Source organism: Algihabitans albus, assembly GCF_003572205.1.
In the GTDB taxonomy this organism is placed as follows: domain Bacteria; phylum Pseudomonadota; class Alphaproteobacteria; order Kiloniellales; family DSM-21159; genus Algihabitans; species Algihabitans albus.
Genome location: NZ_QXNY01000002.1, coordinates 169,115 through 224,909, shown reverse-complemented (window position 1 = coordinate 224,909; position 55,795 = coordinate 169,115). Strand labels below are relative to the sequence as shown.

General features: G+C 64.2%; 56 protein-coding genes and 1 tRNA gene (1 of these 57 only partly in view). 29 read left to right on the top strand and 28 right to left on the bottom strand.

Annotated features, from left to right (window positions below; genetic code table 11):
• Positions 1-37: 37 nt before the first annotated feature.
• Together DBZ32_RS02590 and DBZ32_RS02585 are read right to left on the bottom strand one after the other, a co-directional pair.
• Positions 38-928: a serine hydrolase domain-containing protein gene (locus tag DBZ32_RS02590; RefSeq protein ID WP_119165558.1), complete on the bottom strand. Its 891-nt coding sequence runs from the start codon at positions 926-928 to the stop codon at positions 38-40.
• A gap of 129 nt (positions 929-1,057) precedes the next feature.
• Positions 1,058-1,738, bottom strand: a complete 681-nt coding sequence (locus DBZ32_RS02585) for an FMN-dependent NADH-azoreductase (protein ID WP_119166316.1) — start codon at positions 1,736-1,738, stop codon at positions 1,058-1,060.
• A 369-nt stretch (positions 1,739-2,107) separates the two neighbouring features.
• On the opposite strand from DBZ32_RS02585, the gene DBZ32_RS02580 reads away from it, so the two are divergent.
• Positions 2,108-3,064, top strand: coding sequence for a LysR substrate-binding domain-containing protein (locus tag DBZ32_RS02580; RefSeq protein WP_119165557.1), 957 nt, complete (start codon positions 2,108-2,110; stop codon positions 3,062-3,064).
• 368 nt (positions 3,065-3,432) lie between these two features.
• Here the strand turns inward: DBZ32_RS02580 and DBZ32_RS02575 are convergent, their stop codons facing one another.
• Complete coding sequence (locus DBZ32_RS02575; protein ID WP_119165556.1) at positions 3,433-4,182, bottom strand: alpha/beta fold hydrolase; 750 nt, start codon at positions 4,180-4,182, stop codon at positions 3,433-3,435.
• 117 nt (positions 4,183-4,299) lie between these two features.
• Positions 4,300-4,887, bottom strand: a complete 588-nt coding sequence (locus tag DBZ32_RS02570) for a TetR/AcrR family transcriptional regulator (protein ID WP_162906525.1) — start codon at positions 4,885-4,887, stop codon at positions 4,300-4,302.
• A 77-nt stretch (positions 4,888-4,964) separates the two neighbouring features.
• On the opposite strand from DBZ32_RS02570, the gene DBZ32_RS02565 reads away from it, so the two are divergent.
• The 9 genes from DBZ32_RS02565 (at position 4,965) to DBZ32_RS02525 (ending at position 15,295) form a co-directional block, all read left to right on the top strand.
• The gene (locus DBZ32_RS02565; RefSeq protein ID WP_119165554.1) at positions 4,965-6,365 is read left to right on the top strand and encodes a flavin monoamine oxidase family protein; all 1,401 of its coding nucleotides are present in this window, start codon (positions 4,965-4,967) and stop codon (positions 6,363-6,365) included.
• A gap of 301 nt (positions 6,366-6,666) precedes the next feature.
• Positions 6,667-8,820, top strand: a complete 2,154-nt coding sequence (katG, locus tag DBZ32_RS02560) for a catalase/peroxidase HPI (RefSeq protein ID WP_119165553.1) — start codon at positions 6,667-6,669, stop codon at positions 8,818-8,820.
• Positions 8,821-8,988: 168 nt separating this feature from the next.
• A complete protein-coding gene (locus DBZ32_RS21985) occupies positions 8,989-9,189 on the top strand; it encodes a hypothetical protein (RefSeq protein WP_162906524.1) in 201 nt (66 codons plus the stop codon).
• A 155-nt stretch (positions 9,190-9,344) separates the two neighbouring features.
• Positions 9,345-10,544 (top strand): aminotransferase class V-fold PLP-dependent enzyme, encoded by a 1,200-nt coding sequence (locus tag DBZ32_RS02550; protein WP_162906523.1) that lies wholly within the window; start codon positions 9,345-9,347, stop codon positions 10,542-10,544.
• Positions 10,541-11,230, top strand: coding sequence for a GntR family transcriptional regulator (locus DBZ32_RS02545; protein WP_119165551.1), 690 nt, complete (start codon positions 10,541-10,543; stop codon positions 11,228-11,230). The genes DBZ32_RS02550 and DBZ32_RS02545 overlap by 4 nt, the downstream gene beginning before the upstream one ends.
• A 32-nt stretch (positions 11,231-11,262) precedes the next feature.
• Positions 11,263-12,297: an amino acid ABC transporter substrate-binding protein gene (locus DBZ32_RS02540; RefSeq protein ID WP_119165550.1), complete on the top strand. Its 1,035-nt coding sequence runs from the start codon at positions 11,263-11,265 to the stop codon at positions 12,295-12,297.
• A gap of 33 nt (positions 12,298-12,330) precedes the next feature.
• Entirely contained in the window at positions 12,331-13,455 is a 1,125-nt protein-coding gene (locus tag DBZ32_RS02535) for an amino acid ABC transporter permease (protein ID WP_119165549.1), read from the top strand.
• Entirely contained in the window at positions 13,452-14,567 is a 1,116-nt protein-coding gene (locus DBZ32_RS02530; RefSeq protein ID WP_119165548.1) for an amino acid ABC transporter permease, read from the top strand. Before DBZ32_RS02535 ends, DBZ32_RS02530 begins: the two co-directional genes overlap by 4 nt.
• Positions 14,564-15,295: an amino acid ABC transporter ATP-binding protein gene (locus tag DBZ32_RS02525; RefSeq protein ID WP_119165547.1), complete on the top strand. Its 732-nt coding sequence runs from the start codon at positions 14,564-14,566 to the stop codon at positions 15,293-15,295. The genes DBZ32_RS02530 and DBZ32_RS02525 overlap by 4 nt, the downstream gene beginning before the upstream one ends.
• 50 nt (positions 15,296-15,345) lie before the next feature.
• Here DBZ32_RS02525 and gdhA read toward each other — a convergent pair whose 3' ends face one another.
• The 3 genes from gdhA to DBZ32_RS02510 form a co-directional block, all read right to left on the bottom strand.
• The gene (gene gdhA, locus DBZ32_RS02520) at positions 15,346-16,689 is read right to left on the bottom strand and encodes an NADP-specific glutamate dehydrogenase (protein WP_119165546.1); all 1,344 of its coding nucleotides are present in this window, start codon (positions 16,687-16,689) and stop codon (positions 15,346-15,348) included.
• Between the two features lie 363 nt (positions 16,690-17,052).
• Positions 17,053-17,400: an antibiotic biosynthesis monooxygenase family protein gene (locus tag DBZ32_RS02515; protein ID WP_119165545.1), complete on the bottom strand. Its 348-nt coding sequence runs from the start codon at positions 17,398-17,400 to the stop codon at positions 17,053-17,055.
• A complete protein-coding gene (locus DBZ32_RS02510; RefSeq protein WP_119165544.1) occupies positions 17,397-17,726 on the bottom strand; it encodes an NIPSNAP family protein in 330 nt (109 codons plus the stop codon). Before DBZ32_RS02510 ends, DBZ32_RS02515 begins: the two co-directional genes overlap by 4 nt.
• Before the next feature lie 593 nt (positions 17,727-18,319).
• Here DBZ32_RS02510 and DBZ32_RS02500 point away from each other — a divergent pair.
• On the top strand, positions 18,320-19,177 hold the full coding sequence (locus DBZ32_RS02500) for a LysR family transcriptional regulator (RefSeq protein WP_119165543.1): 858 nt from the start codon (positions 18,320-18,322) through the stop codon (positions 19,175-19,177).
• A 192-nt stretch (positions 19,178-19,369) separates the two neighbouring features.
• On the opposite strand, the gene DBZ32_RS02495 is transcribed toward DBZ32_RS02500, so the two are convergent.
• The 3 genes from DBZ32_RS02495 to DBZ32_RS02485 all read right to left on the bottom strand — a co-directional run bounded on the left by DBZ32_RS02495 (position 19,370) and on the right by DBZ32_RS02485 (position 22,485).
• The gene (locus DBZ32_RS02495; protein WP_119165542.1) at positions 19,370-19,996 is read right to left on the bottom strand and encodes a GNAT family N-acetyltransferase; all 627 of its coding nucleotides are present in this window, start codon (positions 19,994-19,996) and stop codon (positions 19,370-19,372) included.
• A 100-nt stretch (positions 19,997-20,096) separates the two neighbouring features.
• Positions 20,097-21,233, bottom strand: coding sequence for a YeeE/YedE family protein (locus DBZ32_RS02490; RefSeq protein WP_119165541.1), 1,137 nt, complete (start codon positions 21,231-21,233; stop codon positions 20,097-20,099).
• A 337-nt stretch (positions 21,234-21,570) separates the two neighbouring features.
• Positions 21,571-22,485: an RNA polymerase factor sigma-32 gene (locus tag DBZ32_RS02485; protein WP_119165540.1), complete on the bottom strand. Its 915-nt coding sequence runs from the start codon at positions 22,483-22,485 to the stop codon at positions 21,571-21,573.
• A 624-nt stretch (positions 22,486-23,109) separates the two neighbouring features.
• Between DBZ32_RS02485 and ppsA the strand changes: the two genes are divergently transcribed.
• Positions 23,110-25,536: a phosphoenolpyruvate synthase gene (ppsA, locus tag DBZ32_RS02480; protein ID WP_119165539.1), complete on the top strand. Its 2,427-nt coding sequence runs from the start codon at positions 23,110-23,112 to the stop codon at positions 25,534-25,536.
• 69 nt (positions 25,537-25,605) lie between these two features.
• On the opposite strand, the gene DBZ32_RS02475 is transcribed toward ppsA, so the two are convergent.
• The 3 genes from DBZ32_RS02475 to DBZ32_RS02465 form a co-directional block, all read right to left on the bottom strand.
• Positions 25,606-26,172 (bottom strand): hemerythrin domain-containing protein, encoded by a 567-nt coding sequence (locus tag DBZ32_RS02475; protein ID WP_119165538.1) that lies wholly within the window; start codon positions 26,170-26,172, stop codon positions 25,606-25,608.
• 144 nt (positions 26,173-26,316) lie between these two features.
• Positions 26,317-26,769, bottom strand: a complete 453-nt coding sequence (locus DBZ32_RS02470) for a hypothetical protein (protein WP_119165537.1) — start codon at positions 26,767-26,769, stop codon at positions 26,317-26,319.
• 95 nt (positions 26,770-26,864) lie between these two features.
• On the bottom strand, positions 26,865-28,700 hold the full coding sequence (locus DBZ32_RS02465) for a potassium/proton antiporter (protein WP_208539078.1): 1,836 nt from the start codon (positions 28,698-28,700) through the stop codon (positions 26,865-26,867).
• 338 nt (positions 28,701-29,038) lie between these two features.
• On the opposite strand from DBZ32_RS02465, the gene DBZ32_RS02460 reads away from it, so the two are divergent.
• The 4 genes from DBZ32_RS02460 to DBZ32_RS02445 all read left to right on the top strand — a co-directional run bounded on the left by DBZ32_RS02460 (position 29,039) and on the right by DBZ32_RS02445 (position 32,228).
• Entirely contained in the window at positions 29,039-29,383 is a 345-nt protein-coding gene (locus DBZ32_RS02460) for a hypothetical protein (protein ID WP_119165536.1), read from the top strand.
• Positions 29,384-29,597: 214 nt separating this feature from the next.
• Entirely contained in the window at positions 29,598-30,110 is a 513-nt protein-coding gene (locus tag DBZ32_RS02455) for a flavin reductase family protein (RefSeq protein ID WP_119165535.1), read from the top strand.
• A gap of 7 nt (positions 30,111-30,117) precedes the next feature.
• Positions 30,118-31,152 (top strand): bifunctional riboflavin kinase/FAD synthetase, encoded by a 1,035-nt coding sequence (locus DBZ32_RS02450; RefSeq protein WP_119165534.1) that lies wholly within the window; start codon positions 30,118-30,120, stop codon positions 31,150-31,152.
• Positions 31,153-31,304: 152 nt separating this feature from the next.
• Complete coding sequence (locus DBZ32_RS02445; RefSeq protein ID WP_119165533.1) at positions 31,305-32,228, top strand: histone H1-like repetitive region-containing protein; 924 nt, start codon at positions 31,305-31,307, stop codon at positions 32,226-32,228.
• A 106-nt stretch (positions 32,229-32,334) separates the two neighbouring features.
• Here the strand turns inward: DBZ32_RS02445 and DBZ32_RS02440 are convergent, their stop codons facing one another.
• The 5 genes from DBZ32_RS02440 to DBZ32_RS02420 all read right to left on the bottom strand — a co-directional run bounded on the left by DBZ32_RS02440 (position 32,335) and on the right by DBZ32_RS02420 (position 37,427).
• On the bottom strand, positions 32,335-32,685 hold the full coding sequence (locus DBZ32_RS02440; protein ID WP_162906522.1) for a DUF6285 domain-containing protein: 351 nt from the start codon (positions 32,683-32,685) through the stop codon (positions 32,335-32,337).
• Complete coding sequence (locus DBZ32_RS02435) at positions 32,682-33,716, bottom strand: phosphotransferase family protein (RefSeq protein ID WP_235829977.1); 1,035 nt, start codon at positions 33,714-33,716, stop codon at positions 32,682-32,684. The genes DBZ32_RS02440 and DBZ32_RS02435 overlap by 4 nt, the downstream gene beginning before the upstream one ends.
• 4 nt (positions 33,717-33,720) lie before the next feature.
• Positions 33,721-34,938 carry an acyl-CoA dehydrogenase family protein gene (locus tag DBZ32_RS02430; RefSeq protein WP_119165531.1) on the bottom strand — a complete coding sequence of 406 codons (1,218 nt, stop codon included), beginning with the start codon at positions 34,936-34,938 and terminating at the stop codon, positions 33,721-33,723.
• Between the two features lie 70 nt (positions 34,939-35,008).
• Positions 35,009-35,770, bottom strand: coding sequence for an SDR family NAD(P)-dependent oxidoreductase (locus tag DBZ32_RS02425; protein ID WP_119165530.1), 762 nt, complete (start codon positions 35,768-35,770; stop codon positions 35,009-35,011).
• A gap of 4 nt (positions 35,771-35,774) precedes the next feature.
• On the bottom strand, positions 35,775-37,427 hold the full coding sequence (locus DBZ32_RS02420) for an acyl-CoA synthetase (RefSeq protein ID WP_119165529.1): 1,653 nt from the start codon (positions 37,425-37,427) through the stop codon (positions 35,775-35,777).
• A gap of 124 nt (positions 37,428-37,551) precedes the next feature.
• On the opposite strand from DBZ32_RS02420, the gene DBZ32_RS02415 reads away from it, so the two are divergent.
• Positions 37,552-38,196 (top strand): DsbA family oxidoreductase, encoded by a 645-nt coding sequence (locus DBZ32_RS02415; RefSeq protein ID WP_119165528.1) that lies wholly within the window; start codon positions 37,552-37,554, stop codon positions 38,194-38,196.
• A gap of 40 nt (positions 38,197-38,236) precedes the next feature.
• Here DBZ32_RS02415 and DBZ32_RS02410 read toward each other — a convergent pair whose 3' ends face one another.
• Entirely contained in the window at positions 38,237-38,689 is a 453-nt protein-coding gene (locus DBZ32_RS02410) for a PaaI family thioesterase (RefSeq protein ID WP_235829975.1), read from the bottom strand.
• Between the two features lie 113 nt (positions 38,690-38,802).
• Here DBZ32_RS02410 and DBZ32_RS02405 point away from each other — a divergent pair, with 113 nt between their 5' ends.
• Positions 38,803-39,621, top strand: coding sequence for an enoyl-CoA hydratase (locus DBZ32_RS02405; protein ID WP_235829973.1), 819 nt, complete (start codon positions 38,803-38,805; stop codon positions 39,619-39,621).
• Between the two features lie 89 nt (positions 39,622-39,710).
• Entirely contained in the window at positions 39,711-40,754 is a 1,044-nt protein-coding gene (locus DBZ32_RS02400; RefSeq protein WP_119165527.1) for a tetratricopeptide repeat protein, read from the top strand.
• Here the strand turns inward: DBZ32_RS02400 and DBZ32_RS02395 are convergent.
• The gene (locus DBZ32_RS02395) at positions 40,751-41,752 is read right to left on the bottom strand and encodes a magnesium transporter (RefSeq protein ID WP_162906521.1); all 1,002 of its coding nucleotides are present in this window, start codon (positions 41,750-41,752) and stop codon (positions 40,751-40,753) included. The two genes, DBZ32_RS02400 and DBZ32_RS02395, sit on opposite strands and share 4 nt — an antisense overlap.
• Positions 41,753-41,967: 215 nt before the next feature.
• Between DBZ32_RS02395 and DBZ32_RS02390 the strand changes: the two genes are divergently transcribed.
• From DBZ32_RS02390 to DBZ32_RS02355, 8 genes are all read left to right on the top strand, one after another.
• Positions 41,968-42,465: a CoA-binding protein gene (locus DBZ32_RS02390; RefSeq protein ID WP_119166311.1), complete on the top strand. Its 498-nt coding sequence runs from the start codon at positions 41,968-41,970 to the stop codon at positions 42,463-42,465.
• A gap of 28 nt (positions 42,466-42,493) precedes the next feature.
• The gene (locus DBZ32_RS02385) at positions 42,494-43,795 is read left to right on the top strand and encodes an O-acetylhomoserine aminocarboxypropyltransferase (protein ID WP_119165525.1); all 1,302 of its coding nucleotides are present in this window, start codon (positions 42,494-42,496) and stop codon (positions 43,793-43,795) included.
• 497 nt (positions 43,796-44,292) lie between these two features.
• Positions 44,293-44,784: an ATP-dependent zinc protease family protein gene (locus DBZ32_RS02380; protein WP_268877930.1), complete on the top strand. Its 492-nt coding sequence runs from the start codon at positions 44,293-44,295 to the stop codon at positions 44,782-44,784.
• Between the two features lie 13 nt (positions 44,785-44,797).
• A complete protein-coding gene (gene rimK / locus DBZ32_RS02375) occupies positions 44,798-45,703 on the top strand; it encodes a 30S ribosomal protein S6--L-glutamate ligase (protein ID WP_119165523.1) in 906 nt (301 codons plus the stop codon).
• Between the two features lie 82 nt (positions 45,704-45,785).
• Positions 45,786-46,625 (top strand): mechanosensitive ion channel family protein, encoded by an 840-nt coding sequence (locus tag DBZ32_RS02370; protein ID WP_119165522.1) that lies wholly within the window; start codon positions 45,786-45,788, stop codon positions 46,623-46,625.
• Complete coding sequence (locus DBZ32_RS02365) at positions 46,618-47,466, top strand: magnesium transporter MgtE N-terminal domain-containing protein (protein ID WP_119165521.1); 849 nt, start codon at positions 46,618-46,620, stop codon at positions 47,464-47,466. Before DBZ32_RS02370 ends, DBZ32_RS02365 begins: the two co-directional genes overlap by 8 nt.
• A gap of 1 nt (position 47,467) precedes the next feature.
• Entirely contained in the window at positions 47,468-48,775 is a 1,308-nt protein-coding gene (gene mgtE / locus DBZ32_RS02360) for a magnesium transporter (RefSeq protein WP_119165520.1), read from the top strand.
• A 72-nt stretch (positions 48,776-48,847) separates the two neighbouring features.
• Positions 48,848-49,933 carry a succinylglutamate desuccinylase/aspartoacylase family protein gene (locus tag DBZ32_RS02355; protein WP_119165519.1) on the top strand — a complete coding sequence of 362 codons (1,086 nt, stop codon included), beginning with the start codon at positions 48,848-48,850 and terminating at the stop codon, positions 49,931-49,933.
• 77 nt (positions 49,934-50,010) lie between these two features.
• Here DBZ32_RS02355 and DBZ32_RS02350 read toward each other — a convergent pair whose 3' ends face one another.
• Complete coding sequence (locus tag DBZ32_RS02350) at positions 50,011-51,129, bottom strand: dimethylsulfoniopropionate demethylase (RefSeq protein ID WP_119165518.1); 1,119 nt, start codon at positions 51,127-51,129, stop codon at positions 50,011-50,013.
• Between the two features lie 235 nt (positions 51,130-51,364).
• Between DBZ32_RS02350 and DBZ32_RS02345 the strand changes: the two genes are divergently transcribed.
• The gene (locus DBZ32_RS02345; RefSeq protein WP_119165517.1) at positions 51,365-51,850 is read left to right on the top strand and encodes a YaiI/YqxD family protein; all 486 of its coding nucleotides are present in this window, start codon (positions 51,365-51,367) and stop codon (positions 51,848-51,850) included.
• Between the two features lie 38 nt (positions 51,851-51,888).
• Here the strand turns inward: DBZ32_RS02345 and DBZ32_RS02340 are convergent, their stop codons facing one another.
• The 3 genes from DBZ32_RS02340 to cutA all read right to left on the bottom strand — a co-directional run bounded on the left by DBZ32_RS02340 (position 51,889) and on the right by cutA (position 53,962).
• The gene (locus DBZ32_RS02340; RefSeq protein WP_119165516.1) at positions 51,889-52,272 is read right to left on the bottom strand and encodes a VOC family protein; all 384 of its coding nucleotides are present in this window, start codon (positions 52,270-52,272) and stop codon (positions 51,889-51,891) included.
• A gap of 24 nt (positions 52,273-52,296) precedes the next feature.
• Positions 52,297-53,502: an MFS transporter gene (locus DBZ32_RS02335; protein ID WP_119165515.1), complete on the bottom strand. Its 1,206-nt coding sequence runs from the start codon at positions 53,500-53,502 to the stop codon at positions 52,297-52,299.
• Between the two features lie 88 nt (positions 53,503-53,590).
• A complete protein-coding gene (gene cutA / locus DBZ32_RS02330) occupies positions 53,591-53,962 on the bottom strand; it encodes a divalent-cation tolerance protein CutA (RefSeq protein WP_119165514.1) in 372 nt (123 codons plus the stop codon).
• Positions 53,963-54,075: 113 nt separating this feature from the next.
• Here cutA and DBZ32_RS02325 point away from each other — a divergent pair, with 113 nt between their 5' ends.
• Positions 54,076-54,339, top strand: coding sequence for a hypothetical protein (locus DBZ32_RS02325; RefSeq protein WP_407923483.1), 264 nt, complete (start codon positions 54,076-54,078; stop codon positions 54,337-54,339).
• A 33-nt stretch (positions 54,340-54,372) separates the two neighbouring features.
• Here the strand turns inward: DBZ32_RS02325 and DBZ32_RS02320 are convergent.
• From DBZ32_RS02320 to DBZ32_RS02305, 4 genes are all read right to left on the bottom strand, one after another.
• Positions 54,373-54,449 (bottom strand) — tRNA-Pro (locus DBZ32_RS02320).
• Positions 54,450-54,775: 326 nt separating this feature from the next.
• Positions 54,776-55,237 (bottom strand): MerR family transcriptional regulator, encoded by a 462-nt coding sequence (locus DBZ32_RS02315; RefSeq protein ID WP_119165512.1) that lies wholly within the window; start codon positions 55,235-55,237, stop codon positions 54,776-54,778.
• 36 nt (positions 55,238-55,273) lie between these two features.
• Positions 55,274-55,576, bottom strand: a complete 303-nt coding sequence (locus DBZ32_RS02310) for an integration host factor subunit alpha (protein ID WP_119165511.1) — start codon at positions 55,574-55,576, stop codon at positions 55,274-55,276.
• Between the two features lie 97 nt (positions 55,577-55,673).
• A protein-coding gene (locus DBZ32_RS02305) for a beta-ketoacyl-ACP synthase III (RefSeq protein ID WP_119165510.1) crosses the window boundary here: on the bottom strand, positions 55,674-55,795 show its end. 853 nt of this gene lie beyond the right edge of the window; the window shows 122 of its 975 coding nt (coding positions 854-975); the start codon falls outside the window, past its right edge — the gene reads right to left on this strand; the stop codon is at positions 55,674-55,676.

Below are 55,795 nucleotides of genomic sequence, written 5' to 3'. Positions count from 1 at the left end.
CGCGCTCCGCGGCTTCGTCCTCCGTCATGCGAAACGATCATTCGCCGTGCGCCCGAGTAGCCGCCTCGAGTTCTACGGCACCTCCGTCGCTTCCGTCGATAAAGCTGGCAACCGTGACGGGATCGGCGAGGTCGGGAAAATGATAAACGGCATTCACACTAAAGGGGCCGCCGCCGGTATGACCGATGGCTTTGCCGACTCCCTCCATCTCACCCGTCATCATCCCCAAGCCATACCCGCAGTCCGTCCAGGGGCGCCCGGGAATGGCACCGCCAAGGGCCCGTCTCGAGAGCATCTGGCCGAGGGTGTCAGGCCGCAGCAAGGCACCGTCGAAGAGCGCCTGCAACAGGCGGGCTGCGTCCGCGGCCGTCCCAATCAGGCAACCGTGATAGACCCAATTGGGATCGTAGTCCGCTGCCGCCTCCCAGTACAGCCGCGCGAAGTCCGGCCGTCCGGTCGCCAGCTCGACGCTATCCAGCCCCAAGGGCTGACAAATCAAATCGGAAATCACAGTGCCGAGTGGCTTTGACGTTACCTCTTCGACCAGTTCGCGGACAAGCATGTAGCCGACATTCGAATAGGACCAGCCATCCCCCGGCGCGAACAGCAGGCCCTTGGCGAGCACAATATCGAGCAGTTTTTTACGCGACCAAGGTGGCTGTCGGTCGGCGACGGCGCGATGATAATCTTCAAGCTGCCCATAGTCCGGGAGGCCGGACGTGTGGGCGAGAAGCTGTCGAAGGCTATAGGCTTGCCCGTCGAGCGGCGCGTCCAGGTCGAGCGCTCCGGCCTCGACCAGCTTCAGCGTCGCTATGGCGATCGCCGTCTTGGTGAAGCTCCAATAGGGAAAGCAGGCGTCCGAGACCCCGGCGTACCCGTCGCGGCCAGACGATGTGACCCAGTGAGAGTGTACTTCGAACTCGGGCATTCCATGAGGATCAGTCTCGGCGCTTGCCCTGTCAAATCCAGCAGACCTCCGAATCGGCCACGCGGACCCGCCTGCCGGAGGGTTGGCGCGACAAGGAGCGAAAAGATCACCTGGATGACTCCAGGTTCATCACGCCGCCTCGTCCCGGATCGCAGCGGCAAGCCGTTCGGCGAGCGTAAGTGTTGCCGTTTCCGCCGCTGTCACGGAGCGGCGATAGCGCTCGTCCTTGAACTCCTGATACTCAATGGAGACGGTATGGATATCGTCGCGCGCGACACCGAAGTAGTGCGCGCAGGCGGCAAGCGCCGGGTCGAGCGCGTTTAGATGCGCCCGTGGACCGCCAGCCTCGAAACCGAACTCCCCACGTGCCGAGAGCACGACAAGACTCTTGCCCGACAGGATGGGTTCGATCGGGAGGTCACCTCGGTCCAAGTCGAACGAAAAGGTCCGGCCGATGCGCGCGACCTGATCGATCCAGCCCTTCAAGGCCGTCGGTAAACCGTAGTTGTACATCGGCACGCCCATCACGATGACGTTCGACGCAATGACCTCGTCCACCAGTGCATCGGAGAGCGCGAGTCCCTCGATCATCTCCGGCGTCCGTTCGTTCGGCTGCGTGAAGGCACCGGCGATCCAATCGTGATCGATCGCCGGGATCGGCGAGCGGCCCACGTCCCGGCGGATGACCTTGTCCTGTGAGCGAAAGCGCGTCCACTGCTCAACGAACGACCGGGTCAGCCGCCGTGTATGAGAGCGCTCGTGGAGTTGCGCGCTGGCGTCGATGTGAAGAAGGGTTCGGGACGTCGTCATCGCTTTGGCCTCCAACTTCAAAAGTAATTCGATGCCTTTGAGATACCGAGGTCGAGGTCCAGGAACAAAGGTAACTTCCTCACCAGGAAGATGATCTGAATTCATCTAGCGCCTGAAAGCGATCGCAAACGAAAGGTTCGATCCGGCCACCCGGCAGCGTCCCCCCAACAGCCCAGCTTTCCGGCAATCGTCCTTGCACTCCAAGCGGTTCGACCATTCGAGGCGCTTTCGTTGTCGCGATGCCGATCCGCCTGCCGCACCAACTCGGGCAGGTCGTCCCAAGCCTGGCCATGAGGACCGGCATCCATCCCAACGACAAAAGCGATGAACGCGCTTGTACGATGAGTTCAGTTCATCTAGCTAAGAACCATGCGCAAGCTTCCGCCCCTGAACGCACTGCGCGCCTTCGAAGCTGCCTCCCGCCACATGAGCTTCGCCAGGGCGGCGGAAGAACTGGCCGTTACACCGACGGCCATCAGCCATCAGATCCGGCTCCTGGAAGAGATCACCGGGCAGGCCTTGTTCCGCCGTCGGCCTCGCCCGATCACACTGACGGATGCCGGTGAGCGTTTGTTTCCGGTCCTACGCGACGGCCTGGACCGCTTCGCGGCCACGTTGGCAGGGCTGCGCGCCGACGCAGATCACAGTCCGCTAGTCGTCTCTACGACGACAGCCTTCGCAAGCCGCTGGCTGGTGCCGCGCCTGGCGCGGCTGAAAAGCGACTTGGACCTGACCTTGGAGATCGACGCCTCGGAAACACCTGCCAACCTCAGGTCCGGGACAGCGGACTTCGCGATCCGCTACAGGCGCACGGCCATCGCGGATCTCGAGTGCCATGAGATGGCGCGCGACCGCTTTGTTCCCGTCATGAGCCCGGCCCTTCTGGACGCTGGACCGCCGGTGGCGGGCCCGGTCGACCTCGCGACCTACCCACTCATCCACTTCCGTTGGAAAAGGCCGGATCTCGATCCCCCGACGTGGGAGCGCTTCGTGACGGAAGCCCGTAGATTCGATCCGGCGGCGGCGGAGATCGACGTCACGACAGGCCTGCGCTTCAGCGAGGAGCCGCACGCCATCGAAGCCGCCCTGGCCGGTCAGGGCGTTGCTCTGGTCAGTGACGTTCTGGTGCAACGCGAATTGGCCCAGGGTTCGCTCGTTCGACCGCTCGACTTTTCAATCGATGGACTGGTCTTCTACGTAGCCTACCTGGCCGATGCACCGCGTCGCGGCGCCATCGAGAGCTTCCTGCTCTGGGCAAGGGACGAGGTGGCCGAGGCCGCCGACCGAACCAGCCTGCAGGACACGGCCACCGCTGCGTGCCAGTAACCCTTCGCACGAGCTGCAGTGAGCATTTTCCGTGACGTCGTCATGCCAAGTCTCCGATGTCGTTGGGCCGGGTTCAGGCCGTTACAAGATGAGACTTAGGCGATTGCAGTGGGTCCGAAAAACTCGAAGAATTCAATGGGTAGATGAGTTCTCTTCAGCATCGGGATCGCCAGCGATTTGCGGCGCGTCGATCGGAGACGAGAGGATCCGACGTGAGTATCACGAACGGCCAACGGCTGGTCACATACCCCGAGGTCGTCGTGTTGTGACAGGTATCTGCTTCGCCCTTGTCCACACATCGCGCCAAACTGCGAGAGCTTCCGATATCGATAGAGCGATCGTCTAATGCTCTCGACCTAAGAGCCCTTTCAGCCGCCTGCTCCTAAGAAAGACTCGACGGCCCTGCTGACAAAGGCAGGAGCGTCGCGATTCGCGATGTGGCCCGCGCCAGGGATCGTGACGAAGCGACAACCGTCTATCCGGTCTGCCATCTGACGCGCGCGTTCGTGAGTCGCGGGGTTCTTCTCGGCGACCATGATCAAAGTCGGCATCGACAGCTGCTTCAGGTAGGGTCGCCCATCGTAGGCCAGCGCCGCCTTCAGCACGGCGACGATATTCTTCCGCGTCATGCGGCGAAGGGCGCTTCTCAGATAGCGCTCCGCAGACTCGGTTTCGGCACCCATCCAGCGCGCCGGAAGTGACGCGAGCATGCGCGGGCTCACAAGCCCGAGCAGCGACAGCATCCGCCCCGCCACGCAGTTCGCAAGGCGACTGTCCGCGACCTTAGGGACGGACTCGATCATCACCAGATGCGTCACCTCGTTCGGCCAGTGGCCGGCCAGATCAAGCGCCACCATGCCACCGAGCGACAGGCCGACAAGGGCGTAGCGTTCGACTCCCAGTTCGCTCAGCCTTGCCCGAACATATCCTGCCATGGCCGGAACATCCTCAACGACAGGCACGTTTCCATGCCCCGGCAGATTTGGGACAATAACCTGATAGGTGAGGGAGAGGTCCGCGAGCTGCGGCGCCCATAGCCGATTGTCCACGCCGGCTCCGTGCAGAAGAACCAGGATGGAGCCCCGGCCCTGCACGATCATGTCCGCCCTATCCGTCATCGATCGACACCCGTTTGTAGAGTTCGAGACCCTTGCCTGCGGGGGCAGAGTAAGGAGCAAGCGCGTTGGGGTCCCTCGGACGCGCAGAGCCGAGCCGCAAAGTAGGCTCAGCTTGATTTACGCCCTCCCACCAAGCTCGAGGTGAACTTGAGCTCGAATCGAGTCTCGCGCCCTTTCCGGAGTGACCACCGAGCCCATTACCAGCATGGCGCTGGCAAGCCCGTCCATCACCGCGGCCAGACGCCAGGCGGCGGCTTCGGCATCGACAGGCTTCGGCCTCTCCTCCTTGTCTACCCTACGGAAGAGACCGGCGATCAGCCGGTGCCAATCGAGCATGGCTGCGTTCATCACCTCAGCCAGCAAAGGATCGCGATGCGCCTCGTCCAGGGCGTTCAGCCAGAGCCGCCAATGCCGCATGTCCTCATCTTCGATCATCCAGTCGGCGACACGGTCGAGCGCCTCGCGCGCCGGCAAGGCGGACAGGAGCACGTTCAGATCCTCGATCTCCCGGCGGACGGTCAACCGCACCGCCTCGGCCCGCAGGTCGGCCCAAGACGGGAAGTAGTGATGCAAGAGTCCCGACCCGACCCCGATGGCCTGCGTGACATCCCGCGTCGCCGCCAGAGCCACGCCCCTGTGAAGCATGGCTTCGGTCGCGGCTTCAAGGATCTGTCGGCGGCGGTCCGCGCCCGACATGCGTGCCATCCGATCGCCCTCCTTGATCTCCATTCCTAACTTGAGCATATGCTCAATTGAACGCTTGCTCAATTCAAGGAGAGGACATGAAATCCGGAGGACCTGTCAACGTCATCGTCGTCGGAGGCGGGGCGGCGGGACTTGCAGCCGCCAAGGCGGCCGAGGAAGCAGGCCTAAGCTGTCAGCTCCTGGAAGCGCAGGACCGCCTCGGCGGCCGCGTCCGGACGGTCCCGCTGGAGAGCGGCGGCCTGTTCGACGAAGGTGCGCAGATGGTAAATGGCGATATGCGGGGACTGCTCGCACTCGCCCAAAGGGCAGGCCTGCATCTGGCACCGGTTCCGCAGACCGGGATCGATCTTTGCATCGTCGGCGAAGAGGGCTTGCGCGGCGAAGACCTGATATCCGCAGAGGAGATCTACGACCTTCTGCAAGATCAGGTGGTGCGCTGGGACAGCGTCGGGGAAGTGCTGCGCGCACTGCGCCTGAAACTGCAATGGATGACGACGCCGTGGGACAGCTTCGGCGAAGCCGGACGGGCGCTGCGGCTATTGGTGGAGAAACGAACGGCGCCGCGCGACAGCCTCGCCTCGGCGCTGGGGGCCCTGCTCCTCTGCAAGGAGGATCATGCCTTTGCCTACTCGCTCTTCTCAGAGGTTTTCGGAGGCGCGCCGGAAGACATCAACGCGCAGGCGGTGAGAGACATCCTGTCGCGCTACGGATCGCAGCGCGAGGATCTGGAGTTCCAGATCTCCGGCGGGATGACCAAGATCGTCGACGGACTTGCCGCCGACCTGCGTCACAGGCCCCGGCTCAACACGCCGGTGCGGCGCATCCGAGCCGCCCATGACCGGGTGGAGGTGACCAGCGACGCAGGCACCTGGGACGCCGACCAGGTTGTCGTCGCCGTGCCGCCCCCGGTGGCGCGAAAAATCGCCTTCGACATCGACGGCAACGACCGGTTGGACGGACTCCTGTCGTCCTTCACCGCCGGAGACATGATCAAGACGGCTCTTCTCTTCGATACGGCCTTCTGGCGCCTCAAGGGGCTCAGCGGCTATGTGACCTTCGCCGATCCGGCGGGCCTCGTGATCACCGACGCCAGCCTCGACGAGGGCCTCCCACCCCGGCTCGTCGCGTTTCAGGGCGGGCCCCTCGCCCGCGACTGGGCAGCGTTGCGGAAGGAAGAGCGGCAGGTAAATCTTCTGCACCACCTGCGCCGGGCCTTCGGCGAGGAGATGCCCGACCCGCGTGAATTGGCGGAAGCCGTCTGGGTCGATCACCCTTGGTCGGGCGGCGGATACAACGCGACCGTCAGGATCGGGGGAGATCCCGACGCGGTTGCCCGGCTCGCGGCCTGGGGTGGACGGGTTCGCTTCGCCGGAGCGGAGCTTGACGATCTCTTCTGGGGTTACGTCGAAGGCGCCATCCACAGCGGCCGTGGTGCGATTGCGCGGATGATTCGCGAAACTCCTTCGACAGCGGCTTGAGCAACGCAGGACTCCCCCTTCCAAGGGATGTCATCGCGCGGAGAAGAAGCTTACCGTTCGCTCGCAAACCGCTTGGTGCCGGGGCCGAGGCCGACTTCGCCAGTCCGCCCGGGCCGGCGATCCTTCATGCCCCTCTGGCAGAGCCGCGCGAGAGTATGCTGGAGCTGGGTTCCGGCGCCCGGCGCAACGGCCTCCGATTTATCCGGTCGCCATCCGCAAGATTTCCTTGTTAGAACGATTCTAAATCCCTATATGTTTAGAACAATTCTAAAACCAGCGTTCATCAAGATTGGAGATACCTATGGATGGCGGCGGCAAATGCCCGGTGATGCACGGCGGGAATACAGCCTTAAGCAGCAATGTCATGGAGTGGTGGCCGAATGCCCTGAACCTCGACATTTTGCATCAGCACGATACCAAGACCAATCCGCTGGATCAGGACTTCGACTATCGTGAAGAGCTGAAGAAACTCGATTTCGAGGCGCTCAAAAAAGACGTTCACGCGCTGATGACGGACAGTCAGGACTGGTGGCCCGCCGACTGGGGTCACTATGCCGGTCTGATGGTCCGCATGGCCTGGCACGCAGCCGGATCGTATCGGATCGCCGACGGCCGTGGCGGCGGCGGCACCGGCAACCAGCGATTCGCGCCCCTGAACAGCTGGCCGGACAATGTGAGTCTCGACAAGGCGCGCCGTCTCCTGTGGCCGATCAAGAAGAAGTACGGCAACAAGATCAGCTGGGCGGACCTGATCATTCTGGCAGGCACGATCGCCTATGATTCAGTGGGCCTGAAAACCTTCGGCTTCGGCTTCGGCCGCGAAGACATCTGGCATCCTGAAAAGGACATCTACTGGGGGTCCGAAAAGGAATGGCTCGGCCGTGGTCGTTATGAAAGCGACGAAAATCCGCAGTCGCTTGAGAACCCGCTGGCTGCCGTGCAGATGGGCCTCATCTACGTGAATCCCGAAGGCGTCGGTGGCAAGCCCGATCCGCTCAAGACCGCGCTGGAAGTTCGCGAGACCTTCGCCCGCATGGCCATGAATGACGAGGAAACTGTCGCGCTGACGGCTGGTGGCCACACCATTGGCAAGACCCACGGCAATGGCGACGCCAGCCTGCTCGGTGCCGATCCCGAGGGGGCCAACGTCGAAAACCAGGGTTTCGGCTGGAGCAACCCGACGGGCACGGGCAACGGCCGCGACACCGTCACGAGCGGCATCGAGGGCGCATGGACGACCCACCCGACCAAATGGGACAACGGCTACTTCGAAATGCTTCTCAACCATGAATGGGAGCTCAAGAAGAGCCCGGCCGGGGCCTGGCAGTGGGAACCCGTCGACATCAAGGAAGACGACAAGCCTGTCGATGTCGAAGACCCCTCGATCCGCCACAACCCGATCATGACCGATGCCGACATGGCCATGGTCAAGGATCCGATCTACCGGGAAATCTCCGAACGGTTCTACAAGGACCCCAACTACTTCTCGGACGTCTTTGCGCGAGCCTGGTTCAAGCTCACGCACCGCGATATGGGCCCGAAAGCCCGCTACATCGGTCCCGACGTTCCCCAGGAAGATCTGATCTGGCAAGACCCCGTGCCGGCCGGCCGCAGCGACTACGATGTGAAGGCCGTCAAGGCGAAGATCGCGGCGAGCGGTCTTTCGGTCGGCGACATGGTCGCGACGGCTTGGGACAGTGCCCGCACTTTCCGCGGCTCGGATATGCGCGGCGGCGCCAACGGAGCGCGCCTCCGCCTCGCACCCCAGAAGGACTGGGAAGGCAACGAGCCCAAGCGTCTCGCCAAGGTTCTGGCCGCGCTGCAACCCATCGCGGATGAGACCGGCGCCAGTGTTGCGGACGTCATCGTTCTGGCCGGCAATGTCGGCATCGAGCAGGCGGCCAAGGCTGCGGGCTTCGACGTCACGGTGCCCTTCGCACCGGGGCGCGGGGATGCCACCGACGAGACAACCGACGCGGACTCCTTCGAGCCGCTGGAACCCGTCGCCGACGGTTACCGCAACTGGCTCAAGCAGGACTATGTCGTCAGCCCCGAGGAACTGATGCTCGATCGCACGCAGCTCATGGGGCTGACCGCTCCCGAGATGACCGTGCTTGTCGGCGGCATGCGTGTTCTCGGTACCAACCACGGCGGTTCCAAGCATGGCGTATTCACCGATCGCGAGGGTGCCCTGACGAACGACTTCTTCGTGAACCTGACGGACATGACCTATGCGTGGATGCCAAGCGGCAACAACCTGTACGAAATCCGCGATCGTAAAACGGACAAGGTCAAATGGACGGCCACCCGCATGGATCTCGTCTTCGGATCCAACTCCATCCTTCGGTCCTATGCAGAAGTCTATGCCCAGGACGATAGCAAGGAGAAGTTCGTGCAGGACTTCGTTGCGGCCTGGGACAAGGTGATGAACCTCGACCGCTTCGATCTCGCCTGATCGCGACGAAATCTCTGGGAAAAGGCTCTCGAAGGAGATTTCAGGGCCTTTTCCAAGGGCCAAGACTGGTTTTTCTCGCAGAAGCTTTGGGCGGACCGCTTCGGTCCGCCCTTTGCCTTGCACGCCGGACGCGCCACCGGTGCAAGCGTCCGGACGAAGCCTGGCTCCGTGAAGATCCGTAGAGAAGGCCGCTCGTCCAACGACGTCGATTTCAACGACGTCGATTTCAACGATGCCGGTTTCATCGATGATCGCGGAACCGTCTTCTCCGGCCTTGGAAGAGCGCCGGACGCGGCAGCCCGAAGAATACGCCGGACGGTGGGACAGTCCATGTGGCTGGGGGCTCTGGACAAGTTGCGGCAGGCCTGAGGCCGTCCCGCAGAGCGGTGGGTCTGCGGATCGTGGCATCCAGGTCCTCCGCCTTCTCCAACCGCCGCAGTTCGACAGCATAGATTTGTTGACACACATCTGCCATGGCAGTTACATGCCAAATCAATGCAAACGGCAGATCGGAGGTGCCGCAGGTGTCACCCATCGCTTTCGGCTCGCTCGAAAGGCTCCGCGCCGGCTTTCCCGCGCTGGAGCGCGGCGCTTACCTTTCGATCTGCGACAAGGCGATCCTGCACAACCAGGTCCGCGCCGCCGTCGAGACCTTTCTCGACCGGCTGGCCAGCGGCACCTGCTCCCGCGTCGAGCATGAGGTGCTGGTCAACGCCTCGCGCGCGCGCTTCGCCGCTCTCGTCTCCGCGACGCCCGGCGAGGTGGCCATCAGCCGTAACGTCTCCGACGGCATCAATGCGGTGATCTGGGCGCTCGACTGGCAGGAGGGCGACAACGCCGTCATCTCCCTGGATCTCGAACACCCCAACAACGTCTATCCCTGGCTTCGCCTGCGGAAGCGCGGGGTGGAGCTGCGCAACATCCCTTCCGTCGACGGCCGTCTCGACTACGAGGCCATGACCGGCGCCCTGGACGGCCGGACCCGCATGCTGTCCTGCGCCTCGGTCAGCTTCGCACCGGGCTACCGCGCCGACCTCGAGCGGCTGGGCCGCGCGGCCCGGGCACGCGACGTGCTGTTTCTCGTCGACGGGGTGCAGAGCGCAGGTATCCTGCGGCACGACTTCGACGCCGAGCGGGTCGACGCCTTCGCGACCTCCACCAGCAAGGGCCTCCTTGGCCTCTACGGCTACGGCTTCCTCTACCTCGCCGAGCGCTGGATCGACCGGCTGGAACCCGCCTATCTGTCGCGCCCCGCCATCGCGCTCGACAACGACGACGCCTCCGCGACCGGGTCCTACGACTACCAGCTCCAGCCCGATGCCCGCCGCTTCGAGGTCGGCAGCTACAACGTCGCGGGCGCCTATGCCGCCGACGCCGCCCTTGCCCTGCTCGATCTGGCCGGGGCCGAGCGCGTCGAGACTCATGCACTCGCCGTCGCCGCGACGCTGCGCGAGGAACTCGCCGCCGCCGGTCTCGCCGAGGTCAGCACCGCCACTGGCCCGACCGAAGCGTCCCACCTCGTCACCGCCGGCCCGCTCGACGCCGGCGGTCACGGCTTCTCCGAGACTCCCTGGGTCGAGGCCCTCTCCGCCCAGCTCACGGAGGCCCAGGTGGTCCACACCGTGCGCCGTGGCCAGCTCCGCTTCGCCACGCATTTCTACAACAGCGACGCCGACACTCGGCTGGTGCTCGACGTTCTGCGGAGCTGGAGGGGCGCCGCGTGACCGAACTCACCCGCGAGGAGGCCAAACGCCGCATCGTCGAGATGATGATCCAGGGCGGTCTCGACCCGGATACGCCGATCTCCGAGCGCTCGCTGTCCGAACGCACGGGCCTCGGCCGAACCCCGATCCGTGAGGCACTCCACGACCTGGCCCGGGACGGACTGATCGCCATCGAGCCGAAACGCGGCAGCTTCGTGCGCCGTCTCGGTCTCGACGACGTGCGGGAAATCTTCGAAGTCCGCTTCGCGCTCGAGGCGCTGGCCGCCTCCCTCGCTGCCCTGCGCGGCGCCTCGCCGCGCCTACGCGCGATCCACGAGGAGCTGACCGCGCTGCAGAGCCGCGCACTCACGGCGAGCGAGACCAAGCAGTCCAAGGCGCTCGGCCACGAGCTTCACAATGAGATCGTCAAGTCCTCGCGCAACCGCCTGCTACAGCGACAGTACTCACAAGTCCGCCTGATGATCGAGGTTTCGCTCTCGCTCACCGAGCAGCAGGAGACCTCGCGCATTCAAGACACGATCGACGAGCACCTCGCCATTTCCGGCGCCGTGCTCGCCGCCGACCCGGCCAAGGCCCAGGCCGTGATGCAACGCCACCTGAGCGCGGGCCACGACATCCGCATGCGTATCCTCACCGACTTCCCGGCCCTCACCATCGCCATCACCAATAACGAAAGTCCGGAATAACAGCCGGGCTCACGGCAACAAGGAGACTTCACATGAAACGGATCATCACCACCCTATCGGCCGCCGCGATCTCCGGCGCCGCGCTTGCCCTCGCCGCTCCCGCCGCTCTGGCCGACACCACCCAAACCATCCTCGACCGGGGCAAGGTCATCTGCGGCGTCAACGGCAGTCGCGCCGGTTTCTCCTCAATCGACAGCCAAGGCCGCTGGATCGGCCTCGACGTCGATACCTGTCGCGCCATCGCCGCCGCCGCGCTGGGCGACGCCGAGGCCACCGAGTTCGTCAAAACCACGTCGCAGACCCGCTTCACCGCCCTGCAGACGGGCGAGATCGACGTGCTCACCCGCAACACCACCATGACCTACAGCCGCGATGCCGAGCTCGGCGTCGACTTCGCGGCGATCACCTTCTACGACGGTCAAGGCTTCATGGTACCCACCAGCCTGGGCATCTCCACCGTGGAGGAACTCGACGGCGCCTCCATCTGCGTGCTGCCCGGCACCACCGCCGAACAGGTGGTGGAAAGCGTCTTTTCCGAGCGCGGGATGAGCTATACGCCCATCGTCTTCCAGGATGCCAAGGAGCTGGCCTCCGCCTTCTTCGGCGGCCGCTGCGACGCCCATATCCAGTCCACCTCGGGACTTGCCTCCACCCGCTCGACACTGGCGCCCAACCCGGCCGACTACCAGATCCTCGAGGAGGTGTTCGACAAGGATCCAATGGGTCCCGTGGTCCGTCAGGACGATGCCCGCTGGAAGGATACCGTCACCTGGGTCGTCAACGCCATGATCACGGCGGAGGAACTCGGCATCACCTCCGGAAACGCCGAGGAGATGCGGGCGACCGGCTCCGACAGCATCAAGACCCTGCTCGGCGCAAACGACAGCGATATCGGCGCGCCGCTCGGACTGTCCAACGACTGGGTTTTCAATATCGTCAGCCAGGTCGGCAATTACGGGGAAGTCTTCGACCGCAATCTCGGCGCGGGTTCGCCCTTGGGCCTGGCGCGCGGCCAGAATGCCGGATGGACCGACGGCGGCCTGATCTACGCCGCACCGCTCAAGTAGTCCCGCAGGCCACGCGACCGAGAGGGGCGGCCCGTGGGCAAGGTCTTCAACAACAAGGACGTCAGGTCCTGGATCTTCCAGAGCCTGCTGGTGGGCGGCCTCGCGCTTCTGGCCGTCACCGCCTTCCGCAATGCGCGGCAGGCTCTGGAGGAGCGCGGCATCTCCACCGGCTTCGGCTTCCTGGACGAGCCCTCGGGCTTCGCCCTCTCGGAATCGATCATCCCCTTCGATCCTGGCGCTTCGGTCGCCCAGGCTTTTCTCGCGGGGCTGGCCAACACCGTCTACGTTTCCTTGTCGGCCATCATCCTGGCCACGGTGTTGGGCGTGCTGATCGGGCTCGCGCGGATGTCGCGCAACCGTCTGCTTTCGGTCTTCGCGGGACTCTACGTCGAGCTCTTCCGCAATACGCCTCAGCTGATCCAGATCATCTTCTGGTACACCTTCATCATCATGCTGCCCAATATCCGCAACGCTTTCGACTTTGGCGGCGGCTTCTATCTCTCAAATCGCGGCCTCGCCCTTGCCTGGCTCGCCGATCCGACGGCCGGCGCTCTGGCGGCGACCGCCCTCGGCGTGGGTTTCGTCACCGCGCTGATCCTGCTCTGCCTGCCCGGCCGTCGCCGCTGGCGGGGCAAGGCCATCGCACTCTGCATCGCCCTACCGCTTCTCCTGCTCGCGGTTTCGGTTGCGCTTTTCGGGATCTCCCGTCCCGAGCTGACCGGGTTCAATTTCACCGGCGGCGTGGTTGTTTCACCCGAATTCCTCGCCCTCTTCCTCGGTCTCGGCTGCTACATCGCTTCCTTCATCGCGGAGATCGTCCGCGCCGGCCTCACCAGCGTCGACAAGGGTCAGATCGAAGCCGCCGACACACTCGGCCTGCCTACGGGCAAAGTGCTTTTGTCGGTCAAGATACCTCAGGCGCTGCGCGTCATCGTGCCGGTGGCGGCGGCGCAATACATCTCGCTCGTCAAGAACTCGTCGCTCGGCGTCGCCATCGGCTACCCCGAACTCTTCAACGTCTCCAATTCGCTGGCGACGCTCACCGGTCAAGCGATCGAATGCGTGGCCATCATGGGCGTCCTTTATCTGCTCACAGCGATCGGCATGAGCGCTCTCGCGAACGGCTTCAACAAGATGACCATGATCACCGAACGATGAGCCACGCCGGCCATATCGTCAGCCCGATCGTCGCCCCCCGGGAAGCGCCCCGGCGCGACAGCGGTTGGCTTGTCCGCCTGCGCGCCATCTATTTCCCTACGCCCCTGCAGAGCCTCGTGACGCTCCTCCTCGGCACGGCCCTGCTCCTCCTGCTCCCTCGCTTCCTCGACTGGGCGCTCGTCGGCGCCGTCTGGTCTCCGGCCGATCCGGCCGCCTGCGCAACGCCGGACGCAGGTGCCTGCTGGGCGGTGGTCGCGGAAAAGCATCGCGTCATGTTCTTCGGCGCCTTTCCCTATGAACAGCACTGGCGCGCCGCCATGGCGAGCCTTCTGATCATCCTGGCCTTCTGCGTTTCCGCGATGCCACGCTTCTGGTCCATCCACCTGGCCTGGCTCTGGACCGGCACGCTTGCCGTCGCTCTCTGGCTGATGCTGGGGGGGTGGGGTCTCACCCAGCTCTCAACCAGCGACTGGGGCGGTCTGCCGCTGACCCTGATTCTTTCGGCCGGCACGGTCAGCCTGGGTCTGCCGCTGGCCCTGCTGCTCGCCCTCGGCCGCAACAGCGAGATGAAAGCCTTCCGTCTCGTCTGTATCGGCACCATCGAGCTGTTTCGCGGCCTGCCGCTGCTCGCCGTCCTCTTCATGGCCTCGCTCATCCTGCCGCTCTTTCTCGGCGAAGGCGTCACCGTCGACAAGTTCGTGCGCGCCCTCGTCGGCATGGTTCTCTTTTTCGGTGCCTACGCGGCGGAGATCGTGCGGGGCGGCCTGCAGGCGTTGTCCAAGGGCCAGTATGAGGGCGCCCGCTCGCTCGGTCTCTCCTACTGGCCGATGATGATCAAGGTCATTCTGCCCCAGGCCCTGCGCATCGTGGTGCCGGCACTGGTCAACGACATCATTCGAGCCTTCAAGAACACCAGCTTCGTCGCCGTCATCGGACTCTTCGACTTCCTCGGCGCCACCAAGGCCTCGCTCGAAGACCCGCTCTGGATCCGCTATGCGCTCGAGGCCTATCTTTTCATCGTCCTGGTCTACTTCGCCTTCTGCTGGGCCATGTCCCGCTATGCCCTTTGGATCGAGCGACGGATCGACACCGACAGACGGACTCCGCCATGACCGCGATCTCCCTGCGCGCCGTCAACAAATGGTACGGCACGGCGCTGCACGCCCTGCGCGACGTGGAACTGACGGTCGAGGAAGGCGAGACTCTGATCATCTGCGGTCCGTCCGGCTCGGGAAAGTCTACCCTGATCCGGACCATCAACAGCCTCGAGTCCATCGACGAAGGCGAACTCACCGTCGCCGGCATCCGGCTCGCGGGTGCCGACTCGGTGGCGGCGGTGCGCCGCCGTGTCGGCATGGTCTTCCAGTCCTTCAACCTCTTCACCCACCTCACCGTACTCGACAATCTCACCCTGGCGCCGGAACACCTGCTCGGTCTGTCCCAGAGGGAGGCGGAGGCACGCGCCATGGCGCTCCTCGAGCGGGTCGGCCTCGCCGACCAGGCGCGGAAGTTTCCCGGTCAGCTCTCGGGCGGTCAGCAACAGCGGGTGGCCATCACTCGCACCCTGATGATGGAGCCCGAAATCCTGCTGTTCGATGAGCCCACCTCGGCGCTCGATCCCGAGATGATTCACGAAGTGCTTCAGCTCATGGAGGCGCTCTCGCGCGAGGGACGCACCATGGTCTGCGTCACCCATGAGATGGGCTTCGCCCGCAACGTCGCCGATCGCGTGGTGTTCATGGCCTCCGGCTGCATCGTCGAGCAGGGCCCGCCGGACCGCTTCTTCGACGCGCCCCGCTCCCAAGAGGCCCGGAGCTTCCTAGCCCAAGTCCTGCACTAGCAAGTCCAGTACTAAGGCGAACAGGACCCCGGAGGCGAAGCCCCCCGCCCTCAAACCACCCCGAACGCCAGAAGCGCGTCGGCTACCTTTCGAAAGCCGGCGACGTTGGCGCCCTTGGCGTAGTCGACGCCCTGCTTGCCCTCGCCATGCTCGGCACAGGTATTGTGGATGTCGCGCATGATCTGTCGCAGCGCTGTGCGCAGGTCTTCTGCGCTCCGGCTCAGGCGGGCCGAGTTCTGACTCATCTCAAGACCGGACATCGCGACACCACCGGCGTTCGCCGCCTTACCCGGTCCGAAGAGAACATCGGCGTCTTTGACAACCTGAAACGCATCTATGGTCAGCGGTCGGTTGGCGCCCTCCACGACTGCGATACAGCCGTTGTTTGCCAGACGCTTCGCATCCTCCTGCCCCAACTCGTCTTGTGTCGCGCAAGGCAGCGCGACATCGCAGTCGACGCCCCAAGGTTTCTTGTCCTCATGCCACTCGCCGCCGAATTCCCCGACGTAGTCGGCGAGGCTGGCGCCGTGCCTGGCCTTGTGCTTGCGCACCCAGGCGATCTTCTCCTCGGTCAGTCCATCCTCGTCGTGCAGAAATCCGCCGGAGTCCGAGAGGGTGAGAACCTTGCCGCCGCGGTGCAGGATCTTCTCGGCGGCGTGGGTCGCGACATTGCCGGCCCCCGAGACGACGACGGACCGCCCCTCGATCGCATCATCGCGGCTATGCAGCATGTCTTCCAAAAAGTAGACCGCTCCATAACCCGTCGCCTCCGGACGCATGCAGCTCCCGCCGAACTCCAGGCCCTTGCCCGTCAGGGTTCCGTTGAAGTGCCCGGTGATCCGCTTGTACTGCCCGAAGAGATAGCCGATCTCGGCCTCGCCCACGCCGATGTCGCCCGCCGGAACGTCGACATCCGGGCCGATGTGGCGATAGAGCTCGGTCATGAAGCTCTGGCAGAACCGCATGATCTCGCCGGACGAACGACCTCTGGGATCGAAGTCGGAACCGCCCTTGGCGCCGCCCATGGGCAGGCCCGTGAGCGCATTTTTGAAGATCTGTTCGAAGCCGAGAAACTTCAGAATGCTCTCGGTCACGCTGGAGTGGAAGCGCAAGCCGCCTTTGTAGGGCCCGATCGCGTTGCAGAACTGCACCCGGTAGCCGCGATTGACCTGCACATCGTTTCGGTCGTCCGCCCAGGCGACCCGAAAGCTGACGATCCGGTCCGGCTCAACGAGGCGATAGAGAATGCGCGCCCGTAGATAATCCGGGTTGTCGTTCACGCAAGGCAGCACCGACTGCACAACTTCATGAACCGTCTGATGGAACTCCGTCTGTTCTGGACTGCGCTCCGCGATCCAGTCCATGAAGTCGTCGAGTTTGATCGGCTCAGGCATCGAGTCTCCTGCAATTCGGTTGATGGGTATGGACGGGCAGGTTCATACCCTGTCGCCCGCCGCGCGCGGCCGAAACAGTCGGCGCACTTCCGCTAGACGAGATTTAGGACAAGGGCGAACAGCTTCCAGACGTAATCCGTTCCTGGGAACAGGAGGGAACCGCAGGGCGCCAGAAGACTGCACGATGCGAGTCCTTCAGCGCCTCGTCGCAGGCAGCCGCCTTCGCACCTAGAGCGCGATCGTCTCAGGCGGAAGCGCTTCGCTTCCGCCTGAGACGTGAATCGCCCTCTAAATTGATGGTGAGAGTAGGATTCACGCCCTAGGTGGGATCGCCAAAGCGAGTCCGCCCAGGGCGATCCTGCTCTAGGCCCGGTGAGCCGCTTTACTGTCTTCAGGAGCTTCGGCGCGGTCGAACATGCCGTAGTCGCGGATGACACCGGCGATGCGCAGGCGATAGCCGGCGAAAATGCCGGCACGCCCCTTCGCCTGAGCGCCGCGATGGGCACTGAGCGTGCGCCACTGCCTGATCGCGTCTTCGTCGGCGAAGAATGAAAGCGACAGGATCTTCTTGGGATCGGTGAGACTCTGAAACCGCTCGACCGAGATGAACCCCTCGATCTGATCGAGCAGGGGCCGCATCTCCGCAGCGATGTCGAGATACTCGTCTTTGCGGCCCTCGGCCGGTTCGACTTCGAAAATAACAGCGATCACTCTGCTTCTCCAGGCCCGCGCGGGGTCGAAACGAGTTTCAGGAAGGTTCGGTCTTCGCGCAGCAGAAATCTCTCCCGACGGGCGAAGGCATAGTTCTCGCGCCCAAGTGGGTCCTCCGCAAGGCGGGCGCGATAGGCGTCGTAATCCGCAAGGCTGGCGATGGAGTAAATCCCGTAAGCCAGCGTGCTGGAGCCCTCATATGGCGCATAGTATCCGATCAGCTCGGCGCCGCAGCGGGGAATGGCCTGGCCCCAGTTGCGAGCATATTCCGCAAAGAGCTTCCGTTTGTTCGGATCGATATGATAGCGGATGACACAGGTGAGCATGGCGACGGTCCTCCTCGGCACTGGAAGACCGGTTTATCTCAAGATGCGCGATCAAAGCTTCGATTGCGGTCGAACTGTCAGAGCGCGGTCGAAGAGCGGGCGGGCTCGCCGACCTCGCGCTGTAACATCGCCGCATGAGCCGACTGCGAGACGCCATCGCCGCCGCGAGGACCGAAGCGGCGAAGACCAAGGCGGCGAAAAGCAGGATCAAGGATTTCGCAACCCTACCACCGGAGAGCCAAAGTCCAAGATCGAACGCCTGTGGCGAGACTGGCAAGCTGCCGCCCTTAACGAGTGCGCTTTGTATCTTGGCAGTGCGATTGGAGCGGCTGCTGGAGGCATCCTCCTCCTCATGCAAATGCCAACCTGGACTCTGGCAACGGCCGCCGCCGCAGTGGCCGCACTGGGCGCGCTGTTTCAGGTGACGAACTTGCGAAGATCGAGATCTTACGTCGGCTGCCAAGAGTCCGGTCCAGCGCCGTGACTGATTCACAGCATCAGTTCGGGGCGATGGAGACAAAATCAAGAAAGGATAATTAGCAAGTAAATCGGGGTCCGGAGCACGTCGAAACAGAGGCGCGGCGGCACCAATCTTGGTCAATGCCAGTGAAGACTTGAAGCTGGGAAAGATGCTCGTGACGTCGCCCTATCTATTTGATGTGTCTCGGATGGATCTCTTTGATTTAGGCGCGGTCATCTGCGTTGCCGAAGCCGGCAGCTTTCATAAGGCGGCGAAGGCGCTTTCTATCGGCCAGTCGGCGGTCAGCCGCCGCGTCGCGCGGTTGGAAGATGTGCTGGGCGTCTCGCTCTTTGAGCGTCATCCGAGCGGCGCCAGGCTGACCCATGCGGGGGCACGCTTCGTGGCCCAGATGCGTCCACTCTTCAAGGATCTGGGCGTGGCCGTTGAAACCGCTCAGACAGCAGGCGTCGCGGGTAATGGGCATCTCCTCATCGGCCTGATCGCTTCCCTGTCCAAGGGCATCGTTCGGGAGGTGATCGAGGCGTTCGTAGCCGACCATACAGATATAGATCTGTGCTTCGGGGAAGCGGATCGAAGCAATCTGATGACAATGCTTTGTCATAGGACCATTGATGCGATCCATGTTGCCGGTGAACCGGAGTCGGGGTCGGACGATGGGCTCAAGCTCGTTGAGGAAAACATCTTTCTTGCCGTTCAGGCAGATGGACCGCTCGCCGGTTACGAACGCCTCAAATGGGAAGATGTCGCCGCCTCCACATTCGTGGTCGGCGCCCGGGAGCCCGGTCCTGAAATTCACGACTGCATTATCCACAGAGTAAGCGGCCTCGGGCGACCGGCCAAAGTGCGGAGGCACCGGCTCGGCCGTGAGGGCATCATGAACCTTGTCGGCTTAGGATTTGGTGTCAGCCTCGTGGCGGGCCATGCGGGATTCGAACGTCGACCCAGTCCGGAACGCCTCAGACTATCGTAAGGCGCTTGCGCCGTCCGGCCGATCGGCAGGTGGTCGTTCCGGCGCAGGTGACCCTTGGGCCGCCGCGTGCGAACCTTTTCGACTCTCAGTTGGCATCGGATTGGCCCGCCTGGCGCGGAGCCGCCTTCGCTTTAGCCGCCGCCGGATCTCTGCGCCCGGAGCACGCGACCCGATCCGCAACCGGGCAAGACGTTACGGAGTGAGCTGCGGCACCTGTCGCCTCATCTGCGTGGCCGAGGCGAAGCCGAAGAGATGGCGAAAGACGCCGAGCCGTTCCGTGCCGACCGGCCGAAATCTCTGTCTCTCGTAGAGCGCCCGCGCGCGCGGATTGCTGTCGACGACGTCGAGACGAACGGCACCGAGCCCGCGCCGTCTCGCTTCCGCGACGGTCGCCTCGAGCAGGGCGGAGCCTATCCCCCGCCCCTGCGCTGTCGGGCTGACGCAGATGCCGTCCATCAGCAGAACGCCCTCCTCGCAGTCCCGCTCGAGCAGGTGCAACAGTGGCGCGCGCCAGGCACCGCCAAACAGTCCGTAGACCTGAACAAGATCGTCGAACGAGCCGCCAACGAAGGCCCCCGTCGGCGTCTTGAAACCGGCGACGCCAAGCAGGTCACCGCCGGCGCCGACGGCGCTGATCGCATAGTCGGGAGAGACGGCGCGCGCCAGAAACGCACGCGCCTTCTCGGCAGGCCCCAAAACGGATTTCAGCTTTGCGCCGAAGGCGTCCCAGAAGTAACTGACAGCCAGATCGAGATGATCCTTGCGGATGGTCCGCTCGATCCTGAAACCGTCTGTCCGACGTGATGCAAGGCTCTCCATGAAGATCAGATTGATCCGAGAGCGCGGGAGTTCAACGTATTTTCACAGTGAAACTTGGTCTGAGTGCGCTCTCGGACTCACCCCTAGCTTCTCGCGACACTCAACTCTTGGAGGGAGACCAGCGGTCCCGTCCGAGCGACGGGACCAGGATGCGGGAGCCGCGCGCCTCGATCAGGAGCGCCACGCGGGCTCCCGCTACGATCGCGGCCAGCGCGATCATGCTGCCGAGCGAAAGCGTGCTGACACCGCTGAGACCGGCACCGATGGTGCAGCCCAGTGCCAGCACGCCGCCGAACCCCATCAAAGCGGCACCCAACAGGTAGCGCAGCAGTTGGCCGGCCGTTGCGAAACTCTCCAGTCGCTGGTCGCGGCGCAGGACGGCCAGAACCACCGCCCCCAGCAGCACGCCGCCGACGACCAGGATGCCGAAGTCCGCCGTCGCGCCGGTGTAGGTCATGAGGTACTGCAGGGCATCGCCCACCGGGGCCGTGAAGGTCATGGACTCCAGCGGCACGGGCTCGAACTCGTCGGCGCCCAGGAGCCCGGTCACGATCCAGGCCAGCGGGACCAGCAGCCCGATCCCCGCCCCCGCCATCAGGTGCCCCCAGGCCGCCGGCCGCCAAGCCTCGGCACGCAGGCCGTGCAGCAACAGGGCGGCCAGACCGACGACCAGCAGAGCAACGACGGCAATCGCTAGATAGTGCGGCGCCAAACCCGTCTGCGTCGCCAGCAGGGCGGGCAGGGCCTGGTCGCCGGCCGCCTGAAGCTCCAGCGACAGCAGGCCCTCCAGCCAGAGGCGCAGCGGCGCCAGGATCCCGCGGAGCGTGGCATAGGCGAAAAGCGCGAGGGTGGTCAGCACCAGCCAGGACCGAAGATTTCCTCCGGACGCCAGGACGAGGTGCCGACCGCCGCAGCCACGCGCTAACACCATCCCGATACCGAAGAGAAACCCGCCCAGCAGGATCGAAACAAGCGTCAGGCGGGGCGCGAGATAAAGGCTCTCGGCAAGATCGACCCGACCGCTACCGGCCAGGACTTGCGCTCCCGCCACCGCCGTCAGCAGGGCGGCCGCCCAAGCGATGGCACGGGGACCCGGGCGAGAAAGCCGGAATTCGACCAAGGCCGAGCGCAGGCAGAAGCCTGAGGCGCGGCCCAGCAGACCGAACAGCAGTCCGATCATCAAGGCGCCGCCGAGCAGCAGCACACGGGGTTCCAGGTTCACCAAGCTTTCAAGCATGACCGCGGATCTCCAGAAGGCCCGCACTCCTCGGCGCCGGAGCAGGATCGGCTGACTTGGGCCATTCTCTCATCGTCTTTCAGACGGCTTCGAAAACCAAGTTATTTCGCAGTCATGAGTGTTATTCTCTAAAATTCACATATTTTATTAGTTATTATAATTCCAAAATCTCCGCGTAATCGCCCACGTAGGGCGGATTTTGTCGAAGTCGGACGATGAGAAAACCTGGACCGATCGTCGCAAAGACGATCGCCGCCACAACTCCTGGGGCTGCGACGGCGATGACGGCACGACTTGCGAGCGGCGGCATGCCGCCGCTCGCCTGAAACCGGGTAGGCTATGCGGCCAGAGCCGGAGGATGATTGCGCCCAATAAGACCCCGGTCGCTCGCGGCCCGGCGGGTCGCCACGGCCAACTTCTCAAGCGCACGGGCCTCGATCTGACGGATCCGCTCGCGCGACACGCCGTAGACCTGGCTCAATTCCTCGAGCGTCCGCGGCTCCTCGCTCAAGCGGCGCTCCTGGAGGATATGCCGCTCGCGATCGTTCAAGCCCGACATGGCCGAGTTCAGCAGCAGGCGACGCTTGTCGCGCTCATCCTCTTCCGCGATCAGAGTCTCGGGCGTCGGCGCCTGATCGTCGCTCAGGAAATCGATGCGCGAGTCCTCGCCCTCGCTGGTCAAGGGCGCGTCGAGGGAGACGTCGCCGGTCCCCAGCCGCTGATCCATCTCACGCACGTCGGCCTCGGAGACGCCCAACTGCGTGGCGATCTCGGACACTGCCTGTTCGGTCAGATCGCCGGTCTCGCCGCGCTGGGCGCGACGCGCCTTCATGCGACGAAGATTGAAGAAAAGCTTCTTCTGGTCGCCGGTGCGCACGGTCCGCACGATGGATCCGCTCTTCAGGACCAACTCGTGCATGGAGGCGCGGATCCACCAAGCGGCATAGGTCGCGAAGCGCACCTGACGTTCCGGGTCGTAGCGCTGGGCGGCCTGCATCAAGCCGACATTCCCTTCGGCGATCAGATCCTCGAGCGGCACGCCGTAGCCCCGCAATCCACGGGCGAGCTTGATCACCAGCCGAAGGTGACTGCCCAGCAGCTTGTTGAGCGCGTGCTGATCGCTCTTGTCGCGCCAAAGGTTGGCAAGCCGGTTCTCTTCTTCCTGGGCCAGCAACGGATACCGAGACGCCTCTGCAATCAGCAGGTCGAGCTCGCTGCGCTGGCCGCGATCCTTCGTCGTTGTGTTCGCCATCTTGAACTTCTCCTCGATTGGCGACGGTTTTCATGCGCCCCGCGCGAACCTGCACACTGGCCAGGCTCGCACAGTCACCCGTACGCCGTCTTCGTCGTTCCTGTCCTGGAAATGACATACAGTATATGAAATTCGCTTAGAACATTTCAAGTTTTTCGCTTATCCCCTTGCGATAGCCTTACGATATTCGGTTACTGAACATCCCCAATACCTGTCGGTTTATTGGCCTTCTGTGAAGTAATAGAAACACTTGAGGGGCCTCTCGCGACTTTCAACGCGACGAGACTGCATGCGATCCATGCACCAGAGGCAGATCGACCCAGGGGACCTTTCCAGAAAATACGGTCGAAAACTTCAGCCGCAGAGGCACCTAATCTTTTGGATCGATGGGTTCCGCGGCTACCTTCCGCTGTGCCTCTGGCCGCTGTCGAAAGCCGCCAGCGGACCCGTCCGCAAGCCGGATCCGAGCCGCGAAAGCCTTGGCGAACGGCCACCTGCGAGCGCGGCGATCAGGTAGGCGGCCAAGTGGGATTGACCCACCTCATGGGGATGCAAACGGAAGGCGAATAGAGTTCCGAACGAACCCGCTAGCCGGGGTAAGCGACAGCAAGGGAAGCCCGCCTAATGAACTCCACGAACGCCTCCTACGTCCGCTGGTTTTCGGATCTCGGCCTTGGGGACGTGCCCCTGGTTGGCGGCAAGAATGCGTCTCTCGGCGAGATGTATCGCGAGCTGGTGCCACTCGGCGTCAAGGTTCCCAATGGCTTCGCCGTGACGGCCGAGGCCTATCGGAAGGTTCTCGCCGACAACGGCCTGGAGGCGCGGCTGCACGAACTGCTGGACGAGGTCGACAAGACGGATGTCAGGGATCTGGCACGACGCGCCCATGCCGTACGCGAGATGATCTACGGCGCGCCGCTTCCGCAGGAGATCGAAGAGCAGATCCGCGCGGGCTGGCGCGCCATGGTCGCCGACTACGGCGAGGATGTGAGCGTCGCCGTCCGCTCCTCGGCAACCGCAGAGGACCTGCCGACGGCCAGCTTCGCGGGTCAGCACGACACCTATCTCAACGTGCGCGGCGAAACGCTGCTGCTCGATGCCTACAAGCGCTGCCTCGCGTCGCTCTTCACCGACCGCGCCATCTCCTACCGCATCGACCGCGACTTCGATCACTTCAAGGTCGCGCTCTCGGTGACGGTGATGAAGATGGTCCGTTCCGACCTGGCCGCCAGCGGCGTCATCTTCTCGGTCGATACGGAAACCGGGTTTCCGGACGTCGTCTTCGTGACCGGCGCCTATGGACTGGGCGAGACGGTCGTTCAGGGCACCGTCGATCCGGACGAGTTCTACGTGCACAAGCCCACCTTCGAGCAGGGTCACCGGGCCGTCCTGCGTCGCAATCTCGGCGCCAAGCAACTGCGGATGATCTACACCGACGGCCACACACGCGAGGCCAGCCGCGTCGTGCCGACACCTGAGGCCGATCAGCAGCGCTTTTGCATCACCGATGCCGACGTACTGACCCTGGCGGACGCGGCGATCAAGATCGAAAAGCACTACTCGGCGCGCGCCGGACAGCCCACGCCGATGGACATCGAATGGGCCAAGGACGGGCTCGACGGAGAGCTCTACATCGTGCAGGCGCGGCCGGAGACGGTGGTCAGCCAGCGCCAAGGACAGATGCTCGAAGACTACAGCCTCACCGGGACGGCACCGGTGCTGCTGACCGGCCGCGCCGTCGGCGCCAAGATCGCCAGCGGCAAGGTACGGGTGATCAAGAATCAGAGCGAGCTGCACCGCTTCCGGCCCGGCGAGATCCTCGTCGCCGACACCACCACGCCCGATTGGGAGCCGGTGATGCAGACGGCGGCCGCGATCGTGACCAATCGCGGCGGGCGCACCTGCCATGCCGCCATCGTGGCGCGCGAGCTCGGCATCTCCGCCGTCGTCGGCGGATCGAACGCGACGGAGACGCTGGAGGACGGCCGGATGGTGACGGTCTCCTGCGCCGAAGGCGATGTCGGACGCGTCTACGACGGCGCCGTACCCTTCGAAACGAGCCGGGTCGACCTCGGCGAACTGCGGCGCCCCCGGACCTCGATCATGCTGAATCTCGGCAATCCGGAGATGGCGTTCAAAACCAGTTTCCTGCCCAACGACGGCGTCGGACTGGCCCGCATGGAGTTCATCGTCACCGACGCCATCAAGGCGCACCCCATGGCCCTGCTCTATCCGGAGAAGGTCGAGGATCCTGCGGCGCGGGCCGAGATCGAAACCCTGATCGCGCAGCACGACAGCGGCGCCGACTTCTTCGTCGAGCGGCTGTCGGAAGGCGTCGGCACCCTGGCCGCCGCCTTCTATCCGAAGCCGGTGATCGTCCGAATGAGCGACTTCAAGACCAACGAGTACGCGGCCCTGCTCGGCGGCAGCGGCTTCGAGGTCGACGAGGCCAATCCCATGATCGGCTTCCGCGGCGCCTCGCGCTACTCGCACCCCGCCTACGCCGAGGGCTTCGCTCTGGAGTGCGCGGCGATGAAGCGCGTGCGCGAAGACATGGGGCTGACCAACCTCAAGCTGATGGTGCCCTTCTGCCGGCGGGTCGAGGAGGGTGAACGCGTGCTCAAGACCATGGCTGAACACGGGCTCACGCGCGGCGAGAACGGCCTGGAGATCTACGTGATGTGCGAGATCCCCAACAACGTGATCCAGGTCGCCGAGTTCGCCGAGCTGTTCGACGGTTTCTCGATCGGCTCCAACGACCTGACACAGCTCACCCTGGGCGTGGACCGCGACAGCGAGATCGTCGCCTTCGACTTCGACGAGCGCGACCCCGGCGTGCTGAAGATGCTGCAGATGGCCGTCGAGGGGGCGCAGGCCGCCGGCAAGCACTCCGGCATTTGCGGCCAGGCACCCTCCGACTATCCGGAGGTCGCCGAATTTCTGGTGCGGATCGGCATCGACTCCATGAGCCTGAACCCCGACAGCGTGCTCAAGACCACGCTGGCGATCCTCGACCTGGAAGACGAACTGCAAAGCAACGCGGCCCAGTAGGAGGCCCGGCAAGAGACGTCGTGAAGAAGCGGCGTCAGAGGTCGAGGCGTCGGACGGCGACCGCCCCGCTCAGCCGGGACTGCCGCTCTCTCGATCCCATTGCAGCAAATGCTCATGCAGGGCGGCGCATTCCTGCGCGACCCGAGGTCCGAACAGGGGATCGCCGACCTGCGTCATGGAGGCCTCGACCTCCGCCCAGTCCTGTGCGGTCAAGGATCGCTCGGCCGCCGGGAAGAAGGTCTCGTCTTCGGTGCGCATGTGAGCGCGCTGCTGAGCGACGAAGTCCCGGCCCAAGTCCGTAAAGGCCTCGCGCGAGACCTCCTGCTCGGCCAGGACGTTTTCCAGCGCCGTGGTGAAGCGCTCCGTCACGCCCTTCAGGCGGATATGTTCGCGCTCCAGGTCGCCGACTTTCTCCGCCGCCTCTGGATCGCGTTGCCGGAGCTGCTGCATGACCCGGTCCTCGCGCGGATGATGTTCCAGGTCGGGGTAGCGCCGCATGTACTCCAGCGCACCCGTCATCACCTCGTAGTCGACCTCGCCATCCTCCGCGAAGAGCGCAAGCTGATGCTCTAGGACCTGCAGCAAACGCGCGATGTTGCGGTGGTCTTCTTGCAGACGACGCAGAGTTTCGGCCATGGCTCGCCTCCGGCTTGGACATCACGGCTGGGTTGCCTCGGATCCTGGAACGGCTTGCAAGGCCGGGCGTTGATCTGACGCAACCCCACCGCCAACGATCTGTCGAGCGTGCGGGATCTCCCGCCGCCGGTCAGGCGCGAGCGACTACTTGAAGAAGTTCACCTCGGTGCGATTACCGAGTTCGAGCAGTTCATGGCACGCAGGTGCCTCGCCCTGGCTCACCTCGCAGGGGTCGACATTGTTGACCAGGATCTGCGAAACGCCGTCGCAGTCCACCTCGGTGGCAACGAAAGCGGCGACCCGCGTATCGCCGGACGCCACCGGCGGGGTCCCGACGAGCAGGCGCTTCGAGATCACGCCGCCGGTATCGAAGAAGTAGAGATCGAGACGCAGGACCTCGAAGTCGTAGTCGGTGCCGTTGCGCAGCAGCAGGAAGTAGTGGCAGCCGCCGTCGGTCTGCTCCGCCTTGTTGAGTTCCACCAGCATGCCGGACGACGCCGAGGCATCGGCAGCGGCCGGTTCCGCCTCCTGCGCCGCAGCCGAACAAAGCGGCATCGCGATCGCCGCACAGACTGTCAAGATCTTGAAACACTTCATGTTCTTGCGCTCCGCTGCCCTCGTTTCCCGTGCCAGAGTCCTACACGAGGCCGGCACGCTTCACCAGAGCTAAGCAGTCTTTACGCAACGGCAGGCTAGCCGCTGCCGGCCCCCAAACCGATCCTCGGCAGGCGCTGGCGCAGAGCGCGCAGCCTGCCTCGAACGCGGGACGCGGCTTTCCGGCGCCAACCGACATCCTCGGGGTCGGGCTCCAGCACGATGCCGACGCGCTTGGGCTCCGGACCGATCTTGTCGACGACGATGAACTCGACCTGACCGAAGCGCAGCCGATCGCCGCGGCCCATCCCCTCGCCGAGGCGGCTGCGCAGGAGTTCGGCCAGAGAGAGACTGGGATCGGTCTTCCCCAGTTCGACGCCATAGGCCGCGCAGAGGTCGCCCAGCCGACTGCTGCCGTCGACCAGGAAATCGCCCTGATCGACGGAGAGCTGACCGGCCGTAGAGGCGAAGCGCCGGGAAAAGAAGCGGTCGAGCGTCGCCGCGGTTTCCGGAGGCGTGACCACCAGAACGAAATCGCCCGCCGTGAGTTGCTGCACCTCCGGGAGACGTTGCACGATCCCGTCCCGGATGACGACGATCAGACGTGTCCGTTTCGGCAGATCCAGAGCCGCCAAGGGAAAATCCGCCGCCCGGCTATGCGGCATGACCTCATAGGCGATGAGGTCGCGGTCCATGCGATCGGTGCGCCGGGCCAAATCCAGATCGAGGCGCGTCGCCGCCTCCGGTTCCGGCGGCAGGGACACATGCAGGCGGTGCGCCACCCAGGGGATCGTCCAGCCCTGCAACAACAGAGACACCAGCACGACCACGAAGGCGATATTGAAAGCCTGACCGCTTCGGTCGAATCCCTCCAGGAAGGGGAACAAGGCCAGGAAAATCGGTACCGCACCGCGCAAACCGACCCAGGCGGCGAAGGCTTGTTCGCGGAGAGGAAAGCGAAAAGGCGTGAGGCAGATCAGCGTCGCGAGAGGCCGTGCAACCAGCATCAGCGTGACGGCAAGAACCAGGGCCGTTCCCAGATCGGGAAGCAGCTCGCTCGGCGTGACCAACAAGCCGAGCAGCAGAAACAAGACGATCTGAGATAGCCAGGAGAGCCCATCGAAGAAACGACCCACGAGCTGATCGGCGCGCACACGCCGGTTGCCGAACACGATACCGGCGACGTAGATGGCCAGAAAGCCGCTGCCGCCGGCCAACTGGGTACCGCTGAAGATCAGCAGGGCGCCGGCGAGTGCCAGGATGGGATAGAGACCGCCCGAGAGTTCGAGCCGGTTCATCAGCCAGACCAAGGCGAAACCGCCGGCCGCACCCAGCGTACCGCCCAGCCCCATCTGCAGGGCGAAGTCGCCGACCACCCACCAGCCCAGTTCCAGCTCGCCGGCGGCCAGCATCGTGGTGAAGGTGATGGTCAGAAAGACCGCCATCGGGTCGTTGCTGCCCGACTCCACTTCGAGAGTGGAGCGCAGACGGTCCCGCAGGGCGATGCCGGAGCGGCCCAGCAACAAGAAGACCGCGGCCGCATCGGTCGCCGAGACGATCGAGCCGAGCAACAGCGCGAAGACCCAACCGAAGCCAAGCAGGTAATGCGCAACCGCCGCCACCAGGCCGGCGGTGATCAGCACCCCGACGGTCGAAAGCGCGAGAGCCGGCCCCAGCCCACGCTCGATCGTAGCGCGCGGCGTTCGCAAGCCTCCGTCGAACAGGATGACGGCAAGCGCGGTCGACCCCAGGATGAAAGCGAGCTGGGAATCCTGGAAAACGATACCGCCCGGCCCTTCCCGCCCGGCCAGCATCCCAAGCCCCAGAAACACGAGAAGCAGGGGCGCACCGACGCGCGACGACAGCAGTCCGGCGAAGATGCTGGCCAGCAGCATCAACGACCCGATCAAGACCCAGGCGAGACCGTAGTCCACGTGCCCCTTTCGCTTCGCTTTGGTTGTTGGACGAACCTAGTCTATCAGGCCGCGCGCGCCCAGCGCGGCAAAGCTTCCGCAAGCATCCGGCTTTCGTGTCTGCTTCTGCCCAGCGGGTCGATGACCCGACGATTTACCTGGCTCCACCGGGCGATAGACAAGCGATTTCAGTGCGGCACCGTCTCAACGGAGTGAATTTTGATCGCATTGAATCGTGGAACGATTCGGCCGTTCGTACCTAGTTCCCTCTAAGCATTTGAATCTAAGCCATATTCCACGCAATCGCAGGAGCCACATAGTGGTTCCGGCCGATCGTTATCTGGTCTAGTCTCCCGGCCATGCGCATCGCCCTTCTGATTCTTCTGGTCGGCCTGCTCTCCGGCTGCAGCACGACCGACCGACCGATCCCGACACTCTCGGACGAAGAGCTGATCTCACCGGATGCCTTCGTACGCAGCCTGCGTATCGGCAGCACGACCTACCTCTACGCACGCCATGCGGAGGACCCGAACCTCTTCGACGTGCGCGTGTCCGGCAGCCGGCGCACCACGGAGCAGGGTTTCCTCGATGCCGTCAGCACGGTCTACGGCTGCAGCTCTCTGCGCGTCGTGGGGATGAACCGGACACGCACCGCCGGCCGCGTCAAGGGCACGGCCTGCAAGGTCAGCCAGTACTTTCAGTAAGGGCGCAGCGATCTTTCCCGTCCCCAGACCGACAGCGGCGCAGCACTGCGGCCCATGCAAAGGGGTTGCGGGCTTGCCAAGGACCAGATCGGCGCCATTATGCTTCGCATGACGGTGGCGCCAGCAGTCGCGCACCTCGTTCAAAGGCGTAACGTTCCACGTGAATGCTCCCCGAAAACCTGCCACGGCGCCTTCGTCGCTGACGGAGGCCGTCATGCGAGATGATCTGAGTCGCGGAAGCCCGACCGACACGACGACCTTGCGCCATGCTCTCGGTTGGTTCGCGACCGGCGTCACCATCGCGACAACGCTCGACGGCGAAGCACAACCGGTCGGATTGACCTGCAACTCCTTCAACTCCGTTTCGCTTGAGCCGCCTCTGGTCCTTTGGAGTCTCGGGCGCAAGTCCTTCAGCCGGCCGGCCTTCGAGCAGGCGACCCACTTTGCGATCAACGTGCTGCCCGCCGATCAAACCGGGCTGGCGAAGCGTTTCGCCAAGCCGTTGGAAGACAAGTGGGCCGGAGTCGACTGGACGCCCGGCACCGCCGGAATTCCGCGCCTGCCGCTGGCCTTGGCCGTTTTCGACTGTCAGGTCCGCGAACGTTTCCATGGCGGAGATCATCTGATCTTCCTCGGCGAGATCGTCGACCTGCAGAGCCGCGAGATCGGCGAGCCGCTGATCTTTCTGCGCGGACGCTTCGGCGGCTTCGCCGCGACCGAGGACTGAGCCGCAGATGCAACTCTATCGCCACCACAGCAGCGTCCCCAGCGACGGGCGCGGCGCGGTGGTGGCCGTCGGCAACTTCGACGGCGTCCATCGCGGTCATCAGGCGGTGATCGAAATCGCCCGAGCCAAGGCGAAAGAGCTGGGCGCGCCGCTGGGCGTGCTGACCTTCGAACCGCATCCTCGCCTCTTCTTCCAACCCGATCAGCCTCCCTTCCGGCTGACCGCTTTCAGAACGAAGGCGCGTCTGCTCCAGACGCTCGGGGTCGAGCGGCTCTACTGTCTGCCCTTCACCCGCAGGCTCGCCGGACTGGAGGCCGCCGACTTCATTGCGGAGGTTCTCACCGCGGGCCTGGGCCTACGGCATGTCGTGGTCGGAGACAACTTCCGCTTCGGCCGCAAACGCGGCGGCGATCCGGCTCTGCTCGAGCGCGCGGGCAAGTCTGCAGGGTTCGGTACCACCGTGGTTCGACGGGTCGGCGGCTCACTCGCCGAGGCTTATTCCTCGACTCAGGTGCGCAGCTACCTCGCGGACGGCAACCCCACCCGCGCGGCGCTGATGCTCGGGCGCTACTGGGAAATCGAGGGGCGTGTCCGGCACGGAGCCAAGCGCGGCCGTACGCTGGGTTTTCCAACGGCGAACATTCCCCTGCGTCCCAGCCTGCTGCGACCGGCCTACGGCGTTTACGCGGTACGCGCCGCCCTGGAGGAAGCCACCAGCGAGTCCCGCGTCTGGTTCCCCGGAGTCGCCAATCTGGGGATTGCCCCGATGTATGGTTACGACGAACCTCTGCTCGAAACGTTTTTGTTCGATTATTCAGGCAATCTTTACGGTCGACATTTACGTATTGCGCTTGTCGACTATCTGCGGCCCGAACAGCGCTTCGAAACCGTCGAGGCCTTGACGGCACAGATGGCGAGCGACTGCGAAAAGGCCAGACAAACATTGGTCTGGGAAGATTGGCGTGGGGATTGGCCTGCCGGGCCGTTCGTGCGTCGCGGCGCCCCGCCAGGCGAAGGCGTCGCACCAACCTCCGGCAGTTAGAGAAGCAAAGTACACGCCTCGGTTCGTCACCAATGACTTGTCAAGCGAAAAACACTTGTGCGAATCGTCGAGATATCAGCATGCTTTGAGACAGTTGCGTGCATCGTTTCCGATTGCACGCAGGGAACCTACGCGAAGGGGGACACCCAATCATGGCCAATGCCGCGCGATCGAAGTCCACGGCTAAGGCTACGGCCAAGCCGGCCAACGCTGCCAGAAAGACACCAGCGAGGAAGCCGGCTGTTGCCAAGACCGCTTCTTCGTCATCCAAGCTCGGGCGCTTCGACAAGCTGCTCGATAAAGTGCAGAAGCGCGTCGTAACTGTCTCAGGACAGGTTGAGAAGCAACTGCAGGCGCTCGAGAAGAACGTCAGCAAGGAGCTCTCGTCCGCCAAGGTCCGCGGTTACGTCAAGACCCTCGACGCGGAGCTCGACAAGCTCGAGAAGGCCGCTGCGAAAAAGCTCGAGCAGATCGAGAAGAGCATCGACGGCGAGCTGAAAAAGCTGACCGGCGCTTTCGAAAAGAAGGCGAAACGCGAGACGGCCAAGGCCAAGAAAGATGCCGCCGCCGTGAAGAAGGCGGTGGCGAAAAAGACTGCTACGAAAAAGACCGCTGCCAAAAAACCCGCGGCTAAAAAAGCGGCCGCCGGTAAGAAGCCGGTGGCGAGAAAGCCGGCAGCCAAGAAGCCCGCGACATCCGCTACGGCACGCCGGGCGACAGCTTCGAAGACTGCTGCCTCGAAAACCACGGCTCGGAAGCCCGCTGCCCGGAAGCCCGCGGCAAAGAAGGCCACGGCCGGGAAGACTGCGGCCGGCAAGACTACAGTCCGCAAGACGGCAGCCAAGAAACCTGCCAGCCGGACGGCGGCGGCCTCGAAGCCAGCTGCTGCGAAGAAGGCGCCAGCCCGTAAGACGGCGGCTCGTAAAACGACGGTCCGGAAAACAACCGCAAACGGCGCAGCGACGCCGAAGGCTGGAATGACCCGCAGCCGCAAGACCCCTGCGAAGACGGCAGCGAAGCCGACGACTGCAAGCCCGACATCGACGGCTCGGCCGAACGGCGGTTCAAGCTCTTAAGTTTCAAGACCGCGCTTTGAGAAGATGGGGAGGCCGCTCCGTTAAGCGGCCTCCCTTCTTATATCGGACCCTTGGCATCGAGCCGCGTGGACAGAAGCGTTCAACTCTACGGGTCGAGCGCGTTAGGATTGCTCTCCTGAACCCGCAGTCCAACGATGTCCTGCAGCAAGGCATAAACCTCGTCCGATCGGTCGAACCTCCCGGACCGCAGCGCGGCTGACAGGGCGGCGTTCAAGTCCGTGAGGCTGCCTTCCATATTCAGCAGCTTTGCCAGCGCCGAGGCTTCAGCTTCGGCCGGCGCCTCGCCCGTCTCAAGCTCGCGCTGAACGATTGCCACCGCCGCGGCCACCAGCAAGGCCGTATAGCGCTGCTCGCCCGTCAGGTTCGGAGCCAGTTCCTGGCTAAGAACGCGCCGAGCTTCGGCCAGCAACTCCCCCCCGTTCGGCCTGTCTCTCATCCGGCACTTCTCCAGACCTCTGGCGGCGTTAAGCGCAAGATGGCCAGATCAAGCTCAGCCGCGCGGCGGCCCGTCAGAGCGAGATCGAGACTGCGCTCGGCGCCGGACAAATGGCGCTGCCCCTGCTGCAACGCGATCACGTCCCAGCGGATGTGGGCCATGACCTCCCAATAGGCGACACGCTCGGCCTCGATCCGGCGGCCGGACTCGGCTTCATAGCCGCGATAAAAAGCTGCGCGTGGCGCGATGCCTCCGGCTTCCAGATCGTTGCGGCCGAAGCGCCAGCAAGCGGCACAGAACCAGCCGAGATCGCGCGCCGGGTCGCCCCAGGCGGCGAACTCCCAATCCAGAATGGCGGTCAGTCCCGTTTCGTCGACCATGTAGTTGCCGGTGCGAAAATCGCCGTGGACCAGCGTGAGCTTTTCGGGCGGCGGCGGCGGATGCAGTTCGGCCCAGCGCAATCCCCATTCCAGAACGGGTCGCGGTTCACCGAGCGCATCGACGTAGGCCCGCAGTTGCGCCACGTCGGCCAGAGCCGGATCGGCGGGCGCTGCTCCCAAAAACTCCAGACCGGGGTGCGGCGGCAGGACGGAATGGATCCGCGCCAGCTCTCGCCCCAACCGCTCGGCGAGCCCAGCGCGGTCACCACCCAATCGCGGATCCTTGACGACCTTGGTGCCCAGGGCGACGCCTTCGACCTTGCGCATGACCTGGAAGGTCTTGCCCAAGATATCGGGATCCTCACAAAGCCACAGCGGCTCGGGCACCGTGACCCCGGCCGCAATCGCCGCACGCAGCAAGGCGAATTCTTCGGCGCGGCCGTGGCTGACGGCAACGCCGGACGGCGCATCGGTACGCAGCACCAAGTCCTGACGGCCGGCGAAAGGTCCGCCCTGGACATCGACCTCCAGCAGCCAGTTCTCTTGAATCGCACCGCCGGAGAGAGGCCGGGCTTCGGCAAGGCTCACGGCGTCGGCGCGTGCCGCCTGCCTCATCCAGGCTTCCAGCGCACCTTTGGCTTCGCTCAGCACCGTTTCAGGCCTCTGCCTCGTCCCATGCGAAGAAATTCTGCCCGTCCTTCATCAGGAAGCGGGACAACACCATGCGGTGAACCTCGCTGGCGCCGTCCACGAGACGGGCCTGACGGGCATAGCGGTACATCCACTCCAGCGGTGTGTCCTTGGAGTAGCCACGCGCGCCGCAAAGCTGGATCGCGGTATCGACCGCCTGCTGCAGCGTGTCGGCGACCTGGATCTTGGCCATCGAGACTTCCTTGCGCGCGAAGTCCCCGCTATCGAGCTTGGCCGCCGCCCGCATCGTCAGCAACCGCCCGATCTCGATCTGCATCGCGGCGTGGCCCAGCAGGCCCTGCACCGATTCCCGCTCGGACAGCCGGACGCCGAATCCTTGGCGTTCCTGAACGTAGTCGCTGGCAATCTCCAAGGCACGCTTGGCCATGCCCAGCCAACGCATGCAGTGAGTCAGACGGGCCGTTCCCAAGCGCATCTGCGTCAGCTTCAGGCCGTCGCCGACCTCCATCAGACGGTTCTCGTCCGGGATCTCCAGGCCGTCGAACTGCAGCTCGCAATGGCCGCCGTGTTCCTCGGGACCCATGATCGGGATACGCCGCTCGATCCGCCAGCCCGGCTGATCGCGGTCGAACAAGAAGGCGCTAAGGTGCTTGCGCGTGTCGGACCTGTCCGGATTGGTCCGTGCGATCAGGATGAAGTGCTGCGCCAGGCCAGCGCCCGTGATGTACCACTTGCGGCCCTCGATCACCCAGCGGTCGCCGCGCTTCTCCGCGAAGGTCTGGATCATCCCCGGATCGGAGCCCCCGCCCGGGTGGGGCTCCGTCATCACGAAGGAGGAGCGGACTTCGCCATCGACGATGGGCTGCAACCAGCGCTCCTTCTGGGCGGCCGTTCCGATCTTCTCCAGCACCATCATGTTGCCGTCGTCGGGCGCGGCACTGTTGAAGCAGACCGGCCCGAAAATCGAACGCCCCATCTCCTCGTAACAAGCCGCCATCCCAACGACTGGAAGGCCCTGCCCGCCCCGCGCCTTGGGCATCTGAAGCGACCACAGCCCCGCGGCCTTGGCTTTCGTCTGCAGATCCTTCACGAGGTCGAGACGGATGTTCTCGTGATCGTCGAAACTGGCAGGGTCGCTCTCCAGCGGTAGGATCTCCTCCGCGACGAAGGCGCGAATCTCCCGGCGCAAACGCTCCATCTCGGGCGACAGGGCAAATTCCACGGGTAGGACTCCTAAGGCTAAAGCTCGGCGACCGCTGCGAAGCGGCGCATCACGAACAACATAGAGGGTTTCATACGATCGCCGACTGGCCACCGTCGACGGCGACGACCGTCCCGGTCATATAGCGCGACGCGTCCGAGGCGAGCAGCAGCAAGGGGCCGTCCAGATCGCCGAGTTCGGCAAAGCGCCGCTGCGGAACCCGACGCAGAAGCGCTTCGCCCGCCTCGCTTTCCAGAAAGTCACGGTTGATGTCGGTGACGACATAGCCCGGCGCCAGCGCATTGACCCGGATATCGTGACGGGCCAGCTCCGCCGCCATCGCACGGGTGAGGTTGAGGAGCCCGGCCTTGGCCGCGCAGTATCCGGCGACCTGTCCGGTTCCGCGCAGGCCGAGGATCGAGGCGATATTGACGATATTGCCGCCGTGGCCAAGCCGCACCATGTGGCGCGCCGTTTCTTGCGCCACCAGCCAGGCGCCCTTGAGATTGGTATCGACCACCCGGTCCCAGTCCTCTTCGGCCAGTTCCAGAACCGGCTTGGAGTCCGCGACTCCCGCGTTGTTGATCAGCAGGTGGATCGGTCCGAGTTCGGTTTCCGCGCAGCCGACGGCACTGCGCACCGAAGCCGCGTCGCGCACATCCAGCTCGATCGGCAGCGCGCGGCCGCCCTGTGCCTCGATCTCGCTCTGCAACCGCTCCAAACGTTCGGTGCGCCGGGCCGCGATTGCAATCCTCGCACCGGCGCCACTCAGCACGTGAGCGAAGTGGCGGCCGAGCCCACTGGACGCTCCGGTCACCAGAGCGTTCTTCCCGGTCAAATCGAATAAGGTCATATAACTAGCTGATACTCTTTGCATCTTCCCGGAGAACAAACTTCTGGACCTTGCCGGTCGAGGTCTTTGGCAAGTCGCGAAAGATCACCGTTCTGGGCGCCTTGTAGTGGGCCAGGTTATCGCGGCAGAAGGCGATGATCTCGTCGGCCGTCGCCTCCGCCTCGGGCTTCAGCGTGACGAAGGCGCAAGGTGTCTCGCCCCAGCGTTCGTCGGGCTTGGCGACCACGGCGGCCTCCAGCACTTTCGGGTGGCGATAGAGCGCCTCTTCGACTTCCAGGGAGGAGATATTCTCACCGCCGGAGATGATGACGTCCTTCGAGCGGTCCTTGACCTCGATGTATCCGTCGGGGTGCAGCACACCGAGATCGCCGGTGTGAAACCAGCCACCCGCGAAAGCGTCATCCGTCGCGCTGGGGTTTTTCAGGTAGCCCTTCATCACCGTGTTGCCGCGCAACATCAGCTCGCCCATGGTCTCGCCGTCGCGCGGCACTTCCGATAGCGTTTGCGGATCGAGCACGGTCGCCTCTTCCAGAGTGACGTAGCCGACGCCCTGGCGCGCCATGCGGGAGGCGCGCTGCTCCAGGTCCAAATCGGACCAGTCCTTCTGGGAGGCGCAGTAGGTCGCCGGTCCATAGCACTCCGTGAGGCCGTAGGCATGGACCACGCTGAAGCCCTGCTTTTCCAGGTTGGCGATCACGGTCGAGGGCGGCGCCGCACCGCCGGTTACCACCAGGACCGGTCGCCGCAGGTCGCGCCGCACCTCGGCCGGAGCGTGCGCCAGCATATTCAACACGATCGGCGCGCCGCAGAGGTGGGTCACAGCGCGTTCCTCGATCAGGGGATAGACCAGCCCGGGATCGACCCGCCGCAAGCAAACGTGCGTCGCCTGGGCGGCCGTGACGCCCCAGGTGAAGGTCCAACCCGAGCAGTGGAACATCGGCAGCGTCCACAGATAGACGCTGTTGCGGTCGAGACCGTAGGTCACGGCCTGCCCGACGGCGTTCAGGTAGGCGCCGCGATGATGATAGACGACCCCCTTGGGGTTGCCCGTGGTGCCGGAGGTATAGAGCAGACAGAGCGCCTGCCACTCGTCCTCCGGCAGGCTCCAGGGAAAGTCCGGATCGCCCTCGGCCAGGAAGGCTTCGTAGTCCAGCTCGCCAAGCCTGGCACCGCGTTCGCCGCCCTGCGCTTCCGTCAGGGGATCGTCGATGTCGATCACCAGGGGGCGCTTGGAGACCTGCTTGAGCGCGCGCTCGATCGTCGGGGCGAACTCCCGGTCGGTGATCAGGACCTTGGCTTCGCCGTGTTCCAGAATGAAGGCGAGGTTCGCGGCGTCCAGGCGGATGTTCAGGGGATTGAGCACGGCACCGGCCAGCGGAACGCCGAAGTGCGCCTCCAGCAACGCGGGCACGTTGGGCGCCATGACGGAGACGGTATCGCCCCGGCCGATCCCGCGCCGCCGCAGAGCCGAGGCAAGGCGGCGCGCCCGCGCGCCAAGTTCGGCGTAGCTGTAGACACGGTCGTGAATGACGGCTGGCTTGTTCGGGTAAACGCGTTCGGCGCGCTTGAGGAAGCTCAGCGGCGAGAGGGCGGCCCAGTTGGCGGCGCTGCGATCGAGATCGCGTTCGTAGATCGACAGCTGGCCGGCGTCGGCCATGAGGCGCTCCCTTCCCTCGCTCTTCTCGTTACTTGCCCGCGAGCATAGAGGCCTACCGCCAAGCGAACCAGTCTCGCAAGCTCGTGACTTGCGGGTTCGGCCCAGGCGTTCCACTCTGGAGGCCATGGAACTCGATATCTTCTCCGATGTGATCTGTCCCTGGTGTTTCATCGGCAAGCGCCGACTCGAGGCGGCCTTTGCCGAGCGGCCGCAGCCGGGGCTCGTGGTGCGCTGGCGCGCCTTTCAGCTCAACCCCGATATGCCAGCCGAGGGTATGGGGCGTCAGGCCTATCTCGAACAGAAGTTCGGTGGCGCCGAGAACGCTCAGCGTCTGTACAATCAGATCGGCACCGTGGGGGCAGAGGTCGGAATCGATTTCGCCTTCGACAAAATCCGGCGCACCCCCAACACCGTCAACGCCCATCGCCTCATTCGTCTCGCCGCACGCCTCGACCGCGAAGAGGCTGTGGTCGAACGGCTGTTCAGAGCCTACTTCCTGGAGGGCAGCGACATCGGCGATACGGCCCTGCTCGTCGAACTCGCCGCCGAGGCGGGGATCGACGCTCAGGAAGCCGCACGCTTTCTTGCCAGCGACGAAGAGCGCAGCGCCGTCGAGAGCGAAGACCTCGGCGGGCGCCAGGCCGGCATCACCGGTGTTCCGACCTTCATCGTGAATCGCCGCCATGCGGTACCCGGCGCCCAGCCACCGGAAGTGCTGCACAAGCTCTTCGACCTCGGCCGCGAAGGCGCGCAAGCTGCCGAAGCGTGAGTCAGTTTGATCGAACGCGGGCAAGCGGAGCGACTGCGGCTCACGACCGTGGCGGTATGGAGTAGGTCGAGGTGACATGCGCGACCGGGCTGCCCGGGTCGCCGCCCTCGGCGTAGATCGAGACCTCGCCATAGGCCAGCCGCTGGCCGACCTTCAACAGACGGCAGTCACCGATCAAGGCGCCCGGCTGCGGCTTGCGCAGGAAATTGATCGAGAGATTGGTGGTGACCGCCAGTTCGAGCCGGCCGATCGCCGCCATGACCGCGATCCACATGGCATAGTCTGCCAGCGCCATCATCGCCGGGCCGCTGATCGTCCCGCCCGGACGCAGCAGATCCGCATGATCCGGCAAACGGGCCTGGCAACGGCCCCAGCCCAACTCCACGGTCTCCATTCCAAGTTTCTCGACCAGGGGGAGCTGCGGGTCCAGTTCCCGCTTGATCATATCCTTGTCGATCAACGGCAGGCGCTCGGCTGTCGTTCGGCTGGTCATGCGGACGCTCCCCTTCCCATGTCGTTTTTCCTGTCATAGCGCTTGCAAGGCCCCCGGCGGAAGGCCCAGACTTTTCCACTGCCTGCAACCAGACACGACCGGGAAGGAACTCCATGCCCGAGGACGCCATGCAACTGGACTCCGGTCACACGGAGGAAACGCCGATCCTGCTTCGCCAGGATACGGCCGGGGTCGCAAGGCTGACCCTCAATCGGCCAAGGGCCTACAACGCCCTTTCCGAAGAGCTGCTCGCCGCACTGACGGAGGAACTGGGCCGGATCGCCCAGGACGACACTCTGCGCGTCGTGGTGATCGAGAGCGCCGGCAAGGCCTTCTGCCCCGGACACGATCTGAAGCAGATGCGCGGAACGCCGGAGGAAGGGTACTACCGGCGCCTGTTCGCGGCCTGTAGCGATATGATGCTGGCCATCGTACGCCTGCCACAGCCGGTTATCGCCAAGGTCCAGGGCCTCGCGACGGCGGCGGGCTGTCAGCTGGTGGCGACCTGCGACCTGGCCGTGGCAGCCGAAGAGGCGCGCTTCGCGACCAGCGGGATCAACGCCGGCCTCTTCTGCTCGACCCCGGCCGTGGCGCTGAGCCGGAACGTTCCCACCAAGCCGGCCTTCGAAATGCTGGTGACCGGCGATTTCATAAGTGCGGAGCAAGCGCTGCAATGGGGGCTGGTCAACCGTGTCGTTCCGGCGGCGGAACTCGATGCCGCTGTGGCCGATATGACCGGCAAGATCCTGGCCAAATCGGCGGTGGCCGTGCGGATGGGCAAGCAGATGTTCTACCGGCAGCGCGAAAAGAGCCTGGACGAGGCCTATGCCTATGCCGCCGAGATCATGGCCTGTAACATGATGGCCGAAGACGCCGGCGAGGGTCTGGATGCCTTCATCGAGAAGCGCAAACCGGTGTGGAAGGATCGCTGATCGGGCGGCACGCCGCTGAAACCCGTCTCATGGGGATCTTTTCGCGACCCTGATTGCACCCGGCCCGTCGACTGCGCTAGGCAGAGGCGATGAACCTGCCCCGCTTCGTCCTACCTCTCTTCTGCTGTCTGCTTCTCGCCGCGCCGCTGCGCGCTCAGGTGCCGCTGGGCGACCTGCAGATCGGCGTCGACCTCCTGCTCGCTGGTGACGCCGAGTCCGCCGCCGACATCCTGCTGCCGCTCGCCGAGCAAGGCGACGGCGACGCCCGCTATCTGTTGGCGACCGACGCGCAGCTGTCAAAGAGCCTGGCGATGGAGGGCTGGCGCCGCGCCCACGCCAGTCGCGAAGCGGCCGACGAACAGCTGCAGGCCTGGCTCGGGACGACGGCGGATGCCGGCCATCCCGGTGCCCTGGAGGCCATGGTCAGCCGCGGCCAGAATCTGGCAACGCGCATGCACTATGCCGAACGCGGTGCCGCGGCGGGGCTGGCCGTCGCTCAGGAATGGCTCGGTGCCGCACGCTTCGGCGCCTACGCGGAGAGCCAGGCACGGCCGGAAGACGCCGTCGCTTGGCTGGAACTCGCGGCGGAGGCCGGCCGCTCTTCGGCCGCGATCGCGCTGGGCGTCCGCTACCTCTATGGCAACGGCCTTCCGGTCGACGAGGAACGCGGCGTCCGCTGGCTGATTCGCGCAACCGACCTGGGCGACCCCACGGCGCTTCTCCCGCTCGCCCGGGCCGGCGCGACGGAACCCTCCGTGGTCGGCGGTCGGGAGGAGGCCTTGCGCTGGCTGATGACCGCGCAGGAAAACCTGGGCGAGGGTCTGGCGCGCAGTGCCAGAGAGCTGGGCGAATCCCTCGAAAGGGATGCGATCCGGCGGGCCGAGGACGACGCCCGCATCTGGTGGGAGCGCAAACGGGCCGATCTCTCCACGCCGTTGGGCCGAACAGACCGCTGGCTGCAGGAGGCGTTCGAAGAAAGCCGCGACTGGGCCAACTGGGAGGTCGCCTTCCTCGCCTCGAACGTCGATTGCCCCGCGCCGACTCTGCAGCGCCTCGTCATCAACAACTACGAAGCCAGCGGACATTTCGACGCCTGCATGCTGGATGCGCTAAGGGCCTATGGCGTGCGTTAGAGCAGCAACAGGGTCACCACCGTGAAGTAGATCAGCAGACTGAGCACATCCTGCAGGATGGTGCAGATCGGGCCGCTGCCCAGCGCGGGGTCGAAACCCAGGCGCTGAAAGCCCCAGGGCAGCGCCAGGCCGATGACGGCCGAAACCGTACCGGCGCCGAGCACGGCCAGCGCCACGGCGAGCGCCAACAGCCCGTCGTCGAAGATCCACCAGACCGGCAACACGACGATCGACCCCAGTGCCAAACCAATCAAGCTGCCCGTTGCCAGTTCCCGCAGCAGAAGAGGCCCCATCGCCATGCGACGGGCACCGAGGCCGCGAACGGCGACAGACACGGCCTGGGTGCCGATCGCCCCGGCGATGTAGACCAGGGCCGGCACGAAGAAGGCGACGGCGACGTTCGCATTCAAGGTGTGTTCGAAGCGCGCGACCACGAGGGTCGCTAGCGACGAGGCCAGCAGGCCGATCACCAGCCACGGCAGGCGGCGCTTCAGTCGATCGCCAAGCGGTGCCTCCAGAGCGCCCCGCGCGATGTCGTCGCCATCCCGCGAGATGCCAGCGAGACGTTGCAGATCCTCGTCGTGCTCACGGCGAAGAATGAGAGCCAGCGCCTGAGGCGGTACGGCGCCGAGCAGCAGGCCGGCATGATCCACCACCGGAACCGCAACCAGGCCGAGGCGCAGCGCGGCCAGCGCGACGGCTTCCTGATCCTGATCCGGATGAACGGCCGTATGCTCTGGCTCCATGAGCTCCGCCATCGCCTGGTCGGGGCGTGCCGCCAGCAGATCGCTGATATGGACGATCCCTTCCAGACGGCCGTCGCGGTCGGTTACGAAGACTGCCTCTGCGCAATCGAAGTGCCGTCCACGCAGGTCGTCCAGAACCACGGCGGCGCTGTCGCCGGTTTCTGCCCGCGGGACCCTGCTCGCCATGTGCGCCCGAGCGCTCTCGTGCGGCTGCCTGCGCAGGCCCGGCCAGAAGGTCTCGATCGTCGCCATTCCCAACGCCCCTCTTTCCGCTCTCCGAGTCGCTTTGACCCTGTCGCGTCCCAGACCGACGCCTTGGAAGTTCGCTCGCTGGAGAAGCCGAACGCACGAAAGTTGATCGTTTCCCGGAATTCGGAGCATCTTGTCGGCAGTCGCCCGAACATCGCCGCTCCGGCGTTCGTCCAACCGACCACGCAATGCCCTCTTTCGCCGAAGCCTGGATTACGATGACTCACGACAGTTACGCCGACAGCTACCTGCGCCGTATCCTCAAGGAGACCAAGACCATTGCGATGGTCGGCGCCTCCGCCAACTGGAACCGGCCCAGCCACTTCGCGATGAAGTACCTGCAGACAAAGGGCTATCGGGTGATCCCGGTCAACCCCGGACAGGCTGGAAAACCCCTTCTGAACGAGACCTGCTACGCCAGTCTGGCGGAGATCCCCGACAGCTTCGAGCTGGTCGACATCTTCCGCAATTCGGAGGCGGCCGGTGCCATCGTCGAGGAGGCAATTGCCTTGAAGGATAGCAAAGCGATCCGCACTATCTGGATGCAGCTCGGCGTGCGCAACGAGCCAGCGGCCGCGCGCGCCGAGGCCGCCGGACTGCAAGTGGTGATGGACCGCTGCCCAAAGATCGAATTCGGCCGCCTGAACGCCGAGCTCTCGTGGGGCGGCTTCAATTCCGGCATCATAAGCTCCAAGCGCCGCAAGCTCGGCGCGTGAAGGAACCACCGAGGGAGGCACTGCGATCATGAGTAGCGACACACCCGGTTTCGAGACATTGCAGCTTCATGCCGGCACTCAGCCGGATCCGGTCACAGGCGCGCGGCAGACACCGATCTATCAGACCACCTCCTACGTCTTCGAAGATGCCGACCACGCGGCCAGTCTTTTCAATCTCCAGAGCTTCGGTTTCATCTATTCGCGACTGACCAACCCGACGGTGTCGGCCTTGGAGGAGCGGCTCGCTGCGCTGGAGGGCGGACGGGGCGGCACGGCCTGTTCTTCCGGCCACTCGGCGCAACTGCTCGCACTGTTCCCCTTGATGGAAGCGGGCGAGGAAGTAATCGCCTCGACCCGCCTCTACGGCGGTTCGATCACCCAGCTCTCGAAGTCTTTCCGGAAGTTCGGCTGGGCCGTCCGGTTCGTCGACTTCGACGATCACGAGGCCGTGCGCGCCGCTGTAGGTCCGAAGAGCAAGGCGATCTTCTGCGAATCCCTCGCCAATCCCGGCGGCGTCGTCACGGACCTGGAAGCGATCGCAGCCATTGCGGACAAGGCCGGGATCCCGCTCATCGTCGACAACACCATGGCCACGCCCTACCTCTGCCGGCCGATCGATTTCGGCGCCACGCTGGTGGTGCATTCGACCACCAAGTTTCTGACCGGCAATGGGACCGCCATGGGCGGCGCCATCATCGACTCCGGCCGCTTCGACTGGTCCCGGAACAACAAGTTTCCCAGCTTGGCCGGCCCCGAAGAGGCTTACCACGGGCTGAACTTCTACGAGACCTTCGGGGATCTGGCCTTCACCATGCATGCCCATGCGGTCGGCCTGCGCGATCTGGGGCCCTGCCAATCCCCCATGAACGCCTGGCTGACCCTGCTCGGCAGCGAGACTCTGTCGCTGCGCATGGAGCGACACTGCATCAACGCGCTGGCGGTGGCCGAGTTCCTGGAGGGACATCCGCAGGTCGAGTGGGTCTCCTACGCCGGCCTGGGCTCTAGCAAATACAAGCCGCTGACCGACCGGTACCTGCCCAAGGGCGCGGGCGCCGTCTTCACTTTCGGCGTCAAGGGCGGCTACGAGGCCGGTCGCGCGGTGGTCGAGAACTGCGAGATGCTGAGCCACCTCGCCAATATCGGCGATACCCGCTCGCTGATCATCCACCCCGCCTCGACCACGCACCGTCAGTTGACTCTGGAACAGCAGATGGCCGCCGGCGCCGGCCCCGAGGTGGTGCGCCTGTCGATCGGCATCGAAACGCTCGACGACATCATCGCCGATCTCGATCAGGCGCTGATGCAGGCGGAGAGAAAAGCGGCGGAGTAAGTCGTTGGATCTGGTCTCGTCTCTGACGAGACCAGGTCTCCGGCGGCTGACTTGACGTTCGGCCATCGCGGCCAGGCGTCCTTGCAAATCGGATCTTCATTTCGCAGCGATCGCACTCAAAAATAGTTTCTCCCCCAAAGAAAAAATAGTCGATATAATGTTCTCCGAAACCGCCGTGCGTGACCTGAACCTGGGTCAAAAAGCTCACGGATAGTTTGTGATAGATCAGTTTGCCGAGTGCAAACAATTGAAGACGGTGGCTAGTGACGTTGGTACTTTGGTGTATCAATGGAACTTTATGACAGCCGCCCCGTTTAGGTATTTTCTGAGACCGACAACTCGCAAACCTGAGCCTGAAGTCTTCTCGCGGTCCCAAGGCAGCGCAGAGCCGTCGTCGTTGATGGCGCACTCTTGGGGCCACAGGCTTAGAGTCGGCTTCATCCTGCCGCTGGCGGTCATCTGAACCGCTAAGCGCGCTGAGCGCAGGACCGTAAGGCTTGGTTTCGATAGGTCGAGCAAAACCGAAGAAAACCGTCGTCGGGTGGCGCGAGTGGGTCGCCATGCCCGAACTCGGCATAGAGAAGATCAAGGCCAAAATCGATACCGGTGCTCGGACTTCGGCGCTGCATGCCTTTCGTATCGAGCAATTTCAACGCGGCGGTCGCCGCTTGCTGCGCTTCCGTGTGCATCCGCTACAGCGGCTCAGGGACCCTGAGGTGTTGTGCGAGGCCGTCTTGATCGACGAACGCGTCGTGGTCTCCTCGAACGGTGAGAAGGAACATCGCTACGTCGTCGAGACCTCCTTGAAGGTCGGCGGGGAAGAGTGGCCGATCGAGATGACCCTGACCAACCGCGACCAGATGAGCTTTCGCATGCTGCTTGGCCGCCAGGCGCTGCGGCAGCATCTTCTGGTCGATCCTGGACGCTCCTTCACTCTGACAAGCGGCAAACAACGCTCCGGCAAGCCAGTATCCAGCAGGTCAAAGTAGAGAGGAAAAGCCCGTGAAAATCGCGCTGATGGCCCGAAATGCGAGCCTCTACTCCCACCAACGTCTCGTCGAAGCAGCGAAGGACCGCGGGCACGAGATCGAGGTGATCGACACCCTGCGGGTCTATATCAACATTGCCTCCCATCGACCGGAGATGCGGTACAAAGGCGAAAAGCTGGAAGGCTTCGATGCCGTGATCCCGCGCATAGGCGCCTCGATTACCTTCTTCGGCACGGCCGTCCTTCGTCAGTTCGAGGTGATGGGAGTCTATCCACTCAACGAATCGGTGGCCATCGCCCGCTCTCGAGACAAACTGCGCAGCCTTCAACTCCTCGCGCGCCAGGGCATTGGCCTGCCGGTCACGGTCTTCGCCCATTCGACCAGCCAAGCCGACGACATCCTCAACGTACTCGGCGGCGCTCCGGTAATCATCAAACTGCTCGAAGGAACCCAGGGAATCGGGGTCGTGCTGGGCGAAACGCCGGCAGCCGCCAAAAGTATGATTCAGGCCTTCGGCGGGCTCAAAGCCAATATCCTGGTCCAAGAGTTCGTCAAGGAGGCCGGAAGTCAGGACATCCGATGCCTCGTCGTCGGCGAAAGAGTCGTGGCCTCCATGATGCGCAAGGGCGCGGAGGGCGATTTCCGCTCGAACCTGCACCGGGGCGGCGTGGCGCAGTCGATCAAGATCACTCCGGAGGAGCGCTCGACCGCCGTGCGCGCGGCGAACGTGATGGGGCTCAATGTCTGCGGCGTGGACATGCTTCGGTCGAACCACGGCCCCGTGGTCATGGAGGTCAACTCTTCGCCGGGGCTCGAAGGTGTCGAGAAGGCCACTGGCATCGACGTCGCGGGCAGTATCATTCTGTTTCTCGAGAAAAACGCCCGGCCCAATCGGACCAAGACCCGAGGTCGGGGATAGCAAGATCGTGCGCCGCCTTGGAAGACTTCCGCTGCCTTGGGAGACTTCCAAGGCGGCGTCGCAGTGATGCGGGAGACGAGTTATGGATGAAGTGTCCCTTTGGATCAGGGAAGTCAGCGCGACGGCATCGGGCTTCCTCGGTCAGTTCGTCGAATTCCTTCCGACTCTTGGTGGCGCACTGGCCATCCTGATCGTCGGATGGGGGATCGCACGGGTCCTGCGCTCGGCCGGTATCAGGTCGTCAAACTGGCTGAACCGCTTCTTCGACCGGCGCTTCGGCCCCGAGCGGGCGCGTCACCTGCGGATCTCGAATGCCGGCGTCAAACTGCTGGGGAACATCATCTTCTGGGTGATCATCCTCTTCTTCATTACCGCGGCGACCAGGGTCCTTGGGTTGGATGCCTTCTCGGCCTGGCTCGACCGGGTGGTTGCCTATCTTCCGACGCTCTTGGCCGGCGGTCTGATCATCCTGGTCGGGCTGCTGATCAGTTCGCTGGCGCGCGACCTGACCTCGGCCGCCGTCGCATCGGCGGGCGTCGCGCATGCCGAACTCTTCGGGCGCAGCGTGCAGGCCGCGATCCTGATAACCGCCTTGGTCCTGGGCATAAACCAGGTCGGAATCGACGTGACGCTGCTGATCACCCTGATCGCCATCGTCGTCGCAGCGGTCGTCGGCAGTCTATCGCTGGCTTTTGCGCTCGGGGCCAGCAGCTTCGTCAGCAATCTGATCGGATCGCACTATCTCCAGCAGCATTATCGGCCCGGGCAGCAAGCCCGCATGGGTGAAGTGGAGGGCGAGATTCTCGAGCTGACGCCCGTCAGCGTCGTTCTCGCCACCCGTGAAGGGCGAGTGGTCGTGCCGGGAAAAATCTTCAACGATCAAACCACTGCGCTGCTCGCCGAGGAGGTCAAAGATGAGTAGAGCCTCCGAACTAAGTCTCGCATTCCTGCAGAACCATCCGAGCGGCGCCGCCCGCGTGCTCGAGCAGATCGAGCCCGCCGATGCCGCCGCGTTCATAGAGGCATCGCCCGAGGCTTCCGCGGCCTTGGTTCTCAGCTACATGCAGCCCATCCAGGCATCCGCCCTGCTGGTGCGCTGCGCGCCGCTCAAGGCAGCAGCTTTCTTATCCCAAATGACGGCCAGCGCGCGTTCGGTGCTGCTAAGGACTCTGTCGCAACAGCAAGTCATGGAGATTCTGTCGGCGCTTCCGAAGCGAGAGGCGGCGAGCCTGCGCCGTTACCTCGCCTACGGCACGGGAACCGTTGGGGCTTGGATGGACGCACCGCGCGCGATTTTTCCCGTCGACGCTTCCGTCAAGGACTGCCTGGCGGGCATACGCGGCCTGGGCACGCGTGTCGGCTCCGCGATCTTCGCGGTCGACGCCGATCGCAAACTGCTTGGCACGCTCGATATGGACGCGCTGCTCAGCGCCGACGACAAGGACCTGCTGGGAGATCTGCTGGAGAAGGACTTCGTCGCTCTATCGCCCCAGGCGCCGCTGACGAGTGTGGTAACCCTGCAAGCCTGGGACAGTGCACTGTCGCTACCTGTCGCCGACCGCAGCCGGCGTCTGCTCGGCGTCCTGCATTTCGACAGTCTGCGCGAAGGCCTCGTTGCCGACAGTGGCGAGGTCAGCACGGTGCAGATCAACGTCGTGCTCTCGCACATGGTCCAGGCCTTCCTGATCAGCATAATGGGTTTGGTGAACGCGGCAGCGACCGAACCGGGTCTGACGAGACTGTCGGACAAGGGGGAGAGGTGAGATGACCGGTGCTGCCGTCCAAGCCGTCCAGTATCTCAACCGCAGCTACATCCGCGACTTCCCGCTCGATGCGGCCAAGCAGGTGGAGGCGATGCCGCCCGGCGAGGTCGCGGAGATTCTGGCCGAACAGCCGATTCCCTCCATCGCGCCACTGTTCGGTTGGCTGGCGCCCGATGTGGCCGCGAAGCTGTTGTCCTATCTGCCCAAACCCACAGCGACCGGCTTGCTTGAAAGCATGAGCCCCAATGCGACCCTGGTCCTCCTCGGTCAGTACAGCGAGGAGGAACGGCAGTCCTACCTGGAGATGCTGGACGCCAGCCTGCGCAAGGAACTGCAGGATCTCCTGACCTATCCGGACGACTCGGCCGGTCGGCTCATGGAGACGCGTGTCGGTGTTTTTCGGCCCGGTATGAAGGTGTCCCAAGCGCTGGAGCGCCTGCGCCGATCGAAGCTGAGAGGCCTGCACACGCTCTTCCTGGTCGACGACGACAACCGGCTTTCCGCACGGGTCGCGATCCACGACTTGGCGGTGGCCGACCTGGATCAGACTCTGCGCGAGATCGCCGAACCGGTGACCGTCGTCGTTCAGGTCACGGCACCGCGGCACGAAGTCGTCGAGGTTCTGGAGAAGACCCGGCTGCCGAACATCCCGGTGATCGATGTCAGTGGCGGCCTGGTCGGCGTTGTGCGCTATTCGAGCCTGGTGAAGGCGCTGGAGGAGGCGGCGAGCGGCGCGGTCCAGACAATGGTGGGCGCGAGCCGGGACGAGCGGGCCTTGTCAAAGGTATCTTTCGCCGTCCGCAAACGCCAACCCTGGCTGCAGATCAATCTCCTGACGGCTTTTCTGGCCGCGGCCGTGGTCGGGCTGTTCGAGGACACGATCGCGCAAGTCACCGCGCTTGCCATCCTCCTGCCCGTCGTTGCCGGTCAGTCGGGCAACGCCGGCGCTCAAGCGCTCGCAGTGACCATGCGCGGGCTCGCGCTTCGGGAGATTTCCGCGCATCACTGGTTCAAGGTCATGACCAAAGAGGTCAGCACAGGTTTCATCAATGGCGTTTCGATCGCCATGACCTGCGGTTTGGGCGTGTTCATCTGGAGCGGATCTTTCGGTCTCGTGGCTGTCATCGCGGTCTCGATGATCCTGGCGATGGTTGCCGCGGGATTCGCGGGCGCCGTCATTCCCATTATGCTGAAGCGGCTGGGACAAGATCCGGCGCAATCCTCCTCCATTATCCTGACAACGGTCACCGACGTTGCGGGGTTCTTTTCCTTCCTCGGAATTGCGACGCTGCTGATGGGAATACTCTAAGTCGTCCCGGCCGCCCTCACGCCATCAGGGAAGGTCCCGCAACGGGACAGCAGCGGAGATCAAAAGACCGCCATGGAGCTGAACTTGTCCAAGCGATCGAAGCGGGAGTCGATCACCGTCGGCGGAGTCGAAGTTCAACCGGGCCGGCAGGCGACCATCGACCTGCCGATCACCGACCTCTCTACCCATACACCGGTGACCATGCCGGTTCAGGTCGTGCATGGCCGCACCGACGGTCCGCGGCTTTTCGTCTGCGCGGCAATCCATGGCGACGAGATCAACGGCGTCGAGATCATCCGCCGTCTGCTTCGCCTCAGCACGCTCCGTCAGTTGCGCGGTACCTTGATTGCCGTCCCCATCGTGAACGTGCTGGGCTTCGTCTTTCAATCTCGATATCTGCCAGACCGCCGAGATCTCAATCGCTCCTTTCCGGGAAGCGTCGGCGGATCCGTAGCCGGGCGTCTGGCACGGTTGTTCGTCGATGAGGTGGTCAGCAAGTCGACGCACGGTATCGATCTCCACACCGGCGCGATCCATCGTGACAACTTCCCCCAGATCCGCGGCGACCTCGACAATCCCGAGACAGAAAAACTGGCCCTGGCCTTCGGCGTACCGGTGGTGATCAACACGGGTTTTCGCGAGGGCAGCCTGCGCGAAGCGGCAGCCCGAAACAACGTACCGGTCATCGTCTACGAAGCCGGCGAGGCCCTGCGCTTCAACGAGGCCTGCATCCGCGCCGGGGTAAAGGGAATCGTGCGCGTCATGCGCGCCTTGGAAATGCTGCCAGTCGCACCGCCCCGCAGAAAAAAGGTCGCCAGCAAGCCGCTCGTCATAGGCTCGAGCAGATGGATCAGGGCGCCGCAAAGCGGGCTGTTTCGCGCGACCAAGGCGTTGGGAAGCCAGGTCAAGGCGGGGGAGGCCCTGGGCGCCATCGCCAATCCCTTCGGCGACAACGAGAAGACGATCCACTGCACGGTCGATGGCATCGTCATCGGCAGGAGCAACCTTCCTCTGGTCCACGAAGGCGACGCTCTCTTTCATGTGGCTTGCCATCAAGGTACCAAGGTGGTCGCCCGCTCGCTCGACGCCTTCGAACCGGAAGCCGACTACGAAACCGGCACGACCGCAGAGCTGACGGACGAACTACCCATCGTGTGATCGGACCGAACAGCTCGGTCGCAGGTCGTGCGATTTAATTCATGTAAAAAATTAGAAAATATCTTTATTTTATTGCTTTATTGAATAAATGCAGAATTCTGCACGATCGAAGTTCGGCGGCCATCGGGTGTTTCAGCCTCGACCTGGGTGCCGCCGGTCCAATGGCTGAGCTGGACCATGCCGATCGCCACGTTGGTGTTGAAGTCTGGCGACCAGGCAGCCGAGGTCACCTGCCCGACCTGCGTCGTGGTCCCTGGCGCGAAGAGCGGCCAGGGGTCGAGGCAGGGCGCGACCGGATCGCCCTCGACGGCAAGGCTGCGGATCTGACGGACCGGCCCTTCCATGGCCGTCCGCAGCAAGGCGTCGCGCCCGACGCAGCCGATGGCTGTCAGCGTGTCGCAGAAGCGCCCGAGGCCGCATTCCTGCGGCGTGTTCTCCCGAGTCATGTCGTTGCCGTAGGAGAGCAACTGCGCTTCGATGCGCTCGATCAGGTTCGGACAGCCGGCCTTGACCTGCAGATCCGCCCCCTTGGTCATCAAGGCATCCCAGAGAGGTTCCGCCAGCTCCGCCGGCTCGAGATAGATTTCGAAGCCGCCCTGCTTCGAATAACCTGACCGCGCAACGACCAATTCCTGTCCCTGAAAGGGCAGACGGCTGAAGCGGAAGAACCGGATCTCGCGTACGCTGGCGCCGAAGACACGCGACATCAACTCTTCGGCCTGCGGCCCCTGCACCGCCAGGGGTGAAACGTCGGGCTCCGTGATATCGACTTCAAGGCGGAAGCCGTAGGCAAGTCCCTTGACCCAAAACAGCAGATCGCTGTCGGCGATGGAGATCCAATACCGGTCCTCGGCCAGCTTCACCGTAACGGGATCGTTCAACATCCCGCCGGTTTCATCGACCATCGGCGTATAGTAGCAACGACCCGGCATCATCGATCGCAGGTCGCGGGGCGTCAGCATCTGCAGCAAGCGGGACGCATCGCGTCCCCGTACCTCGATCTGCCGCTGACAGCTCACGTCCCAGACCTGCACGTGGCGCTTGAGATGATGGTAGTCGGCCTCCGCGGACTGGAAGGCCGTCGGCAGCAGCATGTGATTGTAGACCGTGTAGGCCTCGACACCGGCCCGCTCGACCCGGTCGGAAAAGGGCGTGCGCCGGACGCGGCGCGACGGTGTCAGGTTAAAGTTCCGCATTGCATCCGGCCCTCCGCACGCGACATCACTCCGGCTTGAGTAGCCGAGATTGCGCGGTCCTGCCACGACAGCCGCGACATGGAGATGGCGTTCCTGGACAAGATGGCGTCGGCCGGATTCACGAGGTGGTTTCGACGCGGGCGGGAAATCCGATCTGGACTCGAAAAGTCGGAGCGAATTGACTGCGATGCTACAGACAAGGCCGCGTAGTGATTTGCGTCATCATGGAGCCGAAATGAGCGCGGACCCCTCAACCGCAGACCTTTCCATCTACGTCGATGCCGACGCTTGCCCGGTGAAGACGGAGATCTACCGCGTCGCCGAGCGCTACGGCCTGAAGGTCTACCTGGTCGCCAACGACATCATGAGCGTGCCGCGCGATCGCCCGGACGTCGAGCTGGTGGTCGTGAGCGACCGCTTCGATGCGGCCGACGACTGGATCGCGGAACGGGCCGGCCCAAGCGACATCGTCGTCACCAACGACGTTCCGCTCGCCAGCCGCTGCGTGAAGTCGGGCGCCTACGTCCTGGCCCCCAACGGACGCGTCTTTTCGTCGGACTCGATCGGCATGTCCCTGGCGGTCCGCAATCTCATGCAGGACCTGCGCGCCGGAGGCGAGATCCTCGGCGGGCCGGCGCCTTTCTCCAAGAAGGATCGCTCGACCTTCCTGTCCGCGCTGGACCTGGCGGCCAACCGCGTGCGCCGACGCCTTCGGACCTGATTCCCCTCCAGGCAGCCCAGCTTCGGTCGCAGGTGACGTCAGTCGTAGGTGGCGATCTCGACCAGGTTGTCGTCGGGATCGCGAATGTAGAGCGAAGTCACGGGGCCAAGCGCACCGACCCTCGCCACGGGACCGGCCACGAGCGGGATACCCGCGGCCTCGAGAGTCCGCCGGACCTGTTCCAGCGGCACCGCGGCGATGAAACAGATATCGGCGGAACCGGGTGTCGGATGACCGGCCTTGGTGTCGATCGGGCTGGGATTGGGGTGCAGGTTGATCTTCTGCCGGCCGAACCGCAGGGCCGTACGGCCCTCACCGAAAGTTTCGCGTTCCAGACCCAAGGCCGTTTCGTAGAAACTGCAGGTTCTCTCGATGTCCTCGACGGTCAGCACCAGGTGATCGAGACTTTCGACCAGCGGCATTGCACTCTCCCCTTACTTTCTCGGTTATTCGGCCGGCTGTGGCGCGACCGCGGTTTCGGCTTCGCGATCGCTTGGCAAGAAGACCGCCGCCAGCGTCGCAATCAGCGCCAGGGCGGCGGCCAGAACGAAGAGCCAGGTAAACTCGTCCGTGACCTGTTTGATTTCCGCAACGGCCCAGATCGCCGCTGGCGCGGTGCCGAAGGCAAGTACGAACTTGGCGCCGTAAGCGAGGCTCCTGTGGCGCTCCGGCGTGTAGCGGGCAAGCAGCATGTTCTCGGCCGGAAGCGCGGCCGTCGAGAGCAGAACCGTGAGCGCCGCGGCCAAGACGAGCGGCAGTCCACCCAACAGCCCGATCGCGACCAACACCGGAACCTGCAGAAGGAATGCGCCGATGTAGAGCGGCTTCAAGGGCAGCCGGTCGGCCATGTAGCCGCCGAGGATCTGCATCACGCCGCCGACGGTGTAGACCGCCGCCACCACGGCACCGATACCGAAGGCCCCCTCGCCCACCATATCGCGGAGCCGCAGGTCGAAGACTTTCGGCAAGGCGGCCTGCGTCGCCTGGAACAGCAGCCCCATCACGGTCATCGTGAGTACCAGGACCAGAAACACGCGAAGCAGCTCACCGCGCCCGGAGGGCTTGTGGGCGACCGTATCGCCGGCGCCCTCGGCCACCAGCCCCCGTGCGATGGCGATCCAGAGCAGAAGTCCGGTCGCGACACTGAAGAGGCCGGGCACGATGAAGGCCGCCCGCCAGGAAAAGAGATCGATCAGGGCTCCGGCCACCAGTCCCGCCGAAGCCACGCCGACGGCACCGAACACACCGTTGATGCCGAGAGCCTTGCCGCGCTTGGCCGCCGACTTGACCAGCCAGGCGATCCCCACCGGATGGTAGATCGAGGCAAAGAGGCCGATCGCCGCCAGGCCGATGAGCAGGGCCGTCGGCTGGTCGACCAGGCCGCAGACGATGGCGGACGCGCCCATTCCCAGGAAGTAGACCACCATCATGCCCCGGGCCGACCAGCGGTCGCCCAGCCAACCGGCAGGCAGAGCCGCCAGACCGACGAGGAGCGCGCCGAGCGCCCATAGCTCGATCAGCTCGTGGTAGGGCAGGCTCCAGACCTCTTCCAGCGACAGCACGATCACGAAGTAGAAGGCCGTGAAGAGGTGGACGTAGAGGTGACCCAGACAGCTGAAGATCAGCGACAACCGGGCGGAGGGCGCAGACATGGACTTCGCCTATGACCGAGGAATCGTCCGCACCTTGCCGCGCGCGCCCGGCCGGAGCAAGGCTGGGCCTCGCATGGCTGGCTTGCCGTCAGGGACCGCCGCCTGCAGTGCTGCTCGGATCCGCGCCGGGGCGCGACGAGCCGGCTGCCTCCGTCTCACGACCGATCCAATCGAGGAAAGGCTGGTGACCGGCCTCGATCGGCAGCGCGACCACGCAGGGCAGTTCGTAGCTGTGAGCCTCGACGATCAGCCGTGTCGCCGCCGGCACCAGATCGGTGCGGGTTTTCGCGATCAGGACCGCCTCCGAACCTTCCTGCACCTGCCCGTTCCACCAGAAGATCGGGGTCATTCCCTCGATCACGTTGGCGCAGGCAGCCAGTCGCGCCGCGACCAGAGCTCCGCCGATCGCCTTGGCCTCGCCGGCTGTCTCGGCCGTCACGTAGAGCAGCTTGTAAGTCATTGCTTTCCGATCCATCGCTGAGGTCTCGAGGTGTGAGACTTTAAAGGTATCGCTCGCTGGCGCATCGAGGGAGACGCGGCTACCCTAGGGTCAGGGGTGCTGGGATGGCGGCAATGCGAAGCGGTGCAGGCGGACGAAGAAGCCCGACAGCGGCCCAGCGGGCCTACCTGCGGCGCGGCCTCGGCCAACCGGGCGGAAAGCTGCCCTTGTTCGACGACCGGGGTCAGCGCTACCCCGGCAGTACGATCCGAAGCTGTATCGAGCGGGGCTGGGCGGAGCCCTGGTTCGAAAACCCGATCAAACCGGATTGGCTGGTCTGCCGCCTGACTCTGGCAGGACGCAACTTGGTCGAAAAATACGAAAAAACAAATAATTAACGAATTTTTTTAAGAATAAAAATCAATGCGAAATGGTCGGGACGGCAGGATTCGAACCTGCGACCCCCAGTCCCCCAGACTGGTGCGCTACCAGGCTGCGCTACGTCCCGAACTCTCGGCCGGATGAACCGCTCCTGGAAAGGCGGCCTGACGCGAGGACCGCTATATAGCGGTCGCGGCTACGGCTGACAACACGAGCCTTGTCCAACGTCCGCCAGACCGCCTCGCCAGGGCCGTCCTAGAGCGCGATCGTCTCAGGCGGAAGCGCTTCGCTTCCGCCTGAGACGTGAATCGCCCTCTAACCTGATGCTGAGAGTAGGATTTTCACGTCCTGGTGGGATCGCCAGAGCGAGTCCATCTAGGGCGATGCTGCTCTAGGACGTGACTCGCTCTCGAAATACAGGAAAGAGCAGAATCGCTCTGGGCGATTCAGACTCTAGGTTCCAGCCGCCTTGCGCAAAAGATCGCGCAAGGTCGCCAGTTCGTCGCGTAAGCCGGTCAACTCGGTACGAACCGCGGCGGTCAATTCCGGCGCCGTTCGCGTCTCGGCTGGAGCGGCAAGAGCTTCACCCTTGCTCTCGCGCAGCAGTTTCTGCACGCCCTTGATGGTGTAGCCTTCGCGATAGAGCAGGTCCCGAATGCGCCGCAACAGCCCGATATCGCTCGGTCGGTAGTAACGCCGCCCGCCGCCGCGTTTCAGCGGGCGGACTTGGCTGAACTTGGTTTCCCAGAAACGCAGGACATGTTGAGGGATGTCTAACTCGTCGGACACCTCGCTGATGGTGCGAAAGGCGTCTGCCGACTTACCGCCGGCCCGGCCGCCGCTCCGACCGCCTGACTGGCCCGTTGTCTGATCGCTCTCGCGCGTGGCACGTCCGGAAACGACTTGATCGGTCACGAGTTGCTCGGTCCCGCGCTGCTAAACTGAAAGGAATTAGCCGTGTTCGGCTTGGTTGATCTTGTGTTTCAGCACATGCGAAGCGCGGAACACCAAGACCCTGCGCGGCAAGATCGGAACTTCCTCGCCGGTCTTGGGATTGCGCCCAACGCGCTCGCCTTTGTGACGTACGGAGAAACTGCCGAAGGACGAAATCTTCACGGTATCGCCAGCGACCAGAGCGGAGGAAATCTCGTCGAGGACCGCCTCGACCAAATCCGCAGACTCGTTTCGAGATAGGCCAACCTCTTCGTACACGGCCTCACTGAGATCGGCCCGAGTAATGGTCGACCCGCTCATCGGCGCCTCTCCTCTATAAGCTGAAACAAGAGGTTACTTGAGAGCGTTCAAGCGGTCAATCACGCGAAGTGTGCAAAGAACGGGACAAGCTCGCCAACTACCAACGCAGAATCGCCGATCCCCAGGTGAAACCGCCGCCCATGGCCTCAAGCAACAGTAGATCGCTGGGCTGCAGGCGGCCGTCGCCGGCAGCCTCGTCAAGCGCCAGCGGGATCGAAG

Bases quoted from the DNA above. Each gene is read 5' to 3' on its own strand.
- DBZ32_RS02590 (WP_119165558.1), bottom strand. From the start codon at position 928: ATGCCCGAGTTCGAAGTACACTCTCACTGGGTCACATCGTCTGGCCGC.
- DBZ32_RS02585 (WP_119166316.1), bottom strand. From the start codon at position 1,738: ATGACGACGTCCCGAACCCTTCTTCACATCGACGCCAGCGCGCAACTC.
- DBZ32_RS02580 (WP_119165557.1), top strand. From the start codon at position 2,108: ATGCGCAAGCTTCCGCCCCTGAACGCACTGCGCGCCTTCGAAGCTGCC.
- DBZ32_RS02575 (WP_119165556.1), bottom strand. From the start codon at position 4,182: ATGACGGATAGGGCGGACATGATCGTGCAGGGCCGGGGCTCCATCCTG.
- DBZ32_RS02570 (WP_162906525.1), bottom strand. From the start codon at position 4,887: ATGGCACGCATGTCGGGCGCGGACCGCCGCCGACAGATCCTTGAAGCC.
- DBZ32_RS02565 (WP_119165554.1), top strand. From the start codon at position 4,965: ATGAAATCCGGAGGACCTGTCAACGTCATCGTCGTCGGAGGCGGGGCG.
- katG (WP_119165553.1), top strand. From the start codon at position 6,667: ATGGATGGCGGCGGCAAATGCCCGGTGATGCACGGCGGGAATACAGCC.
- DBZ32_RS02540 (WP_119165550.1), top strand. From the start codon at position 11,263: ATGAAACGGATCATCACCACCCTATCGGCCGCCGCGATCTCCGGCGCC.
- DBZ32_RS02530 (WP_119165548.1), top strand. From the start codon at position 13,452: ATGAGCCACGCCGGCCATATCGTCAGCCCGATCGTCGCCCCCCGGGAA.
- DBZ32_RS02525 (WP_119165547.1), top strand. From the start codon at position 14,564: ATGACCGCGATCTCCCTGCGCGCCGTCAACAAATGGTACGGCACGGCG.
- gdhA (WP_119165546.1), bottom strand. From the start codon at position 16,689: ATGCCTGAGCCGATCAAACTCGACGACTTCATGGACTGGATCGCGGAG.
- DBZ32_RS02510 (WP_119165544.1), bottom strand. From the start codon at position 17,726: ATGCTCACCTGTGTCATCCGCTATCATATCGATCCGAACAAACGGAAG.
- DBZ32_RS02495 (WP_119165542.1), bottom strand. From the start codon at position 19,996: ATGGAGAGCCTTGCATCACGTCGGACAGACGGTTTCAGGATCGAGCGG.
- DBZ32_RS02490 (WP_119165541.1), bottom strand. From the start codon at position 21,233: ATGCTTGAAAGCTTGGTGAACCTGGAACCCCGTGTGCTGCTGCTCGGC.
- DBZ32_RS02485 (WP_119165540.1), bottom strand. From the start codon at position 22,485: ATGGCGAACACAACGACGAAGGATCGCGGCCAGCGCAGCGAGCTCGAC.
- ppsA (WP_119165539.1), top strand. From the start codon at position 23,110: ATGAACTCCACGAACGCCTCCTACGTCCGCTGGTTTTCGGATCTCGGC.
- DBZ32_RS02475 (WP_119165538.1), bottom strand. From the start codon at position 26,172: ATGGCCGAAACTCTGCGTCGTCTGCAAGAAGACCACCGCAACATCGCG.
- DBZ32_RS02470 (WP_119165537.1), bottom strand. From the start codon at position 26,769: ATGAAGTGTTTCAAGATCTTGACAGTCTGTGCGGCGATCGCGATGCCG.
- DBZ32_RS02460 (WP_119165536.1), top strand. From the start codon at position 29,039: ATGCGCATCGCCCTTCTGATTCTTCTGGTCGGCCTGCTCTCCGGCTGC.
- DBZ32_RS02455 (WP_119165535.1), top strand. From the start codon at position 29,598: ATGCGAGATGATCTGAGTCGCGGAAGCCCGACCGACACGACGACCTTG.
- DBZ32_RS02450 (WP_119165534.1), top strand. From the start codon at position 30,118: ATGCAACTCTATCGCCACCACAGCAGCGTCCCCAGCGACGGGCGCGGC.
- DBZ32_RS02445 (WP_119165533.1), top strand. From the start codon at position 31,305: ATGGCCAATGCCGCGCGATCGAAGTCCACGGCTAAGGCTACGGCCAAG.
- DBZ32_RS02440 (WP_162906522.1), bottom strand. From the start codon at position 32,685: ATGAGAGACAGGCCGAACGGGGGGGAGTTGCTGGCCGAAGCTCGGCGC.
- DBZ32_RS02425 (WP_119165530.1), bottom strand. From the start codon at position 35,770: ATGACCTTATTCGATTTGACCGGGAAGAACGCTCTGGTGACCGGAGCG.
- DBZ32_RS02420 (WP_119165529.1), bottom strand. From the start codon at position 37,427: ATGGCCGACGCCGGCCAGCTGTCGATCTACGAACGCGATCTCGATCGC.
- DBZ32_RS02415 (WP_119165528.1), top strand. From the start codon at position 37,552: ATGGAACTCGATATCTTCTCCGATGTGATCTGTCCCTGGTGTTTCATC.
- DBZ32_RS02410 (WP_235829975.1), bottom strand. From the start codon at position 38,689: ATGACCAGCCGAACGACAGCCGAGCGCCTGCCGTTGATCGACAAGGAT.
- DBZ32_RS02405 (WP_235829973.1), top strand. From the start codon at position 38,803: ATGCCCGAGGACGCCATGCAACTGGACTCCGGTCACACGGAGGAAACG.
- DBZ32_RS02400 (WP_119165527.1), top strand. From the start codon at position 39,711: ATGAACCTGCCCCGCTTCGTCCTACCTCTCTTCTGCTGTCTGCTTCTC.
- DBZ32_RS02395 (WP_162906521.1), bottom strand. From the start codon at position 41,752: ATGGCGACGATCGAGACCTTCTGGCCGGGCCTGCGCAGGCAGCCGCAC.
- DBZ32_RS02390 (WP_119166311.1), top strand. From the start codon at position 41,968: ATGACTCACGACAGTTACGCCGACAGCTACCTGCGCCGTATCCTCAAG.
- DBZ32_RS02385 (WP_119165525.1), top strand. From the start codon at position 42,494: ATGAGTAGCGACACACCCGGTTTCGAGACATTGCAGCTTCATGCCGGC.
- DBZ32_RS02370 (WP_119165522.1), top strand. From the start codon at position 45,786: ATGGATGAAGTGTCCCTTTGGATCAGGGAAGTCAGCGCGACGGCATCG.
- DBZ32_RS02365 (WP_119165521.1), top strand. From the start codon at position 46,618: ATGAGTAGAGCCTCCGAACTAAGTCTCGCATTCCTGCAGAACCATCCG.
- mgtE (WP_119165520.1), top strand. From the start codon at position 47,468: ATGACCGGTGCTGCCGTCCAAGCCGTCCAGTATCTCAACCGCAGCTAC.
- DBZ32_RS02355 (WP_119165519.1), top strand. From the start codon at position 48,848: ATGGAGCTGAACTTGTCCAAGCGATCGAAGCGGGAGTCGATCACCGTC.
- DBZ32_RS02350 (WP_119165518.1), bottom strand. From the start codon at position 51,129: ATGCGGAACTTTAACCTGACACCGTCGCGCCGCGTCCGGCGCACGCCC.
- DBZ32_RS02345 (WP_119165517.1), top strand. From the start codon at position 51,365: ATGAGCGCGGACCCCTCAACCGCAGACCTTTCCATCTACGTCGATGCC.
- DBZ32_RS02340 (WP_119165516.1), bottom strand. From the start codon at position 52,272: ATGCCGCTGGTCGAAAGTCTCGATCACCTGGTGCTGACCGTCGAGGAC.
- DBZ32_RS02335 (WP_119165515.1), bottom strand. From the start codon at position 53,502: ATGTCTGCGCCCTCCGCCCGGTTGTCGCTGATCTTCAGCTGTCTGGGT.
- cutA (WP_119165514.1), bottom strand. From the start codon at position 53,962: ATGACTTACAAGCTGCTCTACGTGACGGCCGAGACAGCCGGCGAGGCC.
- DBZ32_RS02325 (WP_407923483.1), top strand. From the start codon at position 54,076: ATGCGAAGCGGTGCAGGCGGACGAAGAAGCCCGACAGCGGCCCAGCGG.
- DBZ32_RS02310 (WP_119165511.1), bottom strand. From the start codon at position 55,576: ATGAGCGGGTCGACCATTACTCGGGCCGATCTCAGTGAGGCCGTGTAC.